Source organism: Chryseobacterium sp. MYb264 (genome assembly GCF_035974275.1).
Classification (GTDB): Bacteria; Bacteroidota; Bacteroidia; order Flavobacteriales; family Weeksellaceae; genus Chryseobacterium.
Genome location: NZ_CP142422.1, coordinates 2,421,604 through 2,479,274 on the forward strand (window position 1 = coordinate 2,421,604; position 57,671 = coordinate 2,479,274).

The 57,671-nt window shown below is 34.7% G+C and carries 62 protein-coding genes (2 of these 62 only partly in view); 26 read left to right on the forward strand and 36 right to left on the reverse strand.

Annotation, left to right across the window (positions count from 1 at the left end):
- From VUJ46_RS10305 to VUJ46_RS10315, 3 genes are all read left to right on the forward strand, one after another.
- A protein-coding gene (locus VUJ46_RS10305) for an XRE family transcriptional regulator (protein WP_326984894.1) crosses the window boundary here: on the forward strand, positions 1–536 show its 3' portion. 391 nt of this gene lie to the left of the window's left edge; 536 of the gene's 927 nt are visible here — the last part of the coding sequence; its start codon lies beyond the left edge, outside the window; its stop codon occupies positions 534–536.
- Position 537: 1 nt separating this feature from the next.
- On the forward strand, positions 538–1,338 hold the full coding sequence (locus VUJ46_RS10310) for a helix-turn-helix domain-containing protein (protein WP_326984895.1): 801 nt from the start codon (positions 538–540) through the stop codon (positions 1,336–1,338).
- Between the two features lie 178 nt (positions 1,339–1,516).
- Positions 1,517–3,160 carry a serine hydrolase domain-containing protein gene (locus tag VUJ46_RS10315; RefSeq protein WP_326984896.1) on the forward strand — a complete coding sequence of 548 codons (1,644 nt, stop codon included), beginning with the start codon at positions 1,517–1,519 and terminating at the stop codon, positions 3,158–3,160.
- 82 nt (positions 3,161–3,242) lie between these two features.
- Here the strand turns inward: VUJ46_RS10315 and rimM are convergent, their stop codons facing one another.
- From rimM to VUJ46_RS10340, 5 genes are all read right to left on the reverse strand, one after another.
- Positions 3,243–3,785 (reverse strand): ribosome maturation factor RimM, encoded by a 543-nt coding sequence (gene rimM, locus VUJ46_RS10320; protein WP_326984897.1) that lies wholly within the window; start codon positions 3,783–3,785, stop codon positions 3,243–3,245.
- Between the two features lie 12 nt (positions 3,786–3,797).
- The gene (locus VUJ46_RS10325) at positions 3,798–4,355 is read right to left on the reverse strand and encodes a 30S ribosomal protein S16 (protein WP_326984898.1); all 558 of its coding nucleotides are present in this window, start codon (positions 4,353–4,355) and stop codon (positions 3,798–3,800) included.
- A gap of 201 nt (positions 4,356–4,556) precedes the next feature.
- A complete protein-coding gene (locus VUJ46_RS10330; RefSeq protein ID WP_326984899.1) occupies positions 4,557–5,069 on the reverse strand; it encodes a nitroreductase family protein in 513 nt (170 codons plus the stop codon).
- Between the two features lie 258 nt (positions 5,070–5,327).
- Positions 5,328–5,777, reverse strand: coding sequence for a hypothetical protein (locus tag VUJ46_RS10335; protein WP_326984900.1), 450 nt, complete (start codon positions 5,775–5,777; stop codon positions 5,328–5,330).
- Between the two features lie 146 nt (positions 5,778–5,923).
- On the reverse strand, positions 5,924–6,454 hold the full coding sequence (locus VUJ46_RS10340) for an SRPBCC family protein (RefSeq protein ID WP_326984901.1): 531 nt from the start codon (positions 6,452–6,454) through the stop codon (positions 5,924–5,926).
- Between the two features lie 214 nt (positions 6,455–6,668).
- On the opposite strand from VUJ46_RS10340, the gene VUJ46_RS10345 reads away from it, so the two are divergent.
- The 6 genes from VUJ46_RS10345 (at position 6,669) to VUJ46_RS10370 (ending at position 12,060) form a co-directional block, all read left to right on the forward strand.
- Positions 6,669–8,687, forward strand: coding sequence for a M3 family metallopeptidase (locus VUJ46_RS10345; protein ID WP_326984902.1), 2,019 nt, complete (start codon positions 6,669–6,671; stop codon positions 8,685–8,687).
- Positions 8,688–8,867: 180 nt separating this feature from the next.
- Positions 8,868–9,410: a GNAT family N-acetyltransferase gene (locus tag VUJ46_RS10350; protein ID WP_326984903.1), complete on the forward strand. Its 543-nt coding sequence runs from the start codon at positions 8,868–8,870 to the stop codon at positions 9,408–9,410.
- A 38-nt stretch (positions 9,411–9,448) separates the two neighbouring features.
- Entirely contained in the window at positions 9,449–9,832 is a 384-nt protein-coding gene (locus VUJ46_RS10355) for a tetratricopeptide repeat protein (protein WP_326984904.1), read from the forward strand.
- Between the two features lie 20 nt (positions 9,833–9,852).
- Complete coding sequence (locus VUJ46_RS10360; protein WP_326984905.1) at positions 9,853–10,053, forward strand: YqaE/Pmp3 family membrane protein; 201 nt, start codon at positions 9,853–9,855, stop codon at positions 10,051–10,053.
- Positions 10,054–10,128: 75 nt separating this feature from the next.
- Positions 10,129–10,863, forward strand: coding sequence for a YARHG domain-containing protein (locus tag VUJ46_RS10365; RefSeq protein WP_326984906.1), 735 nt, complete (start codon positions 10,129–10,131; stop codon positions 10,861–10,863).
- A 237-nt stretch (positions 10,864–11,100) separates the two neighbouring features.
- The gene (locus VUJ46_RS10370; RefSeq protein ID WP_326984907.1) at positions 11,101–12,060 is read left to right on the forward strand and encodes a bifunctional helix-turn-helix transcriptional regulator/GNAT family N-acetyltransferase; all 960 of its coding nucleotides are present in this window, start codon (positions 11,101–11,103) and stop codon (positions 12,058–12,060) included.
- Positions 12,061–12,153: 93 nt separating this feature from the next.
- Here VUJ46_RS10370 and VUJ46_RS10375 read toward each other — a convergent pair whose 3' ends face one another.
- The 6 genes from VUJ46_RS10375 to VUJ46_RS10400 form a co-directional block, all read right to left on the reverse strand.
- Complete coding sequence (locus tag VUJ46_RS10375) at positions 12,154–14,007, reverse strand: alkaline phosphatase family protein (RefSeq protein WP_326984908.1); 1,854 nt, start codon at positions 14,005–14,007, stop codon at positions 12,154–12,156.
- A gap of 240 nt (positions 14,008–14,247) precedes the next feature.
- Positions 14,248–14,919, reverse strand: coding sequence for an HAD-IA family hydrolase (locus VUJ46_RS10380; protein WP_326984909.1), 672 nt, complete (start codon positions 14,917–14,919; stop codon positions 14,248–14,250).
- An 8-nt stretch (positions 14,920–14,927) separates the two neighbouring features.
- Positions 14,928–16,082: a TIGR03364 family FAD-dependent oxidoreductase gene (locus VUJ46_RS10385; protein ID WP_326984910.1), complete on the reverse strand. Its 1,155-nt coding sequence runs from the start codon at positions 16,080–16,082 to the stop codon at positions 14,928–14,930.
- 6 nt (positions 16,083–16,088) lie between these two features.
- Positions 16,089–17,405: a DUF5690 family protein gene (locus VUJ46_RS10390; RefSeq protein WP_326984911.1), complete on the reverse strand. Its 1,317-nt coding sequence runs from the start codon at positions 17,403–17,405 to the stop codon at positions 16,089–16,091.
- Positions 17,406–17,421: 16 nt separating this feature from the next.
- Entirely contained in the window at positions 17,422–20,247 is a 2,826-nt protein-coding gene (locus VUJ46_RS10395) for a TonB-dependent receptor (RefSeq protein WP_326984912.1), read from the reverse strand.
- Positions 20,248–20,630: 383 nt separating this feature from the next.
- The gene (locus VUJ46_RS10400) at positions 20,631–21,203 is read right to left on the reverse strand and encodes a helix-turn-helix domain-containing protein (protein WP_326984913.1); all 573 of its coding nucleotides are present in this window, start codon (positions 21,201–21,203) and stop codon (positions 20,631–20,633) included.
- 212 nt (positions 21,204–21,415) lie between these two features.
- Between VUJ46_RS10400 and VUJ46_RS10405 the strand changes: the two genes are divergently transcribed.
- From VUJ46_RS10405 to VUJ46_RS10415, 3 genes are all read left to right on the forward strand, one after another.
- The gene (locus tag VUJ46_RS10405) at positions 21,416–21,793 is read left to right on the forward strand and encodes a VOC family protein (RefSeq protein WP_326984914.1); all 378 of its coding nucleotides are present in this window, start codon (positions 21,416–21,418) and stop codon (positions 21,791–21,793) included.
- 767 nt (positions 21,794–22,560) lie between these two features.
- Positions 22,561–23,178: a hypothetical protein gene (locus VUJ46_RS10410; protein WP_326984915.1), complete on the forward strand. Its 618-nt coding sequence runs from the start codon at positions 22,561–22,563 to the stop codon at positions 23,176–23,178.
- A 37-nt stretch (positions 23,179–23,215) separates the two neighbouring features.
- The gene (locus tag VUJ46_RS10415; protein ID WP_326984916.1) at positions 23,216–23,860 is read left to right on the forward strand and encodes a hypothetical protein; all 645 of its coding nucleotides are present in this window, start codon (positions 23,216–23,218) and stop codon (positions 23,858–23,860) included.
- On the opposite strand, the gene VUJ46_RS10420 is transcribed toward VUJ46_RS10415, so the two are convergent.
- Positions 23,842–24,204 carry a hypothetical protein gene (locus VUJ46_RS10420; protein ID WP_326984917.1) on the reverse strand — a complete coding sequence of 121 codons (363 nt, stop codon included), beginning with the start codon at positions 24,202–24,204 and terminating at the stop codon, positions 23,842–23,844. The genes VUJ46_RS10415 and VUJ46_RS10420 overlap by 19 nt on opposite strands.
- A complete protein-coding gene (locus VUJ46_RS10425; protein WP_326984918.1) occupies positions 24,197–24,334 on the reverse strand; it encodes a hypothetical protein in 138 nt (45 codons plus the stop codon). The genes VUJ46_RS10420 and VUJ46_RS10425 overlap by 8 nt, the downstream gene beginning before the upstream one ends.
- 91 nt (positions 24,335–24,425) lie before the next feature.
- On the opposite strand from VUJ46_RS10425, the gene VUJ46_RS10430 reads away from it, so the two are divergent.
- The 3 genes from VUJ46_RS10430 (at position 24,426) to VUJ46_RS10440 (ending at position 26,941) form a co-directional block, all read left to right on the forward strand.
- Positions 24,426–25,046 (forward strand): TetR/AcrR family transcriptional regulator, encoded by a 621-nt coding sequence (locus VUJ46_RS10430; protein WP_326984919.1) that lies wholly within the window; start codon positions 24,426–24,428, stop codon positions 25,044–25,046.
- A 189-nt stretch (positions 25,047–25,235) separates the two neighbouring features.
- A complete protein-coding gene (gene tyrS, locus VUJ46_RS10435; protein WP_326984920.1) occupies positions 25,236–26,435 on the forward strand; it encodes a tyrosine--tRNA ligase in 1,200 nt (399 codons plus the stop codon).
- 65 nt (positions 26,436–26,500) lie between these two features.
- Positions 26,501–26,941 carry a GNAT family N-acetyltransferase gene (locus VUJ46_RS10440; protein ID WP_326984921.1) on the forward strand — a complete coding sequence of 147 codons (441 nt, stop codon included), beginning with the start codon at positions 26,501–26,503 and terminating at the stop codon, positions 26,939–26,941.
- A 37-nt stretch (positions 26,942–26,978) separates the two neighbouring features.
- On the opposite strand, the gene VUJ46_RS10445 is transcribed toward VUJ46_RS10440, so the two are convergent.
- From VUJ46_RS10445 to panD, 4 genes are all read right to left on the reverse strand, one after another.
- Positions 26,979–27,641, reverse strand: a complete 663-nt coding sequence (locus VUJ46_RS10445) for a TerD family protein (protein WP_326984922.1) — start codon at positions 27,639–27,641, stop codon at positions 26,979–26,981.
- Position 27,642: 1 nt separating this feature from the next.
- Positions 27,643–28,218 (reverse strand): TerD family protein, encoded by a 576-nt coding sequence (locus VUJ46_RS10450; protein WP_326984923.1) that lies wholly within the window; start codon positions 28,216–28,218, stop codon positions 27,643–27,645.
- Positions 28,219–28,391: 173 nt separating this feature from the next.
- Positions 28,392–29,468, reverse strand: a complete 1,077-nt coding sequence (locus VUJ46_RS10455) for a lysylphosphatidylglycerol synthase transmembrane domain-containing protein (protein WP_326984924.1) — start codon at positions 29,466–29,468, stop codon at positions 28,392–28,394.
- A 4-nt stretch (positions 29,469–29,472) separates the two neighbouring features.
- On the reverse strand, positions 29,473–29,823 hold the full coding sequence (panD, locus tag VUJ46_RS10460) for an aspartate 1-decarboxylase (protein WP_267401831.1): 351 nt from the start codon (positions 29,821–29,823) through the stop codon (positions 29,473–29,475).
- A 399-nt stretch (positions 29,824–30,222) separates the two neighbouring features.
- Between panD and VUJ46_RS10465 the strand changes: the two genes are divergently transcribed.
- Positions 30,223–30,537: an HU family DNA-binding protein gene (locus tag VUJ46_RS10465; protein ID WP_326984925.1), complete on the forward strand. Its 315-nt coding sequence runs from the start codon at positions 30,223–30,225 to the stop codon at positions 30,535–30,537.
- A 97-nt stretch (positions 30,538–30,634) separates the two neighbouring features.
- On the opposite strand, the gene pdxH is transcribed toward VUJ46_RS10465, so the two are convergent.
- Positions 30,635–31,279: a pyridoxamine 5'-phosphate oxidase gene (gene pdxH, locus VUJ46_RS10470; RefSeq protein ID WP_326984926.1), complete on the reverse strand. Its 645-nt coding sequence runs from the start codon at positions 31,277–31,279 to the stop codon at positions 30,635–30,637.
- 24 nt (positions 31,280–31,303) lie between these two features.
- On the opposite strand from pdxH, the gene VUJ46_RS10475 reads away from it, so the two are divergent.
- Positions 31,304–31,852: a YqgE/AlgH family protein gene (locus VUJ46_RS10475; protein WP_326984927.1), complete on the forward strand. Its 549-nt coding sequence runs from the start codon at positions 31,304–31,306 to the stop codon at positions 31,850–31,852.
- 323 nt (positions 31,853–32,175) lie between these two features.
- Here the strand turns inward: VUJ46_RS10475 and VUJ46_RS10480 are convergent, their stop codons facing one another.
- The 11 genes from VUJ46_RS10480 to VUJ46_RS10530 all read right to left on the reverse strand — a co-directional run bounded on the left by VUJ46_RS10480 (position 32,176) and on the right by VUJ46_RS10530 (position 44,077).
- On the reverse strand, positions 32,176–32,985 hold the full coding sequence (locus tag VUJ46_RS10480) for an aminotransferase class IV (RefSeq protein WP_326984928.1): 810 nt from the start codon (positions 32,983–32,985) through the stop codon (positions 32,176–32,178).
- A gap of 81 nt (positions 32,986–33,066) precedes the next feature.
- Complete coding sequence (locus tag VUJ46_RS10485) at positions 33,067–33,453, reverse strand: START-like domain-containing protein (RefSeq protein ID WP_267401836.1); 387 nt, start codon at positions 33,451–33,453, stop codon at positions 33,067–33,069.
- 420 nt (positions 33,454–33,873) lie between these two features.
- The gene (locus VUJ46_RS10490) at positions 33,874–35,049 is read right to left on the reverse strand and encodes an aspartate aminotransferase family protein (RefSeq protein ID WP_326985091.1); all 1,176 of its coding nucleotides are present in this window, start codon (positions 35,047–35,049) and stop codon (positions 33,874–33,876) included.
- Between the two features lie 137 nt (positions 35,050–35,186).
- A complete protein-coding gene (locus VUJ46_RS10495) occupies positions 35,187–36,935 on the reverse strand; it encodes an OstA-like protein (RefSeq protein WP_442784953.1) in 1,749 nt (582 codons plus the stop codon).
- Positions 36,936–36,942: 7 nt separating this feature from the next.
- Complete coding sequence (locus VUJ46_RS10500; protein WP_048511068.1) at positions 36,943–37,416, reverse strand: Fur family transcriptional regulator; 474 nt, start codon at positions 37,414–37,416, stop codon at positions 36,943–36,945.
- Between the two features lie 69 nt (positions 37,417–37,485).
- On the reverse strand, positions 37,486–39,477 hold the full coding sequence (locus VUJ46_RS10505) for a KUP/HAK/KT family potassium transporter (protein WP_326984930.1): 1,992 nt from the start codon (positions 39,475–39,477) through the stop codon (positions 37,486–37,488).
- 124 nt (positions 39,478–39,601) lie between these two features.
- Positions 39,602–40,582 (reverse strand): pyruvate dehydrogenase complex E1 component subunit beta, encoded by a 981-nt coding sequence (locus VUJ46_RS10510; protein WP_326984931.1) that lies wholly within the window; start codon positions 40,580–40,582, stop codon positions 39,602–39,604.
- 111 nt (positions 40,583–40,693) lie between these two features.
- Positions 40,694–41,275 (reverse strand): hypothetical protein, encoded by a 582-nt coding sequence (locus VUJ46_RS10515; RefSeq protein WP_326984932.1) that lies wholly within the window; start codon positions 41,273–41,275, stop codon positions 40,694–40,696.
- A gap of 1 nt (position 41,276) precedes the next feature.
- Positions 41,277–41,771 (reverse strand): RNA polymerase sigma factor, encoded by a 495-nt coding sequence (locus VUJ46_RS10520; protein ID WP_326984933.1) that lies wholly within the window; start codon positions 41,769–41,771, stop codon positions 41,277–41,279.
- Between the two features lie 101 nt (positions 41,772–41,872).
- Entirely contained in the window at positions 41,873–42,289 is a 417-nt protein-coding gene (locus tag VUJ46_RS10525; protein WP_326984934.1) for a DUF2147 domain-containing protein, read from the reverse strand.
- Positions 42,290–42,448: 159 nt separating this feature from the next.
- Entirely contained in the window at positions 42,449–44,077 is a 1,629-nt protein-coding gene (locus VUJ46_RS10530) for an ArnT family glycosyltransferase (RefSeq protein WP_326984935.1), read from the reverse strand.
- A 70-nt stretch (positions 44,078–44,147) separates the two neighbouring features.
- Here VUJ46_RS10530 and VUJ46_RS10535 point away from each other — a divergent pair, with 70 nt between their 5' ends.
- From VUJ46_RS10535 to VUJ46_RS10565, 7 genes are all read left to right on the forward strand, one after another.
- Entirely contained in the window at positions 44,148–45,101 is a 954-nt protein-coding gene (locus VUJ46_RS10535) for a glycosyltransferase family 2 protein (protein ID WP_326984936.1), read from the forward strand.
- Complete coding sequence (locus tag VUJ46_RS10540; protein ID WP_326984937.1) at positions 45,082–45,945, forward strand: lysylphosphatidylglycerol synthase transmembrane domain-containing protein; 864 nt, start codon at positions 45,082–45,084, stop codon at positions 45,943–45,945. Before VUJ46_RS10535 ends, VUJ46_RS10540 begins: the two co-directional genes overlap by 20 nt.
- Before the next feature lies 1 nt (position 45,946).
- Positions 45,947–46,657, forward strand: coding sequence for a CDP-alcohol phosphatidyltransferase family protein (locus VUJ46_RS10545; protein WP_326984938.1), 711 nt, complete (start codon positions 45,947–45,949; stop codon positions 46,655–46,657).
- 89 nt (positions 46,658–46,746) lie between these two features.
- Positions 46,747–47,511 (forward strand): exonuclease domain-containing protein, encoded by a 765-nt coding sequence (locus VUJ46_RS10550; protein WP_326984939.1) that lies wholly within the window; start codon positions 46,747–46,749, stop codon positions 47,509–47,511.
- Between the two features lie 3 nt (positions 47,512–47,514).
- Positions 47,515–47,913 carry a putative signal transducing protein gene (locus VUJ46_RS10555; protein WP_326984940.1) on the forward strand — a complete coding sequence of 133 codons (399 nt, stop codon included), beginning with the start codon at positions 47,515–47,517 and terminating at the stop codon, positions 47,911–47,913.
- A 322-nt stretch (positions 47,914–48,235) separates the two neighbouring features.
- A complete protein-coding gene (locus VUJ46_RS10560; RefSeq protein WP_326984941.1) occupies positions 48,236–48,841 on the forward strand; it encodes a fumarylacetoacetate hydrolase family protein in 606 nt (201 codons plus the stop codon).
- Between the two features lie 58 nt (positions 48,842–48,899).
- Positions 48,900–49,346 (forward strand): universal stress protein, encoded by a 447-nt coding sequence (locus tag VUJ46_RS10565; protein ID WP_326984942.1) that lies wholly within the window; start codon positions 48,900–48,902, stop codon positions 49,344–49,346.
- Positions 49,347–49,416: 70 nt separating this feature from the next.
- On the opposite strand, the gene VUJ46_RS10570 is transcribed toward VUJ46_RS10565, so the two are convergent.
- Positions 49,417–49,650: a DUF6341 family protein gene (locus VUJ46_RS10570; RefSeq protein ID WP_326984943.1), complete on the reverse strand. Its 234-nt coding sequence runs from the start codon at positions 49,648–49,650 to the stop codon at positions 49,417–49,419.
- Positions 49,651–49,692: 42 nt separating this feature from the next.
- Between VUJ46_RS10570 and VUJ46_RS10575 the strand changes: the two genes are divergently transcribed.
- Together VUJ46_RS10575 and VUJ46_RS10580 are read left to right on the forward strand one after the other, a co-directional pair.
- Positions 49,693–50,598 (forward strand): DUF6427 family protein, encoded by a 906-nt coding sequence (locus tag VUJ46_RS10575; RefSeq protein WP_326984944.1) that lies wholly within the window; start codon positions 49,693–49,695, stop codon positions 50,596–50,598.
- 3 nt (positions 50,599–50,601) lie between these two features.
- Positions 50,602–51,186: a DUF3109 family protein gene (locus VUJ46_RS10580; protein ID WP_326984945.1), complete on the forward strand. Its 585-nt coding sequence runs from the start codon at positions 50,602–50,604 to the stop codon at positions 51,184–51,186.
- 365 nt (positions 51,187–51,551) lie between these two features.
- Here VUJ46_RS10580 and VUJ46_RS10585 read toward each other — a convergent pair whose 3' ends face one another.
- From VUJ46_RS10585 to VUJ46_RS10610, 6 genes are all read right to left on the reverse strand, one after another.
- Positions 51,552–52,241, reverse strand: coding sequence for a hypothetical protein (locus VUJ46_RS10585; protein ID WP_326984946.1), 690 nt, complete (start codon positions 52,239–52,241; stop codon positions 51,552–51,554).
- A 111-nt stretch (positions 52,242–52,352) separates the two neighbouring features.
- Positions 52,353–53,687: a trigger factor gene (locus VUJ46_RS10590; protein WP_326984947.1), complete on the reverse strand. Its 1,335-nt coding sequence runs from the start codon at positions 53,685–53,687 to the stop codon at positions 52,353–52,355.
- A 144-nt stretch (positions 53,688–53,831) separates the two neighbouring features.
- Positions 53,832–54,392 (reverse strand): hypothetical protein, encoded by a 561-nt coding sequence (locus VUJ46_RS10595; protein ID WP_326984948.1) that lies wholly within the window; start codon positions 54,390–54,392, stop codon positions 53,832–53,834.
- Between the two features lie 29 nt (positions 54,393–54,421).
- On the reverse strand, positions 54,422–56,806 hold the full coding sequence (locus tag VUJ46_RS10600) for a TonB-dependent receptor (protein WP_326984949.1): 2,385 nt from the start codon (positions 56,804–56,806) through the stop codon (positions 54,422–54,424).
- A gap of 239 nt (positions 56,807–57,045) precedes the next feature.
- Entirely contained in the window at positions 57,046–57,402 is a 357-nt protein-coding gene (locus VUJ46_RS10605; RefSeq protein ID WP_326984950.1) for a hypothetical protein, read from the reverse strand.
- A 220-nt stretch (positions 57,403–57,622) separates the two neighbouring features.
- Positions 57,623–57,671: the 3' portion of an ABC-F family ATP-binding cassette domain-containing protein gene (locus VUJ46_RS10610; RefSeq protein WP_326984951.1), read on the reverse strand. It continues 1,880 nt past the right edge of the window; 49 of the gene's 1,929 nt are visible here — the last part of the coding sequence; the start codon falls outside the window, past its right edge — the gene reads right to left on this strand; its stop codon occupies positions 57,623–57,625.

Sequence of the window (57,671 nt, forward strand, 5' to 3'; positions counted from 1 at the left end):
TTTGGATGAATTTGTTGAATGCTAAACAGGTTTTCGTTCCTTTTTTACAATTTTCACCACCAAAATTTGAAGCCGATACGCAGGAATTAAGAAAGAAATACGAAGAACAAAATGTCGCCGAATTATGGAATGACATGACCGTTTCAAGTATTTTGCAACAAGTTTTGTTTTATTATGAAACCGGACTTTTAAAGAAGAATGAAGCGCAAATTATTCTTCAGGAATTAAAGGAACTAATAGAATACATCGAACAAAAAACAGAAAATAATCCTAAATTTCATTTGTATGAGAATGAATTGATGCACCTTTCCAACGACATCTTTTTTCATCATCCTCAGCAATCGCTTTTTGCTTTGCCTACGAATATGTTCGGATATATCTTAATTAATGATGCTAAAACATGTAACGAAACGTTGAATTATTTTGAACATCAGATTAAAAATTCAAAATCGCTAAACACTTCCGGAAATCGGGACAGAAAAATATTTTTCAATAAAATATATCAACAAATTGAAAATTTAAACCAAAAACTATAATATGAGAAACCTTCGTAATGGTGAATTTTTCGGACAAACGAACGAAACCCTCAATTTTGATGGCTTGACTATTACGGATACTGAATACACCCACCATTTTGTCGATTGGCATTATCATGAAAATCCGTATTTCACCTTTCTGTTACAGGGGAATATGAAGGAAGGAAATAAAAAGGAAATCTACGATTGTTCAGCAGGAACGCTGCTTTATCATCATTGGGAAGATGCACATTACAATATAAAACCTGACATTTTTACCCGAGGTTTTCACATTAATATTACAGAAGAATGGTTTGAAAAATTTCAACTTTCAAAAAATAAGATTGAAGGAAGTTTCAATATTAAAAATCCTGCGGTAAAATTATTAATGTATCAGATTTTTAAGGAAACAAAACTGAATGATCATTCTTTTGAGCTTTCTGCTCATCAACTTTTGCTCCATCTTTTTGACCAATTATCTACTCAGAAAAAAGATTCAGAAAAGAAACCAGTTTGGGTAAAGCAGATTGATGAAATTCTTCATGAAAGTTTTACAGAAAAATTGAGTTTGCATGAACTTTCAAAAACATTGAATATTCATCCAATTCATTTGAGCAGAGATTTTCAGAAATATTTTCATTGTAATGTGGGAGCATATTTGAGAAAGTTAAAAGTCGAAAAATCGTTGAAAATTCTAAATGATTTTGAATCTTTATCGGAAGTTGCTTTGGAATGTGGATTTTCGGATCAAAGTCATTTTATTCGTTGTTTTAAGGAAAATATAGGGATTACGCCTTTGAAATATCGGCAGATTTTGAAATAACTTGTCCCACAGATTGCACAGATTTTCACAGATGTTTATGTATATTTCTTACGAGTAAATTTAAATTATACGCAATCATCTGTGAAAATCTGTGTTATCTGTGGGAAAATCAAAAATGTTAATTTCATTCTATTTTTTGTAAAAACTGCTTTATATTTTTGTTGAGATAAAATTTGCCATGAAAAACATCTTCTTATTTGTTCTGATTCTTATTACTGGTTTGTCTTGTGGACAGATTCAAAATATTGTTGAACCTGACAAAATCGAAAATCAAATTCAGAAAAATCATTTGAATACTCTTCTTTTTTCGGATAAAGTTGTTCCTTTTGAAAATATGAAGGAAATTGATTTCTTACAATCAATGATATTTCAGGAAGATAAAGATTTTGATGTCCGGGTTTTTATGGATAATTCTTTAGTTAATTATTTACATCAGCTTGATCCTTCTCTATCTGTTGAAGAGTTAATTAAAAAAGGAAATTATCAATTCAATTTCTTTGTTGACGGAAAATTAATTTACACTGAAAATCTAAACTCAGGAGCCGGAACTGCGGATCAGAAAAAGTTTAAAACAAATTTTAGAATTCCTTTTCTCAGTTCTAAAAACGAAGATTCCTGGGGAAAATATCTTTGGATGCGATTTTACTTTGCCAATGGCGGAATTGATGCTTTGGAAACAGGAAATCATACACTGAAAATTGAAATTAAACCTTATTTAAAAACTTCAACCTTAAAAGTTGGAAAGACAATCGCACAGGGCGAAATTCAATTAAATATTCCGAAAAAGAATGTTTCTGAAGAGCAGATTGCTATTCAGAAAATAAAACCAAACAGCGGCTGGAAGGTTTCCGAAGAGAAATTTAATCAAGAAAAAATAAGGCTTTTAAATCAAAAAATAGCAGAAAAAAGATTCCGTGATATTACAGGAATTGTCATCATTAAAAATGATAAACTGCTCTTAGAAGAATATTTTAATGGTTATAAAAGAGATAGTTTGAATGACACTCGTTCGGTTGGAAAGTCCTTTTCGTCGGCTTTGATGGGAATTGCAATTCATGATGGTTTTATTAAAAACGAAAACCAAAGCCTGAAGGATTTTTATGATTTAAAGAAATTTAACAATTATTCTTCTAAAAAAGACAGCATTACCATTAAAAGCTTACTCACGATGAGTTCAGGTTTTAACGGAAACGACGAAGATTACGAATGTCCCGGAAATGAGGAAAATATGTATCCGACAGACAATTGGGTAAAATTCACTTTAGATTTACCCCTGACTGAAAATAAAATCGGAAAAAACTGGAATTATTTCACCGCCGGCGTTGTCTTAACCGGAGATATTTTAGACAAATCCTTTCCCAATGGTTTGAAAGATTATGCCGATAAAAAACTATTTCAACCTTTAGGAATTACCCATTACAAATGGCAATTCACCCCTCAGCAAAAACCTTCTCTCGCAGGCGGATTACGAATGAGCGCCTCAGATTTCGCCAAATTCGGACAGCTGTATAAAAATAACGGAATATGGAAAGGAAAGCAGATTGTAGATAAAAACTGGATCCAGAAAACCTTCACCAATTACTTTGCTAGTAACAAAGATTTTGAAGGCTATGGATATTTATTCTGGAGAAAAATTTACAAAGTCGGGAACCGAAATTTTGAATCCTACCAATCCAGCGGAAATGGTGGAAATAAGATTATTATCTTCAAGGAAATCCCAGTTGTGATCGTTGTTACGGCTAAAGCTTATAACAAACCTTACGCCCATTCTCAGGTTGATAAAATTGTACAAGAGTATTTATTACCCGCGATTTATGAGTAATAAGTAATTGGTAATGAGTAATAAAAAAATATTGTGAATAAAGTGAATGATCAATAGTGAATTGATCTTCACAAAAAGAAAATTATTCGTCTTTCTTAGAAGGAACCAGAAAAACATCAATAAGACCCTCCGGAAGCTGCATTTTGATGATTCGTTCTTCACGATCCACTCCAAGAATCCAGTCTTTGATCATAGGAATTACCACTTCCTTTCCGTCTAAATTGGTAACAAAATAAACCTGAGCCGTCTGATCATTTACTGATCTGATCACGCCACAGTTATTATCATTTTCATCAAAAATTTCAAATCCGATGATTTCGTGGTAATAAAATTGTTTGCCTGTTAGTTTTGGAAGAGAAGTCAATGGTAAATACACATTTTTACCCAAAGACTGATCTACCAAGGCTTCTGAAGAATTTTTAAAGGCAATATTCAGAGCATCTAATTTGCTCCATGATGACTTTGCAATAAAAAAAGGAACCAATAATCCGTTGATTTCAACGAATATTGATTCCAGTTTATTGTAAAGCTCGGGTTGATCGGTATCCAATTTAAGGATAACATTTCCCGCAAGTCCGTGTCTGCGTGTGATTTTTCCTAATAAATAGCAATCTTCTTTACGCATACCGGTTTGTTCTTAAGCTTCAGTGTTTTCTTCTGTAGATTCAGCAGCAGCTTCTCCTTCTGTAGCAACTTCTTCAGCAGGTGCATTAGCAGCCTCTTCAGCAGCTTTAGCATCAGCGATAGCTTGTGCAGCAGCAGCAACTCTAGCCTCGTTTACTTTTACTTCAGCATCCAAAGCAGCTTTTTTAGCATCAGATTTAGCAGTAGCCAAACCTTCTACTTTACCTTGTACTTTTGCATCTTTAGCATCTACCCAAGCAGCAAATCTTTTTTCTGCTTCAGCCTCATCAAAAGCTCCTTTAGCAACACCACCTTGTAAGTGTTTTTTGTAAAGTGCACCTTTGTAAGAAAGAATAGCTCTTGCAGTATCAGTTGGCTGAGCTCCGTTGTTTAACCACTTTACAGCTGCATCAACGTTCAAGTCGATCGTTGCAGGGTTAGTAATTGGGTTGTAAGTTCCTAATTTCTCGATGAATCTACCATCTCTTCTAGATCTAGAATCTGCAACCACGATGTGGAAAAAAGGTCTCCCTTTAGATCCGTGTCTTTGTAATCTGATTTTTACTGACATAATGTTGTGAATTTTATGGGAACTCGTCCCAGTTAAATATTTAAGAGTGCAAAGATAGTAAAAAAGTTTGAAGTAAAAAGCCCCAAGTAAAAAGTTTTACAAATTCAAATAATTTTTCAGGAGCCGGGAACCTGCTCTCGCTACTCGCTTTTTTCTTTTGCAAAGAAAAAGAGCTCAAACAGGCCGCTCGATCAGGGCTATTTAAGAAAGGTTACCCAAATAAAATAATCCCAGACATTTCTGGTTTTCCTCAATCGTTAAAGATTCTTTCAAATGGTCTACAATCTTCGGAGAACTCCAGTAGCAACCGATTTCGTTGGCTGTACAAGTAAGATACATATTCTGAACCGCCATAGAAACAGCAGCAATTTCTTCCCATTCAGGAACCATTCCGCTGAAATTAACAACGATAGAAACCACGGCATCTGCTTTATTGATCTTAAAACCGATGTCATTGTATTTTTTCTCTAAAAAAAGTTGTTCGGGTTGAGAGGCTTTGTAGATTTCCTGCATTTCTGAAGCCAGTTTTGCCTTCTCTTCACCTTTGAATATTTTAAAACGCCAAGGTTTTGTACGTTTATGATTGGGAGCAAATGTTGCCGAATTCAAAATTTCATCAAGAATTTCCTGAGAAATTTCTGTTTCTGTATAATCTTTTGGAAAGATACTTCTTCTTTGCTCTATGATCTCTTTTAAAACTTCTGCTTTGTTCATAAAGACAAAATTACGACATGAAATTCAATCTTTATAACTATTCTAAATTAAATTTTAAATGATTTTAAATCGTTAATTTCAATTGAACTTAAAACTTGTTTGTCTTTTTGCGAAAGAAGAATCTTCATGACTTTATATTTAAATGAACTACCCCGTCAAAAATTCTTTGAATTTTTGCCACCCCTTCAGAGAAGGGGAATTTTTAGAGTGCTTTATCTGCAAAGTCATGACTCATGACTCATGACTTATTATTCATAATTAAAGTACTTCAACAATTTTCTGATGAATCTTATTTAATATGAACTCATCACCGGGCTTCATACCCATCATTTTTTTAGCCATAGGACTTTCAGAAGAAATAGCGTAAAAACGATCACCTTCAAAAAAAAATTCACCCAACGAAACTGAGATATAAAAACGGGCTTTATTGGTAATTACCAAAGAACCCAACTGAACTCTATCGGTAGAATTGTTTAAAACTTTTGCCATATTTCTCTTCAAATCATGAAGTGCCGCGAGTTGTCTCTGCATCTGGTAAATCTCTTCCTGCATTTCTTCTCTCATGCTGTCATATTTCGGAGTTTTTTTAATGTCGCGACTTGCTTCCAGCGTAAACTCAATAAAATTTTTCAGCTTTTCGATCTTTTCTGCAATCACGGTTGTTACGTAGTTTCTTATGTCATTTTTCTCAAATACAATCTTCTCCATACATCGAATCTTTATATAAAGATAATATTTTTTTAATAATAATATCCTCTGAACCTGTTGATCTCCTGTAATCTCTTCCTCCTTTAATCAGATACTCTCAATACCCATGGATTTCAAAAATTACTATAAAATACAATGCGGTGATTTTACTTTTCTGAAATTACCTTGAGTTCATCCAGCCCCTGTCCAAACATTTTCCCCATCTGCATATCCATCATAGGTTTCAACAGCTTCATCCCGGTCGTCAGTTCATTATCAATAGCCCAGGTCACTCTAGTCCCTTTTTCCTCAGGGGTTAAAATGAATTTTGTTTTGGCTACCCCTTCCCAGGGTTTTATAAAATGGAGATTGCAGGAAAGCTTTTTATTCGGTATTACCTCGGTTATCGTTTCCTCACCTTCACCAACCTCATCATTCCCTTTCCAATGATAAGCATCTCCCACCGTCCCCTGGATACCTGAATACGTAATCTGAATATTAGGATCTGCCTTAGCAAAGGGATTCCATACATTCATTTCCTTTGTTGAAGCGATATGTTCCCAAACTTTTTCACACGGTGCCTCGATGACCACAGATTTTTCAAAATGATAGTTCTTACGGAAAGCCAACAGCGCAATGACAACATATCCGACAATGAGAAAAATAATTATTCCGATGATTTTTAATAATATTTTCATAGTTTAAATATATTGGAGTTTAATTTTTTAATATGGATCAGGATGAACCTTACCTTCAAAATTAGCTGTTCCCTCTCCATTTCAGCTTCGCTTATGACAAGATTATTAAAGATAAACAATTTTGTCACATCTTTTAACCAGGGCATTATTTTTGTGTCATTACTCCCGAATCAACTATGATTCCTTACATTTACAATAATTATAAATCAAAAAAATGAATATTTTAACCGAAAATTTTGCTACACCATATCATTCCGCACCATTCACTTCTATTAAAAATGAAGATTATCTTCCGGCTTTTAAAGAGTTAATTCAGAAATCCGAGGAGGAGGTTGATGCCATTGTTAACAATTCTGAAGAACCCACTTTTGAAAATGTGATCGAAGCTTTGGCTTATTCCGGAGAGCAGCTTGATAAGGTTTCCAATATATTTTTTAATTTAAATTCAGCTGAAACGAGTGATGAATTACAACAGATCGCTCAGGAAGTGTCACCGATTTTAACGGAATATTCTTCAAAAATTTCTCAAAACGAAGCTTTATTCAATAAAATTAAAAAAGTTTACGATGAAAAAGAGAAATATAATCTGAACGAAGAACAGCAAATGCTTTTAAATGAAACCTACAAAGGTTTTGTGAGAAGCGGTGCTCTTTTAAATGAAGAAGACAAAGAAAAATTAAAAAAAATCAGCATGGATTTATCCTTAAAGTCTCTTCAATTCGGGCAAAACGTGTTGGCTTCAACAAATAATTACTTTAAACATATCACCAATAAAGAAGATTTGGCAGGAATTCCGGAAGCGATTTTGGAACAATATGCCGAAGAAGCAAAAGAGAGAAATCTCGAAGGTTGGGTGGTAACTTTGCAATATCCAAGCTATATTCCGTTTATGACGTATGCTGAAAACCGCAAACTGAGAAAAGAAATTGCATTGGCAAACGGTAAAAAATCTTTCGACGGTGGTGAATTTGATAATCAAAACTTAATTAAAGAGCTTTTACATTTAAAACAACAAAAAGCAGAATTATTAGGTTACACGAATTATGCAGACTACGTTCTGGAGGAAAGAATGGCAAAATCTCCGACAAAAGTTATCGACTTTTTGAATGAACTTTTAGTAAAAGCAAAACCTTACGCTGATAAAGAAATCGAAGAATTAAAATCTTTAGCAAAAGCCGACGGAATCGAGGAAATGCAAGCTTACGACCATGCTTTTTATGCGGAAAAACTTCGTAAAGCAAAATATGATTTGAATGATGAGGAATTAAAACCTTACTTTCCATTAGAGCAAGTTCAGGACGCTGTTTTTGGATTATCAAAACAACTTTTCGAATTAACTTTTGAGGAAAGAAATGATATTCCGAAATATCATGAAGACGTAAAAGTGTATGAGGTTAAAGAAAACGGAGAATACAAATCTTTACTGTACGTTGATTATTTCCCGAGAAAAGGCAAAAGAGCCGGAGCCTGGATGACTAGCTATAAAAGCCAGTATCAAAAGGATGGAGAAAATTCTCGTCCTCATATTTCTATCGTTTGTAATTTCAGCAAACCAACGAAAGATACACCGAGTTTATTGACGTTTCAGGAAGTGACGACTTTATTCCATGAATTTGGTCACGCCCTTCACGGAATGTTGGCAAACACGCAATATCCTACCCTTTCCGGAACTTCTGTGAAATGGGATTTTGTGGAATTGCCTTCTCAGTTTTTGGAAAATTTCTGCTACGAACCGGAATTCTTAAAAACTTTCGCCAAACATTACAAAACAGGTGAAATTTTACCGGATGAAAAAATTGAAAAAATTGCTCAGTCGAAAAACTTTATGGAAGGTTATCAAACGTTGAGACAACTTGGTTTTGGACTGCTGGATATGAATTACCATACTAAAGTTGCAGAGTTGGAGAATAAAAGTGTGAAAGAGTTTGAGGATAATTATACAAAAGCTACACAACTATACCCTGCAAATCCTGAAACAGCGATGAGTCCGAGTTTTTCGCATATTTTCCAGGGTGGATATTCTGCGGGATATTATTCTTACAAATGGGCGGAAGTTTTGGATGCGGACGCGTTCCAATATTTCAAGGAAAACGGAATTTTCAATCCTGAAATTGCCGCAAAATATAAAGTTCTTCTTTCTTCCGGCGGTACAAAAGACCCGATGGAATTGTATAAGAGTTTCAGAGGGAGCGAGCCGAAAGTGGAGAGTTTGTTGAAGAGGGCGTTTGGATAGAATTTTAAAAATAAAACATTGAAACCATTAAGTTTGATCTTAATGGTTTTTTATTTAATAGAAATTAATTTTCAGATAAACATAAAATACTGTTATTCTATAATAAAAAATACATCCATCAAATTGTCTTTGTAAAAAATAAATAAGATATGAAATTGATAAAAACTGTACTTTTAAATTATGAAATACCTTCTCACCAATCAGGAAACCAAAAGACTTCTTTTTCGAAAACTGGAAAATTCCGATTTTGATCATTGGCTTGAATTATTTCAAGATGAGCATACCGCCAAAATGCTCGGAATGGAAAATTTTAAAACGCCAAAAGAACGTTGTGAAAAATGGTTTGAATGGACTTTTAATAGGTATGAAAATAATCTCGGCGGGCAAAATGTACTGATTTCGAAAGAAACTCAGCAATTAATCGGGCAATGTGGATTATTGGTACGTGAAGTGGAAAATAAATTTGAATTGGAAATCGCTTACTCTATCCTTCCTGCATTTCGAGGTCAAGGTTTTGCGATTGAAGCAGCTACAAAATGTAAAGATTTTGCTTTTGAAAAAAAATTTCATAATCGATTGATTTCCATTATTATTCCCGAAAATGAAAATTCAAAAAATATCGCGTTAAAAAACGGAATGACTTTTAAAAGATCAATTGATTATTCGGGAAAAATGATGGATTTATTTCAAATAGATAAACAAGATTGGGAAAATTTGAATTAATTTGTACTTTAATAAAAATCAACCCCGGAATTTAGACGATGAACACGATAACAAAAAGACTAGAAAACACAAAAAAACTCCAAGCCAAAAGATTGGAAAACGAAGATTATTGGGATGATATTAATGAACTTCTGGTAAAAGAATTAAAAGAAATATTGAGCATTGAACCTCAAAATACTTCTGCTTTAATCAATTTGGGTGCTGTTTTATCTGATTCTGGTGAGAATGAAAATGCCTTGGCGGTTTTAAAGATGGCGGTAGATTTGGGTTCTGAAGATAAAAATCTGTATATCAATCTCGCCATTGTGATGATCGATTTGGGAATGCACGCGGAGGAATATCATGAATATCTGGAGATTTCTGAACATTTCATTGAAGATCCGCTGACTTTTAAAGCGTATTTTGATCCTCAATCCCATTAATAAATTATAAACACAAAAATATGTTACTAGCCATTTTATTACCCTTCCTTTCATTTATCGTTCGTGGAAAAATTCTTACGGGAATTCTCTGTCTGATATTACAAATCACGTTGATCGGCTGGATTCCCGCTGCGATTTGGGCCGCATTATCACTGAATAATGAAAGAGCTGAAAAGAGAAACAAACAGTTAATCAGAGCTATGCGTGAAAATAAAAAGTAACATTTCATAACAAACAACTACCAATCCTTTAAGAAATTAGAGGATTTTTTCTTCAAAAAACCAACTGTACAAATCGTGAAATTAACACTAGCCCTTTTATTTTTTTCCGGAATCATCGGTAATAATCATGCTCAAGAGCTAAAAGACTGTTCAGTATGTTCAACACAGATGATCAAACCTGAGCAGATCGAAGCGTTGAGCATTGATGAAATTCGTCTGTTAAACAACGAAATTTTTGCACGAAACGGCTATCGATTTGAGAACCCAAGGTTTCAGCAATTTTTCGCAGAAAAACCATGGTATCATCCCGTAAATGACAATAAAAGCATTGTTTATAACACCACCGAAAAGCAGAATATCAAACTTTTCCAGGAAAGAACCGGACAGCTAAAAGTACGTCAGGAAGCAGTGGTCACTCAATTGAAAGATCTGAAGACATTGGTGATGAACGGAAAAATTACTGAGCTGAAATCAAAATATAACTTCTCTTACGAACCCCAATATTCAAAAGAAGAATCAGAACTGCTCAAGCGTGTATTTCAAAAGGTCAATGTAGATGATATTCATTATTACAAAAACAAAGGACTCCACAGCGTAACCGTAGACAATGGCTTTGTAAAAATTGTTTATGAAATCGCCATTGAGAATAACAAAATCAATTTGTTTTATAACTACATGGCCCATTCCAAGATTATTGCCAATTTTGATGTGTTTACCGATTATCATTCTGAAGAGGAATATATGTATAACTGGCAATTTGAGTTTACCAACAATAAATTACAATTCATTCGCTTAGCCATTGCAGGATAATTAAAAGATTGAAGGTTAATAAACAAAGATCAACAGTTTTAAACATCATTAATTCAAGGCATTACACCTTATAAAAATTTCAATATTATTCGTACAAAACTTTCCTATTCAATTACATCTAATTGCTTATTTAATAGTATTCTACACTTGATTTTCCAAAAATTTAATTAAAAATTTGGTGATAAAAATCAAATATTTTACATTTGCATAACTAGTTATATAATAAATTATAAAACAATGAATGTTTTTGATAAAACCGGGAAAATGGCTTTAGGAAGCAGAATGAGAGTTTTAACTGCTAAAATGACAGACGATGCGGCTAAAATCTATGAGATGTATAATGTGGAAGGGTTTATTCCGAAATGGTTTCCGGTCTATTTTTTACTTTCCGAAGAAGGAGAAAAAACGATCACCGAAATTGCTGAAGAAATCGGACATTCCCAGCCTTCTGTGACGAAAATAGTGAAGGAAATGACGAAGGAAGGATTTATTGACGACAGCATCCAGTCGGCGGACAAGCGCAGAAATGTGGTTGCTCTTTCGGAAAAAGGAATGGCGCTTTCAGACAAAATAAAGATCCAGTGTCAGGATATCGACAATGCGGTAGAATTGATGTTGAATGAAGCTTCACACAATCTTTGGGAAGCCATTAAAGAATGGGAACATCTTTTGGAAAAAAAATCTTTGTTTAAAAGGGTTCAGGATCAGAAGAAAAACCGCGAAAGTAAAGAAGTTGAAATTGTGGAATATGAAGAAAAATATCAGCAGGCATTTAAAGATCTGAATGAAGAATGGATCTCAACTTATTTTGAAATGGAAGAAGCCGATTATAAAGCGCTGGATCATCCGAAGGAATATATTCTCGATAAAGGCGGAAAAATTTTGGTCGCGCTTTATCAAAATGAGCCTGTCGGCGTCTGTGCATTAATTAAAATGAATGATCCCAACTATGATTTTGAAATGGCAAAAATGGCCGTTTCACCAAGGGTTCAAGGGAAAAGTATTGGCTGGCTTTTAGGTCAGGCGGTTGCAAAAAAAGCAAAAGAAATGGGCGGTTCTACCCTATATCTGGAAAGCAATACCATACTGAAACCTGCGATTAATCTCTATTATAAATTAGGTTTTGAGAAAGTAGCGGGTAATCCTTCACCTTACAAACGCGCCAATATTCACATGGTTTTAGATTTAAAAGATTAAAATTTTAATAAAAAAAGATATTAGAACTCGGAAATAGGTCCTTGTTCTAATATCAAATCTAAATCTATTAATAATTACCTTTATAAGTAAGTTTTACTTTTTGATAAAAGTTTTGGTTAAAGAATTTTTACTTCCATTGATTTTAACAAAATAAATTCCGTTCGGATAATTTTCGATATTCAGTTTTTCATTATAATTTCCGTTCAAAGAATTCATCTTTTTAGAAGTTAAGATGGAACCTTTTGCATCGATAATTTCAACTTTCAATTCCTTTTCATCCGATTTATATCTCACATTAATATCGTGAGTGACAGGATTTGGAAACAATTCAAAATCATTATTTTTTAATTTCACATCATTAACGCCTAAAACATTCCCTTGACAAACCGGAACTCTATTCACCCCATCAATTCCCCAAGAAGCCTGAACCGGAATACAAAGCCAGTTCAACACCGTCGGCAAGTGATCCGTTTCTCTTGTTGTTGATAAATAATTGAATATCTTAAAGTTGCTTGTTGTTGCTAAATCTCTTGCCGGAGAACCTGTAACTGCAGCATTATTTGCATTTACACTTGAATCTACCAAAGTATTTCCTGAAGTTTCATCGCATTTCCAATTTGCCAATAACTGACTGTAATAAGGATGCGAAGACGTAATATCCTGATTGGCCCAATTCACGATTACATCATTCGGAAGCGCAGATTTCCAAATTCTGATGTCTTTGTAAGAAGCCGCCAGATTTTGTCCGTACACATTTGTCCCGTCTTGATTAATCGTTAAAGGAAGCCCGGAATCTATATTTCCAATAGTATTCATTTTAGCAAAAGTCACAGGTACACCATCTTCATACATCGTCACAAGCCCCTCTCTGTCGAAGCTTACGGCAATATGTTTCCACTGGTTGGTTTCTGCTTTTCCGCCTACCAAGTCTATTCTGTTTACACCATCGCCAATATTCATTTTAAAAGTCTGCCCGGAATATCCTGAAATCACAAAACCTTTATATTTACCATTTGCCCAGTTTTTATTGCTGATCATTACCGGATCGCTGGAATAGCTTGCATTCGGTTTTACCCAAAATTCAATGGTAAAATCCTGAGTAGCTCCAAAATTAAAGGGTGTTTGATTCGCCGGTTTTGCATAAGTACCTGCCGGAAAACTTAGCTGATTGAAAGTTTTATTGGATTCAACAATTGTTTTGCTGATCTGCTGAGGAGTAAAATTCGGGTTGGAATAAATCGTAAAAATATCTCTTTCTGAAAGACTTCCGCCACCGTGAGAAGTATCTGTCGCGCCGTGATCTGTCGTTAAAACCACCATCCAGTCTTCATTATTGTAAGTCGTGCGGTTTTTCATAGCGGCAACAATTTCGCCGATGTAAGCATCTGTCGTTTCAATCGAAGAAACATATTGCGAAGTATTAGAATTGAATCCGTAAGAATGTCCCGCGTGGTCAACATCATCAAAATCAATAAATAAAATGTCAGGATTATCACTTTGTAAAGCGCCGACAGCAGCATTTTTTACGGCCAAATCGGTTCCGTAATTTGTTTTTACATCTGCATTCTGAACAATAATATCATTAATCGGCGACCAATGTGCCAAAGAAATCGTTCTTAAATTCGGATTATAAGCTTCTGCTCTCGTCATGAAATCAGGATAATTCGTGAAATTCGGACTTGTAAAATTGTTGTCCTGAACGTTGTGTTTCGTGTGCCAGGCTCCTGTTAACATCGTGCTCCAACCGTTTCCACTCCAAGTTGTTGCCGCGCAAAGTCCGTCCAGAGAATAGATTGATTGATTAATCAGATTGTGGATGTTGGGTGTGTTTGAAGACATCATCACATCTGCCCTGCAGCCGTCGATACCGATGAAAAGAATTTTTTTGGTTTGAGCCATTAAAGAACAGCCAACCAGAACAGCCATTGAAAATAGTTTTGTTTTCATAAATAGATTGTTTTTCGAAAAGAAAAAGTTTACAAATAGTAATTTTATTTTAATAATTGTAAAATTAATTTACTATTTGTAAACCTAAATAAACTCACTGTTAATTAATTGATAATTAAATTTTTCATAAGTAAAGAGAAATTTCAGCCGAAAATAACTTTGTCAAAGTTCTAAACTTTGACAAAGTTGGTGAAACAAATCTTTAAAATGAGGCTGAATAAATAGCTGAATTTGAAAGAATTAGTTAAGAAAAGTTTCAGCCTCAGAAATAGTATTTAAAATATAGTCGGGATATGATTTTTCCAGTTCAGATTGCGTCTGAGCCCCTGAGAGAACGGCAATTGTCAATCCACAACCTGCATTTTTGCCTTCTTCAATATCAATAACAGAATCTCCTGCTTTTAAAACCAATTCAGGTTTACTAATATTAAACTTTTTCATCGCCAACAAAATCATTTCCGGGCTTGGACGACTTTCAGAAACATCATTTGCGGTAATTAAAGCATCAAAATGAATATTTTCTTTCCATTGCAATTTATCTAAAAGCTGTTGCGCGATTTCGGAAGTATAGCCTGTATTTAAAACCACTTTTTTATTTTTAGACCTCATATTCAACAGGAAATTTTCAACACCATTGATCGGTTTTACATCTAAATTTTGATAAGCTTCTTTTAACTGATCTGAAAAGTTTTCAAAAATGGCGTGCGCATCGTTTTCATTTCCACCAATTTCTTTTAATAAACTTGTGATAGCTTCCAGTTTTTCCATCCCGGCGCAGACTGATAAAACTTTGTCTAACTTGACGTTATAACCATAATCGTTTACCGAGTTCATCACCGTTTTGTACACCACATTGTCTTCATCTATAGTAGTTCCGGCCATATCCAGAACCAATAATTCTATATTCTTCATTCTAATTTTTATGCGTAAATTTTGTCTATATTAAGTTTTGAGAAGCCACCGCTTCCCGTCATTCCTTTTCCTCCGATTCCTGTAATAATGTGGATATTCGGAGAAGGATTGTGCTCGAAAATGTCTTTCGATTTGCACTGAGAATACACGCCAAACCAGCGTCTTTGGATCTCATAAGTTGGTAAATCAATGATTTTTTTAGCTTCTTCGATCATGAATTCATCAATGTCCATATTTAAATCAAAACCAAGATCGTCGGCATGTTTCACATCGGCATATTCGTGAGAATCTCCCAAAATAATAGAACCATCCAAAGCCTGTTTAAATAAAATATGAATCCCAAATTTCTTTTCAAACGAGTTTTTATCTTCCAATTCTTTTATTTTCTGGAAAGACGGACATTCACCAAACGACTCATATCTTCTGATCGAAAGTCCCGTTAAAATATTTCCCTGCAAAGAATAAATTCCCTGTGGTTTTGTCTGAAGCATTTGAAGCTTACTTACTTCCAAATCGCTTTCGTTAAATACTTTTGGATATAATGTTTTAAACTCATGTCCGCCACAAATAATCAATTTTGAAGCATGAAATTCTGTCCCTTCTGAAGTTACTGCGATGCATTTTTGATCGTCTTCATTCGTTTCAACAACCGTCGTATTATAGAAAATCTGCAATCCGAATTTTTCCTGTAAAAGTTGATGAAGTTTTACAATCATCTCCGCCGAATCCACCGACAATTCCTGAGGAAAAAATAATCCGCCTTTGCAATAATCCGAACGAAGTCCGTCGTATTTCTGAACGCATTCGTTTTTAGACAAAAGAACAGATTCATAATCATTATTTTTATTGATTTCAGAAAGTTCTTCGATCAATTGTAATTCTTCATCGTTGGAAGCGATGTACACCGAACCGTTTTTTCTGATCGTTAAATCTGTTTGAGCATGCAATTCATTATATATTTCCAGACTTTCGCGCCCGAAGTTTTGCCATTTCAAATCCATCCCGGAAGGAACAACCTGCCCGAAATTTCTTACCGTTGCGCCTTGAGGAACAGAATTTCTTTCCAGCAAAGCCACTTTTAGATTTTTCTTCAACGCATGATAGGCATGGAATGTCCCAAGAATTCCACCTCCCACAACGATTAAATCAAATTTTGTTGTCATTTTTTACTATAGATTTAAATTTTTCGACGTATCGAAATTGATATACTGATTAGATTTTGAATTCAAATTAGAATTCGGTTTTGCCTTCTTTCTAAACGATAAAAAGGCAATGATTGAGGTAATTAAAACAATCGCTACAATGATGTAATTCAGATGAATATAAAAATTAAGCCATGATGTTTTTGCCGAACCGAAGTTTTTGTAAAGAAGAATTAAAACGCTTCCCAAATAACCAAAAGAGTCAACGACATAAATCAGAAATCCTACATTTCCTTTGATATCGAAAGCAGCGATCATTCGGTCAAAATAAATTCCGTTGAAAGGAATATAGCAGATATACATCCCAAAACCGGACAAAACCATCCAATAAAAAGGAGAAATTGAACCATTCTGAAATAAATACGTGGAAAAACCAACCGTCAGAATTCCTGCAAAAAGAATATAATGATAATATTTAAAGGCTTTCTTGTTGTTTTTAACTTTCACCATAAAACTTAAAATCAACAAAACCATCACCGCAATCGGAATTTCCGTTAAAGTGAAAATCGACGAATCAAATTGATAATGTAAACCATCCCAGATTTCACGGTTAAAATTATCCCTGAAATCCCTCAATATAGTTAAACTCACATACAGAAGCACAATGCAAAGAACCGGAACAAAAAATTGTTTGATTAATTCTTTTCTTTCCGTTTTATTCAACGGTTGCCTTTTATTTTTCGATAAAATATCTTCTTCCGATGGTTGAGGAATTCTTTCCAGTAAAAATCCGAAAAACAGTAACGGAATAATAAAAATCAAACCTGTAGAAAACGGCATCCAGAATTCTGAAATATTGAAGGTATCCATTAAAAATTTTCCTACAGATTTTGTAAATCCTGAAGAAACTACAAAGCTTGAACATAAAAATAACCCGATGATTTCTGTGGTTTTCCGACCTTCAATATAAGAGAAAACGATTCCCCAGATCATTCCCAACGGAATCCCGTTAATGAACATAAATGCAATATTATAAGGTGCCGGAACCGCTGCAAATCCTAATAAAGCTAATTCTGCAATAGCAATGAAAAAGAATAAATAAAAAATTCTTTTCTCTGGTTTTAGTTCTGAGATGAACTTTATTCCGATGAACTTTGAGATAAAATATCCTACCGCCTGAGCAATAATGATTAATATTTTATAATCAACTCCAAAGTACACCAATCCTTCAAAAGAAGCTACTGTAAATGGTTTTCTAAAACCATACATGCAAAAGTAGACACCAAAAGCAGCGAATGCCGCCTTCAGTGTTACTAATGATTTTTTGTTGATGGATTTCATCATTTTATATTGTGTTAGTTTAAAAATTCAACTTGATTCCAAGATTGCATCTTACACCATAATATTCAACCTGCTCCGGACGGGTTTCATCTTTTCCGAAATGATAAATCAAAGGTTTATTTAAGATATTATTCACGTCAGCATACAACATCAAATGCTTTGTAAACTGATAAGAACCTCCGAAATCAAGACTCGCATATTTGCCATAATAAGAATCATTTATGTCTTCCTCGGCATATTCTACCGCATATTTTCCTTTATAATTGTAAGCCAATCTTGCATTAAATCCTTTCTTTTCAAAGAAAAGCTGAATATTATACAGTTCATTCGCCTGATAAGGAAGCTTAACGGTTCTTCCACTTGGTTTTTCCATTTTAGAATCCATGAAAGTTGCATTCAGCTGCGTTCCGAAATACTGTAAGAAACCAGGCAGGAAATCAAATCTTTTAGTAATTCCTAATTCGATACCGCCAAGCCACGCTGCTTTTCCGTTGTTCGGAGCGGTAAATTGAACGCCGTTCATTCCGTTATAATTTCCGATAAAAGAATCCTGGAAAATTGGATCTGTGATTGATTTATAGAAAACTCCACCACTCAAAATCCCGACATTTGAGAAATAATATTCTCCCATCAAATCGAAGTTTAAAGAATAGGTCGGATTTAAATTCGGATTTCCACCTTTGAATTCATTGTCTGCTTCAATATAAGTTCCGCCCGGTGTTAAGTCTCCAAAATTGGGTCTTGAAAACGTTCTTGTCGCAGCAAAACGTAAATTCGTTTTATCATTCAAAGCATATTTTACGTGGATCATCGGTAAAACGGCTAGATAATTTTTGATATTTTCAACCGGAGTTAAAACATCATCAATCACATTATAACCTTTCACTTTTGTATGTGTGTTTGATAATCTGATTCCACCTAAAATGGTGATTTTCTCATTCAGTTTATAGGTTCCCATTCCGTATGCATCGGCGTGTTTTTCGAAAACATCGAAGTTTCTTCCTAACGCTTTGTTATATTCCAGCGCTTCAGAATCGGTAGGATTAATCTTTAAATTTCCATTATTTTGAAACCAAAACTGATTCATTCCTTCCGTTGACAAAACCGGTCCGAAAGTATTACCGATGTGGGCATTCATTTCACTCAAATATTTTGGGCCGTTCGCCTGAGCAGTGATGTATTTCGACATATCCGACAAAAGTGGCGCAGTTCCGTTTGCCCAATTGTAGAAAATATCTGAAAATCTGGCATTACGTTCTTTGTCACGATATTTAAAACCATATTTCAACGTTAAATTATCCGAAACATTGACTTCATGATTGAAAGCCGCCACAATTTTATCTTTTTCTTCCACAAAAACTTTGTAAAATTCAAGGTCGGTAAATCTCATCTGCGAAGCATCCATTTTGAAATTCGGATCGCTGTAAAAACCAAATAACTGATCTGCGTTTTTATAGTCTAATTTTCCGCCATCCGCTTTCCAATAGGCTCTCGGTCCATTTCCGTGATCCGAAATATAATCAGGATTAATTCCAACTCCGGACTGCGTATATTTTATGACATAATAAGAATTATTAGCTTTATCAGGAATATTTCCGTACTTGAAACGGTTGTCGTAATACGATAAATCCCAATCGATTTTTCCTTTATTTAAATTGTGGATTCCCCCTAATGAAATGGAAGTCAGTTCCGTAATCAAAAGATTATGAATGTTTTGCAATTCTACTCTTGCCGTATTATTTGCCGAACTGAATTTATCAAAACGAACTCTGTGCTTATAATGCGTTTCATCATCCGAAAGCGTTCCGTACATTCCTTTTAAATACAACGTGCTCTTCGGCGACAAAACATATTCGAAAGCCGTATTGATTCCCGTCGTTTTCCTAACTCCATTATAATCACGAAGTTCCAGCCTAAAAACTCCTTCATCACCACTTCTTCTAGCCTCAAAATTATCCGTTGACCAGTTTCTGATAAAGTGTGCAAAATTGATTAAATAACCGAATTTTTTATCTTTTGTCCTTCCGCCATACATTAGTCCGATATTGTAAACACCTTTGTCGGCTTTTGCGTTGTAACCACTTCCTAATGTGGCTTTAAACTCCGTTTTCATCGGTGGAGTTTTCGTGATAAAATTTACGCCACCTCCGATTCCGTCGGCTTCCATGTCGGGTGTAAAAGATTTATTGACATGAACATAAGAGATCAATTCTGTCGGAAAAAAGTCGAATGCCGTTGCTCTAGAAGTCGTTTCTTCTTCAGCAGTTGGCAGTCGGTTTCCATTGATGGTTGTTGATGCCCAAAAAGGTGGAAGTCCTCTCAGAGAAACGAATCTTCCTTCACCCTGATCTCTTTCAATCGAAACACCCTGAACTCGTTGAACCGTTTCTGCAGCATTTCTGTCCGGTAATTTCCCGATTCCGTCTGAGGCGATGACATTGGAAATATTAACTGCATTTTTTTGAAGGTTTAAAGCTTTCGCTTCGGTATTTCTCAAACTTCCGGTCACCACAACTTCATCGATGCTTTTCTGTTTTTGAGATAATTTTAAAACTCCCAGATCTACTGTCTCTCCAGATTTCACATCAACATTAACATTAAAAGTTTCGTATCCTATATAGCTGATCTGTAGATTGTATTGACCTTCTTTAATATCATTGATGGTGAATTTTCCTTCAATATCGGTCACAACATTTTTGGATGAACCTTTTATCTTAATCGAAGCGCCAGGAAGCGGTTGGCTGTCGTCAAGAACAGTTCCTATAATTAATTGTTTTTGCGCCGAAACAAATGTGATCAGGCATATAAAAACAAGGGTAAGTAATTTTTCGGTTATCGTTTTCATTTTTACATATATTAAATTTTTATTGCAAATCAAGTCAATAATTTTAATATATGTAAGAAAACAATATTAAGTAATGATTAAGAAATTAAGTAAAATTACTACACCTAATTTATATTTAAATTGTATTTGAAATTTAATTAAATAATGAAAAAACGTCGATAAAACTGACATTTGATGGATTTTAGTAAATAACGATGAAATAATTCTCTAGTTTAAATTGCCAGAAAAAACAGTTTTATTGATTAACAGAACGTTAATTTTAAACCATCCGAAAAATCCAAAAGTTGAATATTTGTAAACTTTTAAGAATAAAAACGAGTTTTCTAAAGTTTATTAAAGTAAAAATTCAGCGAAAATTTTAATGAAATCTTCGTAATTGTAAATTATTTATCTGTATAAAAATAAAGAACAAGCATAATACAACTTTCGTTGCTGATACTTACCGGAACGTGTGGAAATTTTCCGTTAAAATACAATGAATCACCTTCTTTCAGGATCACTTCTTCGTTATCGATGACATATTTTACTTCTCCTTTTAGGATATACTTAAATTCCCAAGCATCGGTAATTACCTTTTCTCTTTTAGAATTCGGTTCAAGTGTCAATAAAACCGCTTCGAATCCCAACGAATGCAAACTTTTACTGAAAATATGCATGTATTTGAAACCTTGGGCTTCAACTTCTTTTTCGATAACCTGCTGACTATCTTTAGGTAAATGAATAAATTTTGAATTGGATTTTTTCTCAACTCCTTCAAAAAAGAAACTTGCATCAATATCCAAAGACTGGATCAGTTCCAGCAAAACAGGAAGCGAAGGAATCGTTCTCCCGTTCTCGATCCTGGAAACAAGTCCGTTACTCACATTCGCTCTGAAAGCCAATTCGTTAATGGTTAAATTATTTTTTTTTCTAATATCTTTTAATCTTTTTCCGATGCCTATTAAAAAATCATTCATATTATTTACGATTTAACCTAAACTATTTTCATCATTTTGATAATGACAAATGTAGTATTATTCTGGAGAGTTTTTGTAAACTTTAGGTCAATTATCCTTATTTTTAAGCTTTATTAAATAAAAACCAAATGTTTTTAAAATCACTTAAGACTATATTTTCATTTTTCGTTGTGATTTTTTTACTGTCATGCAACAAATCAAATCAAAATCCGATGAAGACAAACCGGGTTGTATATTTCGAAATTCCTGTAACTGATCTGAAACGTGCTGAAAAATTTTACACTCATGTTTTCAACTTTACTTTTGAATCTGAAATTATTGATAATTACGAAATGGCATTATTTCCTTTCAAAAATGAAAATAGCGGAATAACAGGCGCTTTGGCGAAAGGTGATGTTTATAAACCAACAAAAGATGGTGTCATTATTTATTTTAAAACAGATAATATTGATGCGAGCCTCAACTCAGTTATAAAGCACGGTGGAAAGGTTTTATATCCTAAAACTATTAATAAAAATCATGGATTTGCAGTTGCTGAGTTTGAAGATTCTGAGGGAAATAGAATTGCTCTACACGAAAACCTTAAGTAGCATGAAATAATTTTCAAGTATTACAAAAATGAACATATTCATTTTATCTATTTAAATAAATCCATTAATATTATTTTATAAAATATTATAAGTTTCTGAAAACGTGTATTAAAATGTATTTTTTTAAATTTTTATTATTTAAATTCGACTACATAACTCAATACTAGATAAAAACACAGACACAATAAAAAAACTAATCTCAGTACTTACTATTTTTGTATTATCTAATTTTATAAACGCACAAAAAAGCTCAGATAGGGATTTAGTAAGTAAAATTACCGCTGAAATTGAAAAAGCAGAATACAAAGAAATCTACAGAGAAACCGGATGGGGTGGAAATTACCAGAAACCGAAAGTATATTTCGTTAATAAAACCCCTATTTTAATAATAAAAGAAGAAAACCAAGATCAAAAAGCAATTAACAGAGCTAGTAATGATCCTAATAAAGATGTCCACAAAACGGTTTCGGCCAAATATTATATTAAAAACTGGGCAGAAAATCAGTTTATTCGTGTAGGAGAAATTCAGAATAAAAAAGTAAAATCTGCGATGCCTGCTGACTTTACATTTAATTATGATAAAAAAGCAATTGATAATTTAATTTCAAAATAAAATAATAATTGGTAAATATATTTTACTCCGATATTCTTTTATTGGAGTAAAATATTATGCATCAATTAACAAATACTTTTAAACATATACTATTTTTCTTTAACTTAGTTTAGAAAATTGCTTGTGACTTTAGAACCAATAAGCTTTCAGAACTATGTCAGAAGAACTGTATTTCATAAAAATCAATCCTGTTGTAGCAAAAATTAACCTGTACAATAAGCTTTGCCGTGAGGAAAAGACAGTGCTCGATTTTCTTGAAGCAGATTCTAAAACCAGCTTAGAACTCATCAAAAATAAAATTCAGGGAGGCATTCACAGCCTTTCTAAAGAAGAACTTCTGAGTTTATTTTCATGGATCGACAATTTATGTAATGCAGATCATGAAGAATTAAAAACTCAACTTTTCACCAACGGAATTGAACTTTTTTATGAAATTCCAGAAGATTCACAAGTAAAAAACTTTCAGCAAATCGCTTCTGATTATGAAAAAATTTCTCAAAAAAATTTAAACTTCATTACCAGTTCGGAAAATTTTAATCAGTTTCTTATTTATGGGATATTTTTTACCACTTTATCCAATAAAGAAAAACCAGAAGATAATATCTGTTATAATTTTTTAAAATCGGATAATAAATCGCTGTATTTACTTGCAGAAGAGCAATTTAATGCTAATTATTTTGAAACTGTCCCTAATATGAACACTTATTTTTCTAATCTATACGATCTAACGAAATATTATAACGGTTCAATTATTAAACTTCATCATTTATAAAAAGTAAAGAAATAGTATTAATTCATATTTTTAAAATATGGAAAAAGACTTTCTTAAAATTGCCGAAAAATATATTCAGGAAAATATAGGTGCTGATTTTTCAATATCACTTGACGACATTACGGATCTCGACGATATTTTTTGTTTTTATTATCAGTCTAAAAAATTTATAGAAACGGGAGATCATCGCTATATGTCTGTGGGAATAGGTCCGCATTTGCTTATAAAATCTGATGAAAGAATTATTTCGTTACCACCTTCCTATACCTATGACGCTGCGATAAGGGAAGTCCGGAAAAAAATTAATACTGAAAAATTTATTCAAACAAAATGCCCCGACTATAATTACTGGCATGATAATTACGTGCTTATTATTGATAAAGTATATGACGAGACGAAATTAATTTCAATTTTAAGAGACTACCGGATAAGCTATATTGTTCCCGAAGTTATAGGGAATTCCATACATCGTGTCGGAAAGCCTTATAAAAAGGACGAACTCGAGAAAAGATTTGAGAATCTACCCACAGAATTCAATACACTGTATGGACTTTTTTCAAACGTATTAACTGAACTTATCCAATCCTTTTGCTGTGAGCTCAGCGTTACCCCGAAGATTATAAAGAAATACAATTCTTATGGGGAAAATGCAACTGAGGCTGATTATGAGATTGTATGGTAAACTTTACCTAATTGATAATATAGAAATCCACCCACGGCATACGAAACTACATCAAAAATATCTCCTGTAAACCGTTCAGAAATCATTGGACATACAATTTCAAATAAAACAGAAAGATAGATAACCGATTCCATAATAAATTTTTTACCCGGCTTCCAATTTCCTTCAAATATAGTATTGGTGATGTACTGAATGAGGTAACAATACATCGGAATCGTGATAAGATCTGTAAGATAACTGTTGACGACAGGAATTATAATTCCGAATTTCCTAAGCAAAAGAATGCTCATCCAAACTCCTAATCCGGCAATAAACCATCGGGAAATCCTCAGCCATTTACGCATGAAAAATAGCCATTAATATTCCAACAACTACCTGCAGAACTTTTGTAACAATTTCCTGCGGATCTTTTTTCGAAGATTGAGCTTCTTTTTTTGTGGCAGCTTCGTAGTCAAATTTTTTATTGCCTTCCATATTTTAAGTTTTATGATACAAATATATTCAAATTAGAACAAATGTTCTAATTTGAAAACATGATATTTAATATCTATCTTATATTTGTAAAATGAAAACCAGAGAGAAAATAGTATCCACTGCGCTCAGACTCTTTAATGAAAGAGGTTACAGCACCGTAACCACCCGACATATTGCCTCTGAACTGAATATAAGTGCCGGAAATCTCCATTATCATTTCAAACATTCTGAAGACATTGTAAAGGAACTTTTTATGATGCTGAAACAAGAGATGGACTATACCATAAATACTCTCAAAGCCAATGGCTCTAAAGATCTTGAAGCACTTTACCAATATACAACGTCAACGTTTGAAGTTGTATACGCATTCCGATGTATTTTTTTAAATTTTGTTGATATTTTAAGGCAAATCCCTGATATCGAAAATCTTTATAAAGAACTCAATATCAGTCGAAAAAAAGAATTCCTGTCTGTATTTTCAGATTTCCAGAGAAATAAAGTTTTTGTTGAAAATATTCCGGATTTTATTCTTGATCATATGGTGACTCAAATATTCATTATTGGCGACAATTGGATGAATTACAACAGCTTAACTTTAAAATTAAATAAAGAAGATGCTTTAAAGCATTATATACCCGTATTTTTAAATTTATTTTATCCGTGGCTTACTGCTGATCAACAGAAACTGTATCAACAAAAATATATAAGATAAATTCTCTATCTTTGCAAAGCAATGAAGCACTTAAACAACATATTACGTCTTCCGTTTTTCACTGAGTATTACGCTCCGGGCTATCGTTCGGGAAGACTTTCTATGGATATCATTCAATAAAAATATTCTAATATAACATAGAGCCCGAACACGATTGTTCGGGCTTTTTTATGCAAAAAATTCAACAAAATGAAAAACGTATTACAAGAAAATGTAGAAATTATTCTACCGGAAAATGGTTTGGAACAAAAATTAAAACAAGCCGAAGAAGAAAACAGAAAATTAATCATTAAACTTGGTTTTGATCCCACAGCTCCGGATTTACATTTGGGACATGCTGTTGTTTTGAAAAAACTGAAGCAATTTCAGGATCTGGGACATCAAATCGTTATTGTCGTCGGAAGCTTTACCGCAAGAATTGGTGATCCTACCGGAAAAAACAAAGCAAGGAAACCTCTAAGCACCGAAGATGTTCAGCATAATGCCGAAACCTATATCAATCAGCTCTCAAAAGTAATTGATGTAAACAAAACGAAAATTGTTTTCAATTCTGAGTGGCTGGATGCTTTGCCATTTTCGGAAGTTATTCAACTGATGTCAAAAGTTACTGTCGCCCAATTGATGCATCGAAATGATTTTAATAAAAGGTTCACTGAAAATACGCCAATCGCCATGCATGAGCTTGTTTACCCAATTTTACAAGGCTTTGACTCGGTAAAAATTGCCTGTGATATTGAAATGGGCGGAACCGATCAGCTGTTTAACTGTACCATGGGAAGGCAGCTGCAGGAAACGCACCAAATGTCGCCACAAATCGTAATGTGCATGCCTTTATTAAAAGGACTTGACGGCAAAGAAAAAATGAGTAAATCTTTAAACAATATCATCGGATTAACGGATGAGCCGAATGAAATGTTTGGAAAAACAATGTCAATTCCGGATAGTTTGATTGATGAATTTATTGATTTGACAACCGATTTTCAAAATGAAGAAAAGGAAAATTTAAAGCAAAGAATAAAAAACGGTGAAAATCCGATGAATATAAAAAAGCTGATCGCTAAAAATATCATCACTCAATATCATGATGCGGAATCTGCAGAGCGTGCGGAACATTTTTTTGTGAATCAGTTTCAGAATAAAATATTTGAAGAGAAAAGTTTTGAACCTTTTTCTATTGATTCATTACATCCTATTCAACAGACAACAACATTACTGGAACTTTGTCATCGCTTAAAAAATGATGAGAGTAAAACATTTATGAGAAAATTAATTGAAAGTGGCGGAATTCAGATTAATAATATCAAGAAAAATAATCCGAATGAAGAAATTGAATTAGTTCCCGAAACAAAAATTAAAATAGGAAAAAGAAGCTTTTTTGAACTTATTTAAATATAAAACTAATATATTCGCTTAGATAAGCAGTTTATAAATCTTTAAGAATATTATTAAAAATCATGAATTTTATACATCTTCAATCGAGAAAAGCTACAGAAAACGACATGGATTTTCTGCTAGACTTAAGAATTAAAACCATGAATGAACATCTTAAAAGTTCAGGTTTTCCGACTGATGATGATACTCACCTAAAAAGAATACTTTATGAATTTGAAACCGCAAAAATCATGATGTATCGAAAAGAAGATATTGGATTGCTGAAAGTGAAATATAAAAAAGATGAAATTGAACTCATCCAGCTTCAGATTCATCCTGATTTTCAGGGTAAAGGTTTTGGAAAGCACATTTTAAAAATGATTATTGAAGAATCTTTGTTTTCCGAAATTCCTGTTTATTTGAGTGTTTTAAAAACCAATCCGGCACAGAAACTTTATGCACGAGTAGGTTTCAGAACCGTTGAAGAGAATGAGCATTCTTTTACGATGAAGTTTTCCAAATAACTTTGTCAAAGTTTAGAACTTTGACAAAGTTGATTTTTTAAGAATATTTCTTGAGAATATCCACAAAATTATCCGTTGTATGCGGCTCTCCAATAGCACGGAACTTCCAGTCACCATCGTGACGGTAAGCCTCAGCAAAAACCATAGAGCACTTTCCATTCATGCTTGCATCCCCTGAAAGACTAAATTTGGTAATTTCTTTTCCTTTGGCATCCACTGCGCGGATAAAAGCATTTTCAATCATCCCGAAATGCTGATTATTTTTTGTTCCCTGATAAATGGAAACAATAAAAATAATCTTTCGATATTTTTCTTCAAGCTGATCAAGCTTTACAATAATCTGCTCATCATCACCCTCTCCGGCACCGGTTCTGTTATCTCCGGTGAGCCAGACATTCCCACCCGGATGCTGCATAGAGTTAAAGTAAACTACATCGCCCTGATACAACCTGATCTTCCTGCCATTGGAAGTGATGACTTTTCCTTTATCGGCCACTTTTCCGTTGGCATCCAGTAAAAATGCAATCGCATCAAGATCATATTCTGCAGCTTCTTTAGCAAATAGTTTCCCGAAGAAACCACCCTGCTTCCGGACATCCCAGCCCAGACCAATGGTCACTTTTGAAAGATCGTATATACTTTCTCCCCGATCGTTTTTCCTCAGATTGATCGTCTGTCCTTTTTGTAAATTAATCGCCATATTATTTTATGATTTGTCCTTTATAGTATTTTTCAAGGAAAAATCCAAGATCTGCACGGTAACCGATTCCTGATGCTTCAAATTTCCATCCACCATTTCTTTTGTAAAGACGCCCGAATTCAATTCCGGTTTCTATAGAGAAATCTTCGTCCAACTCGTATTTTGCAATTTCCTGATTCGTCGCATTATCCACCACTCTGATATAAGAATTTCTTACCTGACCGAAATTCTGCTTTCTTCGTTCAAAATCTTCAATCGTTACCACGAAAAGTATTTCTTGGACCCTAGAATCTACTTTATCAAGGTCTATAATAATTGCTTCATCATCATCTCCATCGCTGCTTTTCCCGTTCGGATCGTCTCCTGTATGCGTTAAAGCGCCATCCGGTGACTGTAAATTATTATAAAAAATAAAATATTCTTCACTTACCAGTTTTCTGTCTGCATCCACCATAATAGCAGAAGCGTCTAAATCAAAATCAAGACCTGTACCTTCATTGGGATCCCAGCCCAGTCCGATCGTCATTTTTGTAAGTCCTAATTCAATCTTTTGTCCTTTCTGTAAATTAATCGCCATAGTGTTAAAACTTATTTTTTCCTTTAAGATAGATTTGATTTATGAATTGACCAAATTTACAGATTAAAAAACGCTTAAAATTACGGTTTCGCGTAAAAATCAGCTAAAATTTTCAGAAAACAAAAAAGGTTCGAATAGCATCGAACCTTTTAGATAGTATAATAAGAATAATCTTAATCTTCTTTATTGGCAACCATTTTACTTCTCGCTTTCGCCAGCATTGGGATTGAAATAAGGCCCATCACCAACATAATAACAATTTGCATAGGCAATGATATAAAAGAATAGGTTAACCCGATTTCTCCGCCTAATTCTCCGTTTTTACCCATCGAAATAAACAAAGCCATAAAGCCATATTTCATCGCCAGATTAAAAGCACCAATTCCGCCACTTGCCGGGATCATCATTCCTAATGTTCCAACAACAATGATTAGAAAACCGTCTGCAAAAGTAAAATTGGAAGTTTCCGGTAAAGCAAAACACACCAAATAGGCTGCAAAATAATAGGAAATCCAAATCCCTAATGTATAGAGAATGAATTTACCTTTTTGTTTTAATTTAAAAATGGAGGTTAATCCCTGTACAATACCTTTTCCGAAGGCAATGAGCTGATCTTTCTTGTATTTATAGAATAAAATTAATCCTATTAATATCACAAAAACGATGGCAAGTTTTAAATAAAAATAGAAAGAATCAAAATCATGGACTCCAATTTTGATCATCTGTCTTTCGAAAAAGTTGGGAACAAACTCCTGCTTTTCCCCTTTCTTTTCTATGACGAAATTATAAAATGACAGAATTGCATTCAACTTAAAAATAAGCGTTAAGCCTAAGAAAACGACCATACAGACCAGATCCACGACTCTCTCAAGGATAATAGTTCCGAAAGATTTATCCACAGGAACTTTTTCTACACCGTATAAAGCCGTTGCTCTGGCCACTTCCCCACTTCTGGGAATGGTAAGATTCATTAAATATCCAAAGGAAAGAGACCATAACGAATTGGAATTTGAAATAGAATGCCCCATTGGTTCCAGCATCAGATTCCAGCGAATCGCTCTGAACCAGTACGCCGCAACCCCAAAACACGCCGCAAACAAAACCCAAAGGTAATTCGCTTTAGCCAGTGACTTTTGGATCACTTTGAAATCAAGCCCCTTTAGAGCCAGCCATAAAAAAAAGCCTGCACAAGCAAGCGATATTACTATGGTTAAAATTGATTTTACTGGATTCGATTTTTTACTTTCCATGAATTTAGGTCAAAAGATTTGTTTTTTCATCCGGGAACACAATTTTTGGCTGGAAGGTCTGTGCCTCTTCAGGAGTCATCTGTGCATACGCAATAATAATGATGATGTCATCCCTCTGAACTTTTCTGGCAGCAGGCCCGTTCAGGCAAACCTCACCAGATTTTCTTTTCCCTTTGATAACGTAGGTATCGAAACGCTCACCGTTATTTACATTTACGATATAAACCCGCTCTCCGACTACCAGTCCGGCAGCTTCAATAAGCTCTTCGTCGATCGTAATACTCCCAATATAATTAAGGTCTGAAGCCGTAACCCTTACCCTGTGAATCTTAGACTTAAAAACTTCTATTAACATGGTGCAAATTTATTAATAATAATTTATAAATAGCACTTTTAGAATCATTTTAAAACACGCAGATACACAGCTATTTAATTTTATTATAATCACTTATTTTGATTTTTACTTACATAATTTACAAGCATATCTGCAAAACTATTAATAGTTGATACGAAATTTAGAATTTAATAAATATAAGAAATAATTAATAAAATTTCATAAAACCAATACACATAAGCATTTGGCATGATTTTAGCAGCCCGTAACCTAGATTTTTCGTAAAAACTCTAATTATCATATTTTAACTGTTTTCACCAAAAATCAAAAAAATAATACATATTTTTATAAAAAAATTGCACAATTAGAAAATAGTATTATATTTGCTATACTAACGAACTAACTTTAATATTAAAAATTATGAACAAGTCTGAATTAATCGACGCAATCGCAAAAGATGCAGGGATCACTAAAGTTGCTGCTAAAGCTGCACTGGAATCTTTCATTTCAAATGTAACAACTACTCTTAAGAAAAAAGACGGTAAAGTGTCTTTAGTAGGTTTCGGAACTTTCTCAGTAGCTGAGAGAGCAGCGAGACAAGGGATTAACCCTGCAACGAAAAAGCCTATCAATATCGAAGCTAAGACAGTTGCTAAATTCAAAGCTGGAGCAGATCTATCTACTGCTGTTGCTACTGCTAATGCACCTGTTGCTGCTGGTAAAAAGAAAAAATAATCTTTTCAGATTACAGAAAAAATTGAAACCCTCATCTTTTGGTGAGGGTTTTGTTTTTATTGTAAAAGCTCTAGCTTAAAACTTTAAATACTAAATTTTAAGGTGCTAATCTTGATATTTTCCAATCTAATCCATTGATTAACTCATAAATAATTCTGTCGTGAAGCCTGTTTGGTCTACCTTGCCAAAATTCAATTTCATAAGGTTTTGCAATGTATCCGCCCCAGTTTTCAGGTCTTGGAACTTCAGAATTTTCGTACGTTTTTTCTAATTCTTTTAATTTTTCTTCCAAAAACTCTTTATTCGGAATTACCTGACTTTGTGGAGAAACAGCTGCTCCCAACTGGCTTCCCTTTGGTCTTGAATGAAAATAACCGTCGCTTAAATTCTCTGCAATACGCTCCAAATTAGCTTTGATAATAATTTGTCTCTCCAAATTGGGCCAGAAAAAATGAAGACAAGCGGTGTGATTTTTCTCTATCGCCTTTCCTTTTTTACTGTCATAATTGGTATAAAAAATAAAACCTTCGTGAGTATAAGCCTTTAAAAGCACCATTCTCGTTCGCGGACAACCGTCTTCTTCCACCGTAGAAATCGCCATTGCATTAGCTTCAGAAATCGCAGGATTTTCGCTGGCTTCCAAAAACCAATCTCTGAATTGTTCAATAGGATTTTGTTTTATCTCACTTTCAATAAGTTGGGATTTATCATACACTTTTCTTTTGTCGTGCAGGTTTTCCATAAATATTTTTTATTAAATTTGAGTATGAATTACTCTTACAAAGGTAAAATATTAATTTCCACACCTGACATTTCCGGCGATATTTTTTCCCGATCGGTAGTATTGGTTATTGAGCATAACGAACAGGGTGCATTTGGTTTAATATTAAATAAAAAGAACAGCCAAATGAGCAGTAAATTCAAAAACTTCTTCGATTTTAAAATTGAAGTATATGACGGCGGCCCTGTGGAAAACGACAAGGTTTTCTTTATTGTAAAAGGTAAAAAGGTAACCGAAGTTTATACCGAAATCTCTAATGAATTTTATTTAACGGAAGACATTGAAAATATTATCAGCGCCGTACTAAGCGGTGAATTGGACATCAACGATGTTAAAATCTTTTCAGGCTATTCAGGATGGAGTGCCATGCAGCTCGACACTGAAATACAGCGAAAACTCTGGACGGTTGTAGATGTCTACAATCTGGACTATACGTCACCTAATGACCAGACCCTCTGGAAATCTATCATGCAGAACTTAGGCGGAGAATATCTCCTTTGGGCTAATTCTCCCGAAGATATTTCTTTGAATTAATCGATTAACCTATTCGATTGAAATTATTTTAAAATTTTAACAAAGTTTAAGATTCTGTTAACCATTTTTTAAAGAATAATTCACGTTATTTGATAAACCAAAAATTCAAACAAAATGAAAGGACTAAAACTTCTTATTCAACAATTTTTTTCCAGACCATCTTTGAACCTTCAGCCGGTTTACGTTAAACGTAATATATTTAAAAAGTAAAAAAAATTCGTAAAGTCTCACTTTACGAATCAAAATACAAATTCTGATTTTTCAGAATAAAACCCGGTAAAGGACTTTTGGAACTTTGTTGTTTACCGGGTTTGTCAATTTTATTAAAAACTTTTCTTCCAGCTTTCCACCATTTCTATAAATCGGGAGCTCTCGAAGGTCTTGTTTCTTATTTTACCTACAGAAAATATGCCTTTCTCATCAGAAATCAATAAAATTTCTTCAGCTTTTTGAGATTCAAATGCAATAATCTCGTGTTCCTGGATATCTGCAAGGTTATTTTTATGTAAAAAAGTTACGAAATTTTCCATTAAAGGAGAAATGTAAGCTCCTTCTGTCTGCTTAGGAACTTTAATTACGTTTCCTTCTAAAAACAAAAGATTCCCGAAAGTGGTACGCGCGATCCTTTTATTTGGATTTAAAAGAATAACATCATCCAAGTCATTTTCCTGAGCGTAAATTCCACCGTAAATATTTTCAGGACAATGAACCCTGATATTACTTAAAAGGTTGTTATTAACGTTTATTTCTTTAATTAAGTCCAATTCCAATGGCCTTGAATGAACTGTTAAAACATCGTCCATTTCCGTGACTTGGTAAAAATATGAAATTGAAGATTTTGCCAGCGTCACTTCATCATAATTCCGGTAAACCTGAAAATTAATGATCCCATTGCGGATTCCCTGTCCTTCGATAATATCTTTCTGAAAGAGCGACTGGAAAAATTCCAGAGTATAAGTCAACGGAATATTCATTCTCATCTTTCTCATGGAAGCCATCAGAAAGAAGTAGCATTCTTCATCCATAATCAGTTTACCTTCTCTTACAAAGAAGGAAACCTTTACTGCGTCTCCGAAAAGAAACGCTCTGTTTTTCACATTTAATTCGCCAGATGTAAAATATTGATTTTCCAATTTTTGATGTGATTTATTTATAAAAAAATAATGAACGATAAATCGTTCATCAGTTTTATTCGTTTTAGCACTACTTACATGCTATGCAGCGCCTAATTTAATTCTAAGGTTTTCGATAAGGTTTTCCCAATACATTGCGTTTTCGTTCTCGTCTCCTTCTTCACAGAAATCTGTAATATTAAGGGCAAGATCTTCTGTAATATCGTCTATTACGATAGTCATTTCAAAGAAATTCTTCGTTCCCTCGTCTTCTTCCCATCTGAAACGTACGAAACCTTCAGGCTTATATCTAATCAAAGTAGCCTTCTCCGCAGCACTTCCGCCCCAGCTAAAAAAGAAGTCATCGCCTTTCTCTGTTACCTCATCCGCAAACCATTCAGACAATCCTTCCGCTGTTGCCAGATATTCATACAAAATCTCTGATAAACAGTGCATTGGAAATTCGTAATGGACTTTATGTTTCGCCATATAATCTTTGTTTTAATCGTCCCGCAATATATAAATTAATTTTTTTATTACACAAAAATGTATTTACTTTTTTACATAATCTTTATGATATTTATCAGAGATTTTCAAATACCCGTTTAATTTAGTTTTTAGCCTGAGTTCGCTTAAAATAAATAATTTAAAATACTGATTTTAAAACCATTAACATACGCCAATAGCGTAGCTTCAGCCCAATGATAAAATTCCAAATCAAATAGGAGCTTTAGTACAAATTGATTATATATTTCGGATAAAGCCTCTAGGAGTCCCATCTTTTTTAGACGGGCTGAAGCCCGTCCCTATTGATCCAGTAGAATATTTTATGGATCGGACTCTCGTCTTTAACAAAATAGCTCCATTTTTCACCATGAAAAAACTCTTCAAATTGAAGAGTTTATTATATTAATTTTCGTTTAAAACGTCGATAATGATCTTGCAGCCCTCCCGAATTTCCTCCAGAGAAAGCGTAAGTGGCGGAGAAATTCTCAAGTACTCATTTCTGTATAATTGCCAGAAAACAATTAGCCCTTTATCCATACATTTTTGGGCAACTTCAAGTGTATATTCGGGTGATCCCAGATTTACCGCAAGCATTAAACCTTTTCCGTTGATGTTTTTAATTTTCGGATGAACCAGCAATTCTCTGAATAGTTTTTCTTTCTCTTCCACTTCATTCATTAAACCACTTTCCAAAACTTCCTTTAAAGTAGCATAACTTGAAGCTGCAATCAAAGGATTGCCACCGAATGTTGTAATGTGACCTAATTTCGGAGAATGTGCAAGTGTTTCCATGATCTTACGAGAACTCATAAAAGCTCCTACGGGAACACCACCGCCCATTCCTTTACCCATCACCAAAATGTCTGGAACAATTCCGAAATGTTCAAAAGAGAACAATTTTCCGGTTCTTCCGAATCCAGGCTGAATTTCATCAAGAATCAACAAAGCTCCTACCTCTTCACATCTTTTTTTAAGTTGAATCAGATAATTCTCATTCGGAACTAAAAATCCTGCAGCCCCCTGAATCGTTTCCAGGATGACACAAGCGGTCTTCTCCGTGATTTTATCGAAGTCATTTTCATTATTAAATTCAATGAAAGAAACCATCGGCAAAAGCGGACGAAATTCTCTTTTATGGGTTTCATTTCCTGAAACACTTAAAGCGCCATGCGTATTTCCGTGGTATGAATCTTTGAAAGAAACAATTTCCTCTCTTCCTGTATATCTTTTGGCAAGTTTTAAACTGCCGTCAATCGCTTCTGCTCCGCTATTCACCAAATAAGTAATCTCCAGAGGATCCGGTGTCGCTTCTGCCAGTAATTTACACAAAGCAACAGGCTTTTCCTGCGCGTATTCTCCATACACCATCACATGCAGGTATCGATCTGCCTGTTCTTTTATCGCATTTACAATTTTAGGATGAGAATGCCCTAGTGTATTCGCAGAAACCCCGGCCACGAAATCCAGATATTTCCTTCCGTCTTTACCGTAAATATAGCTTCCTTCCGCTTTTTCAACCTCGAAGCCGGCTGCAAACTTTGTAGTTTGAGCCTGATATGTAAAAAAATCTTTTTGCATTTTCATTTTCCCGAAAATTTTCAGCAAAGCTAAAAAACATTCATCAAACATCGAAATTATCCTGATAGAATAAAGACATGAGGCTTAATAAAAAATCACCATCTTCAAATTGAAAATGGTGATTGTATTTTTTATTATTATTTTCTTGTTCTTTTAGGTTTTTTAGCCTCTTCTTTTGCTCTTTCTTTTTCTACCGCTTCCTGAGCCTGATTATAAAGTTCATCATCAGCCTGATACTTTACTTCTTCATTATTTGGCGTGTCCACGAGAATATCCTGCCATTTTCGAATACGGTCTTTGGTATTCCAGTTGAAGTCGGGGAATTTCCTTTTAGAAGGTTCAATCTTACTCATAGGATAAGTGTCGGATGTCGCCCCGATACTACATGAAATAATCTGCATTAATTTTTCCTCAAAAAAAGCACCGATAATTCCGCATGAAGTAAGAGAGATACCAATTCTTTCATTTTCCTTCGTTTTCTCATTAAAATCATCAGCATAAGTGATCGCCTGAGCATTTCCGATTACTTTGATTTCTTTGATATCATTATTTTGATAATAGGCATTCATGAACTTCCCTTTCACCTGATTGAATTCATCTTTCAGCGTCAGAGAATCCACTTTACTGATGGCAAAGGCATTTCCGATCACTCTGACAGAATCAAGATCTTCAGTTTGGGTATTGAAATAGGCTTCCACTTTATCGCCGGTCACCTGTTTTTCTCCACTCCACAAAATAGGGTCTCTGTACATATGAAGAACACCATCCGTCTCATTAAAAGCCAGTGAATCTGCTCTTCCCTGCGCATTTGATTTATAGAACCGTCCTTTTCTGAACGCTCTCATAAAACTTTTTTTCTTTGTAGGATCAAGAGAATCCAGCCTTTGATAAGAAATAATTTTCTCAGCCGAAAAGTAAATAGAATCTTTTTCAAGGATCTTTACCGCGTAAGGACTTTTGGTCATCATGGAAGAATCCTGCTTTTCAAAAATCTCCCCGTAACCGCCCTTCATGTATCTTTTTTCATTAGGATCATCCAACGTTACATTGCCGGTTGCTTTACCGAATCCTGAAAACTGGTTGTAATACATTTCATCGCCCGTAAGGATCTTATCATTGTAATAAACCTTAGAATTCTTATATAGAAAAGCCTCCTTCGTTCCGGTATTATAGGTTCCTTTATCCGTAACAATACGGTTTTTAGGATCTTTTTTGTTAGTAATCGTGGTAGGACCGTTGATGTTGACAATATTCGTATTTTGATTCTGCACGACATTATCACCTTCCAGGACATACTGTGCGTCTTCGATCTTCACTCTTCCGGTAAGATCTATAGTACGTGTGGTCAGATAATATGTCGCCGACTTTGAGTAGGTCGTACTTTTCCCGTCATTGATGGTTCCTCCTGTATTGTAATAGGCCTGATTTAAAACGCGGTCATAATACATGGTCTCGGTTTTAATCACCGTACCTTTAGGATCGGTAAGCACTACATTTTTTCGGGCTACCCCTTTCTGGGTATTTCCGTCATACTCCATTTCAGCGGCAGTAATGACAGAACCGTCTGTATTCTGCAGCCTTACATTTCCGATTGCTTTTACAAAGTTTTCCTCTTCGTACATTACCACCTCATCCGCTGTAAGAATAGATCCTTTATGATCTATTTTTACATTTCCTGTAAGAAACCTGTTACCGTCGTATTTTGCAGGATCCTTTTTAATTTCATCGGCATTCAGAATCTTCACCCTATCACCAGGCTTTACCTGTTGCGGAGTTGCATTTTTTACCGGATTCTGTAAATAAGGATCTCGCTGCGCGGGCTTGGGTTTGTCTTGCGCAAAAGTAAACGTCGAAATAAAAAGTAAGAGAACTAAAAACAGCCTCATTGGTTGGTTAGTCATTCTTAGTGCCATAAAAATATAGCGAATGGGAATCAATTTTTACGCCAAATGCGTCTTCAATTGCCTCTTTAATTCCCTGAATTCTAGGATCACAAAACTCAATGATCTCTTCAATCTCTTTGTCAGAATCTTTCTTGTAGATCACCAAATGGTCATGCTGCTTATCAAAATAAGATTTCTCATAAGAAGAAGAAGTTAATGTTTTTTCACCAAACTGATGCTTACGGATTAAACCTGCATCCAAGAAGATTTCAATAGTGTTGTAGATGGTCGCCTTAGATACGTGATATTTTTTCTGCATCATCAGAAGATACAGATCATCCACATTGAAGTGGTGATCCATATTATAAATCTCTTCTAATATCGTGTATCTCTCAGGTGTATTTCTGAAACCTTTTTCCAGTAAATAGTTTCTAAGTACATCCTTAATTAAAGCTATATTTTTTTCTTTTTGTAAAGTATCCATTAAAAAAAATTATCTACAAATTTATTGAATTTTATTTAAATAAATGTTAGACTGGTCTGTTAAAGGATCTTAACTATTATGTCTTATAAATCCTGACTGCTCAATTTTGTTGTCGTAAACCGTAAGTTCCGTAATCGGCGCAGACTCCACCACCACGTTGTGAATCGTGACTCCCCAAGACTTGAAATCGTCGCTTCCGATATACTTCACAAAGTTGTAAATATTGAGCGTAATCTTCTGTTTAACAGTCAAAAGTATATCGTTGATATAGGTGTTATCTATGATGACATATTTAAGATCCGGTGGGATATTGTGTGCTCTCAAAGAAGGATGACTGCTTCTTGAAGGAATGGTTCCGTCTGCCATTAGATCTTTTAAAACCATGTTAAAATAATCATTGATTCTTCTGTCAACTTTAAATCCTAACAAGAAATTAATTTTATAAACCGTTCCCGGCAGAATTTCATCTACAGTATATTTGAAAGTATAAGGATCTTCCTGATTGACTATACTTAAAATAAAATAATGGTCTGCTCTTTTCGGCTGTTTTTTAATGATGGAATAGATAATTTTTGATTCTACCTCATCGTTTCTTTTGGCTCTGCTCAGATATGCCAAATTGGTACAATATTTCGGAATCGTTTCATCAAGCTTCATATCTTTAATGATAGAAACATATTTATCAATCTTTACATATTGCGTAAAATTAGATTTAATTAAACGACCATTATACCAGGCATACATACAAACCGCGATGAATCCACCAAGAACCATGGTCAACCAACCGCCATCCATAAACTTGATGACATTCGCATAAAAGAACCCTGACTCTAACGCAACGTAAACCAAAGCAAAACCGATAAGGAAAATTTTATTCACCCTAGTTCGGCTCAACCAGAATAGTAACAATACGGTAGTCATTAACATCGTAATGGTAATCGTAAGACCATACGCCGCTTCCATACTTTCTGATTTCTGGAAGAAAATTACGACTACAAAACAGAATGCCATTAATCCCCAATTGATTCTAGGAATATACATCTGCCCTTTTACCCCTGAAGGATATTCGATGTGCTGATTGGGCCAGAAAGAAATTGACATCGCTTCTGAGAACATGGTAAATGAACCTGTAATAACCGCCTGACTCGCAATAATTGCTGCGGCCGTGGCTAAAATTACTCCCGGTAAGACCGCCCATTCGGGCATAATTCCGAAGAAAGGGTTTACTCCCTGATGTACCAAGTGATAATTATCCAATAACCAGGCACCCTGACCTAAATAATTTAAAATCAACATTGATTTAACAAAAATCCAGCTGATTCTGATATTTTTTGCACCACAATGTCCTAAATCTGAATATAATGCTTCCGCTCCTGTTGTACAAAGAAATACCGCCCCCATAATGACAATAGCACTCGAAGAATGGGTAATCAGATTATAGGCATAGATTGGGTTAAAAGCTCTGAAGATCTCTACATGATCAAAAATATGTATCGATCCGAAAATTCCCAGTACCAAAAACCACGTCACCATAACAGGTCCGAAGAACTTACCAATCGACGCTGTCCCAAACTGCTGAACAACAAATACGATGAAAAGGATAAAAAGGGTAATTAAAACCACCGGAGTTTCCGGATTATAGATCTTTAACCCTTCAATCGCAGACATCACCGTAAGTGACGGCGTAATGACACTATCAGCAACCAAAGTAGAGGCTCCGATAATGGCGACGACATACAGCCATTTTTTCTTCAGCTTTTTAACCAGTGAATAAAGTGCAAGAATCCCCCCTTCCCCTTTGTTATCTGCTCTAAGAGCAATAATCACATATTTTAACGTAGTCTGAAGCGTCAAGGTCCAGATAATACAAGACAAAGCCCCTTCAATATACTCATCGAACGGCATCGCGGCTCCGTCTTTCCGGGCATTCACAATGGCCTTCATTACGTAAAGCGGCGACGTACCAATATCCCCGAATACAATCCCCAGGGACACGATAACTCCGACAAATGAAAGTTTCTTAAGGTCAAAGTGATGACCGCCTTCTGTAACTTCTGACATATCAGCAATTTTAAATTTAAACGCGCAAATTTATACTAAATTTATGACCTCAAGAATTTTTCTTCATGAATATAATAAATGAAAAAACTTCCTTTCGGAAGTTTTTTTCTATAATCATTGAAAATTATTTTACGTACATCGCTTTTTTGATTTCCTCTTTCACTTTTTCAAGTTTCGGGAACCACTCTGCGAATAAGGCAGCTGAATAAGGTGCCGGTGCATCAGGAGTCGTAATTCTCTTGATTGGCGCATCTAAATAATCAAATGCTTTCTGCTGTACCATATAGGTAATTTCAGAAGAGATAGAACCAAATGGCCAGGCTTCTTCTAAAATAACCAGTCTATTTGTTTTCTTTACAGATGTTAAAATTGTATCAAAATCTAAAGGACGAATTGTTCTAAGATCGATAACTTCTACAGAAATACCTTCTTTCTCCATATCTTCAGCCGCTTGAATAGCTAACTTCATAATTTTTCCGAAAGAAACCAACGTAACGTCTTTACCTTCTTTTTTGATTTCAGCTTTTCCGATTGGCAAGTAGTACTCTTCCTCAGGAATTTCCATTTTGTCACCATACATCTGCTCAGATTCCATAAAGATTACAGGATCATTGTCCTGAATAGAACTTTTTAATAATCCTTTCGCATCATAAGGATTGGAAGGAACAACTACTTTAAGACCCGGAACATTCGCAAACCAGTTTTCAAAAGCCTGAGAGTGTGTTGCCCCCAATTGTCCTGCAGAAGCAGTAGGTCCTCTGAAAACGATAGGACAGTTCCACTGACCACCGCTCATCTGACGGATCTTTGCCGCGTTATTAATAATCTGATCAATCCCTACTAAAGAGAAATTGAATGTCATATACTCTACAATTGGTCTGTTACCATTCATCGCAGCTCCTACAGCAATCCCTGTAAAACCAAGCTCAGCAATAGGTGTATCGATTACTCTTTTTGGACCAAATTCATCCAGCATTCCTTTTGAAGCCTTATATGCACCATTGTATTCTGCAACTTCCTCCCCCATTAAAAAAATGGATTCGTCTTTACGCATTTCCTCGCTCATTGCCTGTGCAATTACCTCACGAAAAGTATATTCTGCCATATTTATTTGAAAAATTTAGAGTACAAAAATAGTGTTTTTTTATTATACACATAACAAAAAAGGCATCGCATTGACTGAGATACCCGTATTAATTTTAATTTAAATAAGAATTTATTCTGCTTTGCTTAATTCTCTGTAATTTTTTTTAAGGTCTGAAAGTATTTTACCGTACGTTTTTTTATAAATCCAATACAGAAAATAGATAACCGCTACGAGTATAAAAGCAAACACGATATAATGTACCATTGTAAGATTTACTGTATCCGAATGAGTACCATTTTGTCCGTCTTTCCAGCCACGTATAAAATCGGAAGTATTATGTTTAAAGTTAATTAAACTATCAAAAATAATCAGGGCAAAAGAGATTCCGGCATATCCGAAAACCGTTTTTCTTAGATTTAAAATATTTTTCATTAGAGCTAAAGAACTTTCGCCCGATTTTATTTTATTAAACCAATAAATGATCAATCCAAAAAATATCGCAAATAGTCCTATCCTGATAAGAGGAAATTCTCCGTCAATATATCCATACGCTGACCAAATAACAACTTCAACCACTCCAATAATCAATAAAGTTTTCGTTACTGAAACCGATTGCTTTTTTATCATGCCCAGAATATCCTTATCTGAATATTCTTTAAAATCTTCGGTATTTTTATTCCAGTCGTTTTTTAATAATTCCAGTTCTTCCATATTATTTTGTGTTGAGTTGTTGTTTTAAATTATTTTTCGCCCTGTTCATTTTCACTCTTGCATTCCCTTCTGTTATGCCAAGAATTTCGCCAATCTCACGATAAGATTTATCTTCGAGATACATCATAATCAAAGCTTTTTCAATATCCGACAATGTATAAATCGCCTGATACATTCTTTTCAGTTTATGCTCATCATCTTCATAGATTTCGTATTCGATCCTTAAAGAAGAAACATCAACCTCAGTAGTGACATCATTTTTTTTTGCTTTTTTAAATAAGGTAATCGCTGTATTCAAAGCCACACGGTACATCCATGTAGAAAATTTGGCATCACCTTTAAAACCCGGAAAAGATTTCCAAAGCTGAATCGTGATCTCCTGAAAAAGATCTTCATGATCTTCTTTATTATCTGTATAAATTCTGCATACCTTATGTACAATCCGCTGATTTTCTTTCAGAAAGGCGACAAAGGTTTCTTCCAAATTTGAGTTCATATTATATAAGTGTGCAGATTTTTTTTTCGTTACAGATTTTTCAAAACAAAAACGGCATCTCTAAAAGAAACGCCGTCTGTAAAATTCTATTTTAAACGTATTTAGTTCACTTTTTCCCAAGTCTGGCTTCTGCCCATCAAAGAAATACCTACATATCCTCTCACATTCAGTTTATCACCGCTTCTCGTTACCGTACATTTATACGTTTTCCCTGATTTAGGATCTGTAATTGTACCTCCTGTAAACTCATCGCCGTCTTTTTTCAGACCTCTGATGATTTCCATTCCCAAAATTGGTTTCCCTTTCCTATCATCTTTACACGCGGTACAGTTTGGATCTGCCGGTTTTATCAGCAACTGGGATACCTTTCCAAAGTACTGGTCTCCTTTTTTATAAATCTCTACAATAGATTTGGCCTGTTTTGTTTCATCATCTATTGTTTTCCATTTCCCCTCAATCTGAGCAAATGACATTACGCCAAACAGCGAAAGCATTAATGTTAATAATAATTTTCTCATATTCTTATAGTTTTAAGTCAAATAAAATATTTCTGTTGTCTATTCTCTGCTAAAAGTATAAATTAATTTTAAACAAACAAAAATTTTTATTATCCTGAGTATATATAACAATTGATGTACCACTTTTTAAATTCAAACACTTGCTAAACAGCGCAGCGTTTAATCTAATATTTGAATCAAATAGATGGTATCAAACTGTTCAGGTCGTGTTTTAGGATTTAGAAATTTCAAGGAAAGTCTTGTAATCCGGTAATCATTTTCCTGCAAAACAATTTTATAATTCCTTTTTACCGATTGTAAAACATCTTTATAAATAACAAAATAATCCCCCTTTTTCAGCTTATCTATATTCGTTCTTGGAGTATTTCTTTTGGTGTAAAAATCAAAAGCCCAGGATTCAGAGCCTTCCGTTGCAAAAATTCTATCCTTTGCTATCCTTTCGTTATTCACACGTTGTGCCAGTTTATAACTCCCCTGATATTGGGTAAGAACAGGATAAAACTGTGTATTCAGAAAAATATTGACTCCAACCGCGAAAACCAAAGACATGAAAACATACTTCTTGAACAGATTTTCTTTCCTGAAAATGATCATCATTAAATAAATAAAAATCAGAGCCGCTACGATATACATCACCACATTATCAGCACCAGTGAAAAAATAGGTCAGCAAACCAACGCCCAATAAAGTTCCGAAAACCACCACCAATTGAATGATATACAAAACTTTGATCTTCTTTAAATTATTCCGTTTAAAAATATCAAATAAATAAGCGGCGGTAAAAACAGCCAACACAGCAATTAAACCATTTAAATAATGAGGAAGTTTAAATTTGGAAGCCGAAAAAAGTAACATCACCAGCCAGAATCCACCTACAGTTAAAAACTCTGCTCCTTCGATTTTTCTGAATCTGTTTTTAATAAAAAATGCTGATTTTTCAAAAACTCCAACATAAAAAGCCAATGAAAACGGTAAAAACGCCCATAATAAAGTATGGAAAAAGAAAGAATAATCCGGACTTGTTTCTTCAAATCCTGAAGCCGTTAACCTGTTCACACTTTGATTAAATAAAATAAAACGAATTCCCTCTTCCCCAAACTGATGATGATAAGCATATAAAACCGGTAAAATACCGACGATAAAGCTTACGGCAGCAATGATTATTTTAAAATTAAAGAATTTTTTCCATTCTCTTGAATACAATAAATAAGCAAAAACACAGAATCCAATGATCACGATGGCCATTAATCCTTTGGAGGAAAATGCCATCGCCGTACCCAATCCTGCAAAAATAACATTAAGAATATTCTGAGTTTTAATAAATTTTATAAACTGCCACAAAGAAAAAATGATAAATCCGGTTAAAACCGCATCTGTTCTTACATCGTGTGCCGAAAGAATAATCGTTTGCGCTGAAAGAAAAATCAAGGAAGCCACGCTCCCCATATTAGGGTTGCTATAGAGCTGCTCCGTGAGCTTCTTTGTTGAAAAAGCCCCCAAAGCAAGGCATAGTAAAGCCGGAATTCTATAAGCGATATGACTGATCCCAAACATTTTCATGGAAATCGCCGCCAGCCAAAAATGCATGTGCGGCTTGTCCAGATAAGGAGAATCTCCCTTCATAATGTTCAGAAAATCGTTGTCCAAAGCCATTCTCATTGCCATGGATGCATGTTGTGCAGAATCGTTCTCCATTAAAGGAATAAACAAACCTGAGACATAAACTATTGAAAAACCGATATATAGAAATAAAATTTGACTCGGCCACAGCAGTTGATTTTGATTCATCTGAAAGATAGTTTTTTAGTATTTTTGCAAAAGCATTTCTATGCAAATTTAATAAATCAATATAAACTGAATGGATCATAATAAATTTTACTCTCTGGTCATCCCAATGTATAATGAAGAAGGTAATGCCGGACTGCTTATCGATCGCATCCGTGAAGCCATGAACGGCTATCCATATGAATTGATTCTGATTGATGACAATTCAAAAGACGGCACTGTGAAAGAAATTAATGAAAAAAATGATCCAAATGTAGTGTTGATCCAGCTGAAGAAAAATTATGGTCAGAGTTCAGCGATGATGGCCGGTTTCGATTATGCAACGGGCGATTATGTGATTACACTGGATGGAGATCTGCAGAATGATCCAAGCGATATTCCCGCGATGGTAGACCTTCTTGAAAGTGGAGATTACGATTTGGTGGTAGGAAAACGTCAGAAAAGAAAAGACTCTTCTGTGAGAACCATTCCTTCCCGAATTGCCAATTTTATTATTAAAAGATCAACAAAACTTAATATTTCAGATCAGGGTTGTGCCTTGAAAGTGTTTACTAATGAGACGGCAAAAGATCTGAATCTATATGGTGAAAACCACCGTTTCATCAGCTTAATGGCGCATTTAAACGGAGCGAGAATTGCCGAAATGCCGGTAAAGCACCACGCAAGACAGTTTGGTGTTTCAAAATACGGGATGAACAGGACGTTTAAGGTAATCAATGACCTGCTTTTGGTTTTATTCAATCAAAAATATCTTTCAAAACCCATTTATCTTTTCGGAAATATCGGTTTGGCAGCTTTCGTACTTGGAATGCTGATCAACACTTACCTTTTCATCGTAAAACTAATGGGACACGATATCGGCGGCCGACCTTTATTAATTTTAGGTGTGCTTTTAGCCTTCATCGGAATTCAGTTTTTCACCACCGGTATTATTATTGATATGTTGATGAAAACCTACTACGAATCTCAAAGCAAACGACCTTTCAATATCAGAAAAATTACAAATTTTGGAGAAAGCAAAGCTTAAAAAAATTCTGATCAATGCGGTAAAAATTCTGGTCAGCGTTGCCTTATTGTATTTTGTTTTCAAAAAAATACCGTTTCGCGATGTGGCCAAACTTTGGTCTACTTTACACGTAGGATACGTTATTTTGGCAGCGATTTTCTTTTTGGCTTCACAGGTTTTATCCACAAAAAGACTTGAATTTTATTTTCATTCAAATAATTTCAACCTGGATTTCAGAAGTAATCTGGAACTTTACTTTTTGGGAATGTTCTACAATTTCTTCATTCCCGGGGGAATTGGCGGTGATGCATACAAAGTATATATTCTGAATAAAAAATTTGGCTGGGGCGCAAAAAAAATCACGTCTGCTCTTTTCAACGACCGATTGAGTGGTCTTTTAGCAATCTGTGTCCTGATTTTATTTTCAGCAGCATTTTTGTTTGAAATTAAATGGCTTTGGCTGATTATTATTTTGATTCTGGCGGGAATTGCGTTTACCTATTTTCTGACCAAAAAAATATTTTCAACCTACACTGGAATTTTCTTTAAATCATTTTCATTATCGATCATTGTTCAGCTTTTACAGGTAATTTGCTTTATTTTGATCATGAAAAGCTTGGGTATGAATGATAATTTCACGATCTATACCGTTACTTTTTTAGGAAGTTCTGTATTGAGTCTCATTTCTTTTGCCGGAATCGGAGTTCGGGAAATGCTGTTTCTTCAGGCTTCGAAATACTTTGATTTCAATCCTTCCATTTCAGTATCTGCGTCTTTACTTTTTACGGTAATTACGGCATTTTTTTCTTTTTTTGGAATTATATTTCAACTGAGAAAGTTAAATTTAAAACTTACAGAAAAATAACATGAATTTTATAAAAAATAATCTGGCGAATGCCTTAACCTTAGGAAATCTTTTTGCAGGATGTGTGGGAGCCATTCATCTGATCTTGGGAGATTATCAAACGACTGCAATTTGTCTGATTCTTTCCTCTATTTTTGATTTTTTCGACGGTTTTGTGGCAAGAGCAGTAAAATCCAATTCAAACCTTGGGCTTCAGCTGGATTCTTTGGCAGATATGGTGAGTTTCGGAGTTATTCCCGGGCTGACAATGTTCAAAGCTTTGGAACCTTTCGGAAGTGAAATATTAGGAATCAATTTATTTTTTGAGATTAAATATATCGGTTTAATTGTTACCGTATTTTCATGTTTAAGATTGGCTATTTTTAATCTTGATGAAGAACAGCGATATTATTTTAAAGGCTTAAATACGCCGACGAACACTGTTTTATTATTCGGATTATATTATGCTTTTAAAGAAATGAATGCCTTCAGCTTTTTATTTGAAAACGCTGCATTGTTGATCGCATTAACCCTTCTTACGTCATGGCTTCTGATCAGTCCGGTAAAAATGATGGCGATGAAATTTAAATCGAAAAAACTACAGGATAATTATTCCAAAATTGTACTTTTAGGAGGCGGAATTGCTATTTTAGCAATATTCCAGATCGTAGGAATTCCTATGCTTGTTATTTATTATATATTAGTATCAATTATATTTCAGAAACAGCTGTAATGGGCTGGAAGATGGATGATGGGAGCCTGAAAATTTTCCCTGAAAACATTTTCAAATGATCAAATTAACACATTTTCAAATTATTAGAAATGAACTTAAAATTACATAAACCTCTTTGTATCTTTGATTTAGAAACAACAGGAACCAATATCGGAAAAGACAGAATTGTGGAGATCTGTATTTTAAAAGTAAATCCGGATGCATCGAGAGAGAGTAAAACATGGAGAGTGAATCCCGAAATGCCTATTCCGAAAGAAAGCAGCGAGATTCACGGGATTTATGATGAAGATATAAAAGACGCTCCTACTTTCAGGGAAATTGCATCAAAAGTAATGGAAATGATTGCTGGTGCTGACTTGGGAGGTTTCAATTCAAACCGATTTGATGTTCCTTTATTGGCAGAAGAGTTATTGAGAGTGGAAATGGATTTTGATTTAAGTAAATTTAAATTAGTAGATGCCCAAACAATTTTCCATAAAAAAGAACCTAGAAACCTTGGAGCTGCTTATCAGTTTTACTGTGGAAAAACATTGGAAAATGCCCACTCCGCAGAAGCTGATGTAATGGCGACTTTCGAAGTGTTAGACGCCCAAATCGGGAAATATGATGACATTCCGAATGAAATTGCGGCATTAAGTGAATTTACCTTTCATAATAAAAATGCCGACTTGGCAGGATTCATCGGCTACAACGATAAAAACGAAGAGGTTTTCAACTTCGGAAAATATAAAGGACAGGCTGTAAAAGCTGTTTTTCAGAAAGACTTAGGCTATTTCGGATGGTTGCAAAACGCTGATTTCCCTCTTTATACGAAAAAAGTTCTGACTAAAATTCAACTTTCAAGTAAATTTTAAAATATGAGCGAGCTGGTTACATTTAAATTTTACGAAACGGCTCTTCAGGCCAACAGAGACAAGCAGATTCTGGCTGAAAGTGGCATCAACAGCTTTATTGCTAATGAACAGCTGATTCAGTCGGATTGGTTGCTTTCTCAGGCGGTGGGCGGCATTCAGCTACAGGTTTTCGATGAAGATTTGGAAAAAGCTAAAAAAGTACTGGAAGACTACAGGGAAAATGAAGAATTTTCTCTGGAAGTAGAACATACGATTGAAAGCCCGGAATTTGATTTTGTTTGTCCGAAATGTGGTTCCAATCATATTTACAGAGATGATAGCGCAACGAGCTTCTTTGGGGTTTCTATTCTGAAAAGCCATAAGTTCATTTGCTATTATTGTGGGAATGAGTTTGTGCATTGATACTGCGAAAGAAAGGAAGATTGAGGATGAAGGCCGGAAGTTTTATTCAGCAAATGAGCAGTACACCTATCATCCTGAAAGGATCTGAGCCTAATATTAGAAATATAATTTGGAAGATTCTTGCCTAGATCCTTTCAGGATGACAAACTTTGTGGTTATTACAAAATATTGAAATAACACACCAAAATCCTAGCCCCGATTGCAGCGGCATCCTTTTGTGCAGCGCAGCGAAACAAAAGATACAGCGGAAAGCGGGAAAAAGCTCTAAAAAAAATAAATAATAACAGCGAGATTGCTTCTTCTCGCAATGACATAAAAAAATATGAAAATACTCTGCATAGGAAGAAATTACAGCGAGCACGCGAAAGAATTAGGAAACGAAATTCCTGAAAAGCCGGTGATCTTCATGAAGCCTGATACGGCAGTTTTGAAGGGAAATGATTTTTATATTCCTGAATTTTCTAACGATGTTCATTATGAACTGGAAGTGGTGGTGAAGATCTCCAAAGGGGGAAAATATATTCAGAAAGAAACGGCTTATAAACATTATGAAGAAATTGGACTTGGAATAGATTTTACGGCCAGAGATCTTCAAAGTGAATTGAAATCTAAAGGTTTGCCCTGGGAACTGGCGAAAGGTTTTGACGGTTCGGCCGTGGTTGGAAATTTCTTTAAAAAGGAAAGTTACAATTTGGAATCGCTTCACTTTTCATTACTAAAGAACAAGGAAAAAGTACAGGACGGCAATACCAAAGACATGATCTTTACCATTGACGACATCATTGCATTTGTTTCACAATACTTTACGTTGAGAGTGGGTGACCTTATCTTTACCGGAACACCAAAAGGGGTAGGAAAAGTGAATGAGAATGATGTTCTGGAAGCTTATCTTGAAGATGAAAAGATTCTTGACATCCGAATATTATAGGGATTTCACCTTCGCTTTGGCATAATTTTCCTATCTTTAATACACAAAACTAAAGGTTATGGTAAACATTATACTACCCGTAGATTTTGGGGACAAAACAGAACAGCTTGTAGAAGGTGCAGTACAATTTGCAAAGCAGGTAAACGGTAAAATTTTTCTGATCCACGTGGCTCCGTCAGACATTGGTTTTGCCATTGGTGACATGGGATTTCAGTATTTTCCTGAAGTGGAAGAAAATGAAATTCGTGAGGAACTGGTACAGCTCAATAAAATCGAACAGAAAATTCTGGCCCATGATATCGACTGTGAGCACATGCTAAAACAGGGTATTGCCAAAGACATTATCCTGGAATATACCCAGGAAAAAAATGCGGATTTTATTGTGATGGGTTCGCACGGAAGAAGCGAAATCTATGATGTATTCATTGGAAGCCTAACAAAGGGGATCACAAAAAACTCTCCGGTTCCGGTGGTTGTACTTCCTATTCACGAAAACAGCAATTAGGCAATTAGCAACATAAAAAAACCGACCAAAATATATATTTTGATCGGTTTTTTACTATATAACCAATTAATTAACCTTCTTTTTTGTAGATATTCGGATCGTAGTAAGGGTGCTTACCTTCCGTTGGAGAATAATAGTCTTTATCTTTATCACCGCCCAGTGTTGCTACCAATACATAACACCAATAGGTGAACATCACACAGCAAACAGCAAATAAGATCCAGTTTAAAACATTTCCGAAAGTTTCGAAAAAGCCGAAAGACCATTTGAAAACTTTGCTTAAGAATAGAAAGAAAGACGTCATTATTTTCCTTTTTTAAATTAACTTTGTACAAATTTATAAAAAATGTTTAAATTACTTTCAAAAGAAAGCAATATTTTTTCAATTCCTGTTTATATTGGTTTTCTTCTTTTAGTAGTAATATTATTTAACATACTGAATTTCAACACCTACGAAGCTATTGTTGCAGGAATTACTTTTCTGGGAATTGCTTTGGGATATTTTTGTTTTCACAATATTGCCTTGAGTTATCAGACTCACCTGCCGTTATTTCTGTATACATTTTTTATTTTTGGATTATATCCGGGAAATTTAGATATCGGGATTGCCGTTTCGCTATTGACCAATTCTTTTCTTCTGCTGCTTTTAACGAGTACTAATGAAGACATAAGAAAAAAATCTTATGTTTTAGTAGGCTCTATTGTGGCACTGAATTTTATTTTTCTTCCGACGACATGGCCCATGGCTCTCTTTGTAATAGTACACGTTATTGCAACTTCTGAAAGAATTGCGCTCAATCTTTTCAGATTTCTGCTGGGGATTATTTTAATTGCGTTCAGCTACTTTTCGATCATGTATTTTTTGGACTTCACGACATGGAATCCTGATTATTTACCTTTCGGGAACATGAAGGTTGTTACAGATTACAGTGATATTTCACCTTTAATTCCGATTGTACTGCTTCTGGTGTACGCGATCTATGACCATTTTAAAAATTACAATAAAAAGAGCCCGATAAGCCGGTATAAATATACCTTTTTACTGGTCTTTTCGCTGGCACAGCTTGTTACCATTATTCTGTATATGAATAGCAGTTATGAATATTTACTTCTTCTTGCTTTTCCGTCTACGATTATTATCAGCAGAATGATGAAGTTTTTACCGAAATACTGGATGCAGGAAGTGGGTGTCTGGCTTATTATTTTTAGTTTAGTTGCCTTTAAAATTGATACTTATTTTGATTTTTTTTAGATTATGATTCAGATTGACGATAAATTAATTTCTGAGGATATTTTTTCCGAAGAGTTTGTATGCAACCTTTCAAAATGTAAGGGGGCATGTTGCGTGGAGGGAGACGTTGGGGCTCCGTTGGATAAAAACGAGCTTGAGATCTTAGATACTATCTTTGATAAAATCAAGCCGTACCTTACCCAGGAAGGCATAAAATCCATCGAAGAAATCGGAACCTGGACTACTGATCCGATGGACGGAATGTATGTTACCCCGATGGTAGACAACCGTGAATGTGCGTATGTAACATTTGATGATAAGGGAATTACCAAATGCGGAATTGAAAAAGCCTACGAGGATGGTGCTGTGGATTGGCAGAAACCTATTTCTTGTCACCTCTACCCTATCCGGGTGAATGAATACTCTACTTTTACGGCTTTAAATTATCATGAATGGAATGTTTGTAATGATGCCTGCACCCTGGGAAAAGAGCTACAGGTTCCCATTTACAAATTCCTGAAGACCCCTTTAATCAGGAAGTATGGTGAAGAATTCTACGGTGTCTTAAGTGAAGTTGCCGATGAATGGAAAAATGAATATGGTTCTTAGCTAAAAAAAGTGAAAAAGTAAAAGTAAAAAGAGCCAACTGGGTGAAGTCATGAATTGAAATTATACTGTTTTTTGAATTTAGCTTAAAAACCCCTGAAAGGGTTAAATATGAGTAGCGTAGGTTGACACCCGATGTATACATATTCAATGATGTTACAACCCTCGAAGGAGTAAATAATTTAATGGAAATTTCAAAGATAAAATGGTATTAAACTTCTTTAGCCAAGTACCCGGTGATGAACCTCGATAGGTAAGAGTATTAGTTTTACCATCCTATTTTTTACTTTTCCCTAGTTAAGTTGCTCTTAAAGAATAAAAAACCGCAGACTTCTCTGCGGTTTTATTTTTTTTGTCACACGTTGATATTATCCTTTAAAATCGACATCTGAAACACCAGAATTAATCACAATTTTTGTTGTTTTGATATTAATTTTCTGTCCGTTTCCTTCTGCTTCTATTTCTTCAGGGAATTTAATCCCATCTACCGTCATATAGCTTTTAATCACTGCTGTTCCCTCTTTAGAGCTCGATTTATAGAGTAACCCTGTAGCAGCATCGAAATAATGCTGACCTTTGTCCGAAGACAGAACGTTATACTCTTTTCCGTCCAGTTTTTCTACCATCACTTTTTTAAAATTGGCAGCGTCGTAGCCCAGCGCTTCGATAGCTTTCCCTTTTTTTAACTCCCCAACTTTATCCGCAGGGATCATATTTTTCTGTCCTCCCTGATCAAAATATCCTTTTTCGCCATCAAAAAGCTGAGTCATGGTTTGCCCCATTACTTTTTGTTCAGATTTGAATTTGTTGCCCATTTTTTTTGTAGACATGGTAAATTCCATTCCCTGGACAGAAAGTGTATTATCTGTAATAGTTGTTTTTACAGCCTCGAGTTTTTCTTTTCCTCCAAGCGCCTTGAGGTAGTTATCAATAACTTCCTTAGAGGTAAGCTTTGATTGTTTAGCCTCTGTTTTTGCGGCATTTGTTGCTGTTTGCTGTGCTTCTGCCGCAGTGGAAATAAGCAGGGCACAAAAGAACGGTATGATTATTTTTTTCATATACATTATTTATAACTGTAAATATAAAAAATGTAAAAGATAAATTGCTTTTCAAGCACAAAAAAACCACCAAAAAAATTGGTGGTTCTGAAATATTTATATCTCAATACATTATTTTTTAAGTTCTTCCAAAAACTCGTCGTGAGAAATTGCAGTTTCCTTTTTAGTTGCTTTTTCAAGAATTACATCTTTCAGTTTAGCCATAGCCACTTCAGAAGAAATTTGTCTTACCTGCTCTTGGTCTTTCAACATTTCAACTGCATATTTTTGGATTTCCTCATCACCTAAGTGGTGGATTCCGTAGATAGCCAATTGGTTTCTTACTAACTGCTCAGCTTGCGCCAATACGTCAGCATAGTCTAATTGAATTTCGTTTTCAGTCATCAATTTACCTTCGATGATCTGATATTTCAACTGGTTTTTCTCAGCTTCAAGAATTTCTCTAGCCTGCTCTTCAGACTGGATATTCTGGTTAGAGAACTGTAACCATTTTACTAAGAAAGTTTCAGGAAGTGTTACTTCTTCTTTTTCAGAAACCTGCTCCAATACTTTGTTTACAAAGTGTACATCAGCATTTTGCTGGAAGTACTCATCTAGCTCAGACTTCACTTTTTCTTTAAGCTCGTCTTCAGTTTTGATGTTTCCTTCTCCGTATACTTTATCGAACAATTCCTGGTTAAGCTCAGCGAGGTTAAGACCATAGAAATCTTTAACTTTCACTTCAACTTCAGCGTGGTGTAAGTGCTCAGCTTCTTCTTTAGAGAATCCTAATTCTTTAGCCAATTCTTCGTTTTCCGCTAGAGTTTCTTTAGAAACTTTTACAGAACCGTCCATTTTCAAAGATTTTACCAATTTGAAAGCTTCTTTGTTTTCAGCGTTAATGGTAACATTCTTTGGATGGTGGTTGTGCTCTCCTTCAGCATCTTCTTCCACAACCTGAGAAACTTCTAAAGCAATGTAAGAATCTTTATTGATTTTTTCTTGAGGAGCCTGCTCTGCGAAACGCTTCTGCATGTTCTCAATACTCTTGTTGATTTCTTTTTCAGAAGCTTCTACTTTGTAGTGAGGCGCTTCATATTTAGCTAAATCGATAGTGAATTCAGGCTCGTATCCAACCTCGAAAGCCACTTCAATTTGATCAGCATTGTAATTTAATTCGTTTACTGGCTGAGGAACCGGCTGACCTACTAGTCTTAGTTTGTTATCGTTAACATACCCGTTCAACGCATCAGAAACCTGTTTGTTGATTTCTTCGAAAGCAATTCCTGCTTCATATTGTTTTCTAACCATACTCAAAGGCACTTTCCCTTTTCTGAATCCAGGAACTTGCGCATTTTTAGCATAATTAATCAATTGTTTTTCAACTTTTTCCTTATAGTCAGATTTTTCCAATGTTACTGTAAGCAATGCACTTACATCATCATGGTTTTTTGCAGTAACCTTCATTATTGATTAAAATTTTAGGTTGCAAAAATATAAAAATTTTATGAAAATCACTCATTTAAAGTCAACATAAAAGCTAAATAATGTTAAATAAAAAACCATCGAAAAATTTTCGATGGTTTCCTTTATTAATATGAAGTTATTATTTTAGTGTGCATCCACTGTAATATCAACATCACTTTCTCCACCAACGGTCTGACCTAGTTGGTTTGAAGCAGAAGGATAATTTTGATTAACAGAAGTAGGCGCGTGAATCAATTTAATATTCATTTTTCCTGTAGAAGCTACAGAAGTAATCGTCCATTCTGTTTTCATTCCTAATCTCTGTCCGTCTGTTCTTACGATATCATCGGTAGCTCTGATTACTTTAATATCAGCATCAGCAGGATTAAATGTAATGAAGTGGTGATCTTTTTCCTCTTCAATTTCGTCTGAAGAATGGTAATGATCATCATGCTTGATCTGGAAATCTAACACCGCAACATACGTATCTCCCTGGTGTAAATGAAGGTGACCATCTGCAACTCCTCCGATTACATTTAAAGTCTGAACATCGGTAGCGTCAGCTTTATTGGTTAGCGTTAAAACTACTTTTCCGATCTCATCGTGCTCGTGGATATCTTCAGGAATATCATCATCCCCGTTTCTACATGACAAAATAAAAGCTGCAGCTAAAAGTAATAGTGTTATATTGAATAATTTTTTCATTTTAAATTTAATTTTAAAGTTTTAATAATTTAGAAGTTGTATTTCAGAGTAACGATAAAGTTTCTACCGGATTCCGGCATAAAATATCTTAGTCTGTTAAGATATTCGCGATACTCTGTATTAAAAATGTTGTTGATTCTGAAATTAAGATTCAGATTCTTGAATAGGTCTGCACCCACAGACGCGTGGAAAATACTGTAGGCAGCAGGAGGAGTGCTCAGATCAAGCTCTTCAGATTTCGCCGTTGCGTCTTCAATAAAATCTACATTCTGATTTCTGATCGGAAAACGGTTTTGCCTGAACACATTTTCATTTTCCAATCTTATATAGAAATTTTTCGGGGTATTTAATTTAAATTCCACCGCATTTCGAAGATTTGCCGGCATCATTAGGATCAAAGGTTCGTCATGAGTTAGATCATCCGCTTTCAGAGCGCTGAAACTTGTATTCCATTTTAAATTATCAAGAATATTAAGTTCTGCATCGGCATCAATTCCAAAAATTCTGGCCTTGATTTGCTGATAGCTCCACACCGGGAAAACCCCTCTGTTAGAAGACTCAATCCCCGTCGGAACCTGATTGATAAAACTATCCGACATCATATAATAAGGATTCACCTCAATATGCAACCCTTTCAAAACATTGAATTTTCCTGCTAATGAAAGGCTCGCATTATACAACGTTTCTTTTTGAATTGATAAATCTCCTTCCTCAATAATCGCAGCAGAATGGTGAAGACCATCAGAAAAAAGCTCTGCCGGATTCGGCGTTCTGTCTGCTCTGGAAAGGTTTAATTTTAATTCAAAATTATTATTCGGCTTATAATTCAATCCCACATTGGCGGAAAAATTATGATAATCTAAAATTGGACGGGTTAAAATTCTGCTGTCTACCTCTTTCACAAAGAACTGAGGATAACGACTTGCAAATTTCTCATTCCAGTCTTTTGCATCATAATATTTATAAGAATCATATCTGCTGAAATCATATCTCGCCCCCGCTTCAGCATTTAATTTTGAACTGAATTTATATTTGAATACAGAAAAAGCACCTGCATCATATTTATAATAATCAGGAATTAAACGTCTTGCTTTTGTTGCCGGATTCGGATAATTATCCTGAAAACCTGCCGAAAGACCGCTTTCCAAACTCCAGTTTCCTCTTTCCAAAAGGTGAGTTACACTCGCTGAATGTGTGATCAACCTTAAATCCATAGATGGAAGTTCATTAAGTTCACCCCTTCTGATATCGTATTCTTTACGACGGTTCAACTGAAAGCTGTATTGAAAACTTACCTTTCCAAAATTCTCAAAACGCTTATAAGCAGATAACTTCGCGATATGATGTTCTACCTCTTGTTTAGGATTCACAATATCATAACTGAAATCATCCAGATAATAAGGCTGTCCGAATTTAATAGCATTTCTGAAATCTAAAGGACTTCCCAAATGCGCTCCTTTAAAGATACCAAACTCCTGATTAATACCGCTGTACGAAACATCAAACCCTTGCATAAAACCATGATTTCCAAAAGAGAAGTTAAAAGAATTTACCTCCGCACCCGTATTTTGCAACGTATGGTGAGGAATATAAAGATCCCCTAATTTTTTATAACTTCCTCCGGTCTTTACATACCATTGGTTTTTCCAGGTTTTAGCAGCATTGGCAGCAATTTCACCCCCTCTACCGTTAGAAATACCGGAAAGTTTTATACTTCCCATCACGGTATCTTTTTTAGGTAAAACAGCAGGTTCCAGAACGACAACTCCTCCTACAGCATCACTTCCGTATTTTAATGCAGAAGCTCCTTTAATGACATCAATATGCTCAAAATCATTAACATCTACATTCGGAGCGTGCTCTACACCCCATTCCTGTTCTGCCATTTTCACACCGTTATTCAAGACAGCGATACGGCTTCCGTATAACCCGTGAATCACAGGTTTTGTGATATTATTTCCAGTTTTAAGCGCGGTAACTCCCGATATTCTCGAAAGTAAATTCCCCAAATTTTCGGTAGAATTTCTTTCAATATCAGCTTTATCCAGCGTTTTTATAATTACAGAACCACTCTTTGTGTGGTTTCCGTGCAATGTTACGACCTCAATATCCTCAACATGATGTTCAAGGGTAATTGCTAAGTGCATATCCTGATTGACTCCTATATTTTCAGTATAATCATTACAATCAGGATGCTTAGCAATGAGTATATATTTTCCCGCAGGAATTTTATTGAAAGAAAACTTACCGTTTTTTCCTGTTTTTGTGGTGAAGTCACCAATTTTCACAACGGCATTTTCCAATGCTGTTTTGTCATGAAAATCCTGAACAGTTCCTTGTACGGTAAAGGTTTGCTGTGCGTTTGTCAATGCAAATCCACAAAGAATAAGCATTACACTATAAATCAATTTCATTGTTAAATAGATAGATTGTGTACCTGTAAAAGATACATTTCGTAAAAAATGTGAAATTTAAGGCTAATTAATTTTCATTAAAGCTATTGTATTGATGAATAATGTAAAGCAGGAAATAAAATAAATTATGATCATCTTTACAAATATCAAATGATGAATTCAAAATTATCCATTTGAAAAATTCAACGAAGTACAATGAACTTTAAACCTAATTAAAGCCAAAAAAGAATCTTAAAAAATTATGAAAGTGCGGGCGGACCGCGAAGTTGAAAGGTAAATTTAGTCTGAGACCATATTTTTTCCTGAACAGCGATGATCTGTTCCACTTCATGCGTGTAAGCTTCGAAATGAAAAGAAAATTCTTCAGGAACCAAGGTATGTCCGGTAGCTAAGAAGTGACAAGCCAGACAGTCTCCGGCTTTTTCTTTCACTACATCATTAGACATTTTGTGTTCTGTTTTTTTGAAACTGAAATTTTTGAAAACTTCTTCAGAACTGTGATTGTGAAAATTTTGAGAAAACAGCGCAATAAAGTAAATCCCAAACAAGAGCTTGGAGATAAAACTTTTCAGATTTCTGCTTTCTTTAAAAATCATTCGTCAAAATTATAAAAATAATTTAAGTTTTACCTTAAATATGAATTAAAATGCTTTTACTAATGTGTAGAATGGATTGTTTTTTTGTTACAAAGATTATGAATTATCTTTGAAATGTTTCGAAAACCTCAGCGTGACACTGCTCATACTAACTGTTTTTAATAGCAATAATTTTTCGCGATGTCATGCTGAGTTCGTCGAAGCATTTATTATTTTAAAATTAATTCAGCTGAGAACCCAAATGTTCCCATTCCTGCAAAGCAAGATCA

Coding starts and splice junctions, on each gene's coding strand:
- VUJ46_RS10375 (WP_326984908.1), bottom strand. CDS start 14,007: ATGAAAACAAAACTATTTTCAATGGCTGTTCTGGTTGGCTGTTCTTTA.
- VUJ46_RS10355 (WP_326984904.1), top strand. CDS start 9,449: ATGAACACGATAACAAAAAGACTAGAAAACACAAAAAAACTCCAAGCC.
- VUJ46_RS10560 (WP_326984941.1), top strand. CDS start 48,236: ATGAAAATACTCTGCATAGGAAGAAATTACAGCGAGCACGCGAAAGAA.
- VUJ46_RS10325 (WP_326984898.1), bottom strand. CDS start 4,355: ATGTCAGTAAAAATCAGATTACAAAGACACGGATCTAAAGGGAGACCT.
- VUJ46_RS10335 (WP_326984900.1), bottom strand. CDS start 5,777: ATGGAGAAGATTGTATTTGAGAAAAATGACATAAGAAACTACGTAACA.
- rimM (WP_326984897.1), bottom strand. CDS start 3,785: ATGCGTAAAGAAGATTGCTATTTATTAGGAAAAATCACACGCAGACAC.
- VUJ46_RS10475 (WP_326984927.1), top strand. CDS start 31,304: ATGAATTACTCTTACAAAGGTAAAATATTAATTTCCACACCTGACATT.
- VUJ46_RS10310 (WP_326984895.1), top strand. CDS start 538: ATGAGAAACCTTCGTAATGGTGAATTTTTCGGACAAACGAACGAAACC.
- VUJ46_RS10395 (WP_326984912.1), bottom strand. CDS start 20,247: ATGAAAACGATAACCGAAAAATTACTTACCCTTGTTTTTATATGCCTG.
- VUJ46_RS10585 (WP_326984946.1), bottom strand. CDS start 52,241: ATGAAAAAAATAATCATACCGTTCTTTTGTGCCCTGCTTATTTCCACT.
- VUJ46_RS10430 (WP_326984919.1), top strand. CDS start 24,426: ATGAAAACCAGAGAGAAAATAGTATCCACTGCGCTCAGACTCTTTAAT.
- tyrS (WP_326984920.1), top strand. CDS start 25,236: ATGAAAAACGTATTACAAGAAAATGTAGAAATTATTCTACCGGAAAAT.
- VUJ46_RS10535 (WP_326984936.1), top strand. CDS start 44,148: ATGGATCATAATAAATTTTACTCTCTGGTCATCCCAATGTATAATGAA.
- VUJ46_RS10370 (WP_326984907.1), top strand. CDS start 11,101: ATGAATGTTTTTGATAAAACCGGGAAAATGGCTTTAGGAAGCAGAATG.
- VUJ46_RS10425 (WP_326984918.1), bottom strand. CDS start 24,334: ATGGAAGGCAATAAAAAATTTGACTACGAAGCTGCCACAAAAAAAGAA.
- VUJ46_RS10455 (WP_326984924.1), bottom strand. CDS start 29,468: ATGGAAAGTAAAAAATCGAATCCAGTAAAATCAATTTTAACCATAGTA.
- VUJ46_RS10510 (WP_326984931.1), bottom strand. CDS start 40,582: ATGGCAGAATATACTTTTCGTGAGGTAATTGCACAGGCAATGAGCGAG.
- VUJ46_RS10525 (WP_326984934.1), bottom strand. CDS start 42,289: ATGAGAAAATTATTATTAACATTAATGCTTTCGCTGTTTGGCGTAATG.
- VUJ46_RS10530 (WP_326984935.1), bottom strand. CDS start 44,077: ATGAATCAAAATCAACTGCTGTGGCCGAGTCAAATTTTATTTCTATAT.
- VUJ46_RS10360 (WP_326984905.1), top strand. CDS start 9,853: ATGTTACTAGCCATTTTATTACCCTTCCTTTCATTTATCGTTCGTGGA.
- VUJ46_RS10450 (WP_326984923.1), bottom strand. CDS start 28,218: ATGGCGATTAATTTACAGAAAGGACAAAAGATTGAATTAGGACTTACA.
- VUJ46_RS10605 (WP_326984950.1), bottom strand. CDS start 57,402: ATGATTTTTAAAGAAAGCAGAAATCTGAAAAGTTTTATCTCCAAGCTC.
- VUJ46_RS10400 (WP_326984913.1), bottom strand. CDS start 21,203: ATGAATGATTTTTTAATAGGCATCGGAAAAAGATTAAAAGATATTAGA.
- VUJ46_RS10495 (WP_442784953.1), bottom strand. CDS start 36,935: ATGAGGCTGTTTTTAGTTCTCTTACTTTTTATTTCGACGTTTACTTTT.
- VUJ46_RS10520 (WP_326984933.1), bottom strand. CDS start 41,771: ATGAACTCAAATTTGGAAGAAACCTTTGTCGCCTTTCTGAAAGAAAAT.
- VUJ46_RS10490 (WP_326985091.1), bottom strand. CDS start 35,049: ATGCAAAAAGATTTTTTTACATATCAGGCTCAAACTACAAAGTTTGCA.
- VUJ46_RS10505 (WP_326984930.1), bottom strand. CDS start 39,477: ATGTCAGAAGTTACAGAAGGCGGTCATCACTTTGACCTTAAGAAACTT.
- VUJ46_RS10420 (WP_326984917.1), bottom strand. CDS start 24,204: ATGCGTAAATGGCTGAGGATTTCCCGATGGTTTATTGCCGGATTAGGA.
- VUJ46_RS10580 (WP_326984945.1), top strand. CDS start 50,602: ATGATTCAGATTGACGATAAATTAATTTCTGAGGATATTTTTTCCGAA.
- VUJ46_RS10550 (WP_326984939.1), top strand. CDS start 46,747: ATGAACTTAAAATTACATAAACCTCTTTGTATCTTTGATTTAGAAACA.
- VUJ46_RS10350 (WP_326984903.1), top strand. CDS start 8,868: ATGAAATACCTTCTCACCAATCAGGAAACCAAAAGACTTCTTTTTCGA.
- VUJ46_RS10575 (WP_326984944.1), top strand. CDS start 49,693: ATGTTTAAATTACTTTCAAAAGAAAGCAATATTTTTTCAATTCCTGTT.
- VUJ46_RS10330 (WP_326984899.1), bottom strand. CDS start 5,069: ATGAACAAAGCAGAAGTTTTAAAAGAGATCATAGAGCAAAGAAGAAGT.
- VUJ46_RS10390 (WP_326984911.1), bottom strand. CDS start 17,405: ATGATGAAATCCATCAACAAAAAATCATTAGTAACACTGAAGGCGGCA.
- VUJ46_RS10555 (WP_326984940.1), top strand. CDS start 47,515: ATGAGCGAGCTGGTTACATTTAAATTTTACGAAACGGCTCTTCAGGCC.
- VUJ46_RS10445 (WP_326984922.1), bottom strand. CDS start 27,641: ATGGCGATTAATTTACAAAAAGGACAGACGATCAATCTGAGGAAAAAC.
- VUJ46_RS10410 (WP_326984915.1), top strand. CDS start 22,561: ATGTCAGAAGAACTGTATTTCATAAAAATCAATCCTGTTGTAGCAAAA.
- VUJ46_RS10315 (WP_326984896.1), top strand. CDS start 1,517: ATGAAAAACATCTTCTTATTTGTTCTGATTCTTATTACTGGTTTGTCT.
- VUJ46_RS10600 (WP_326984949.1), bottom strand. CDS start 56,806: ATGAAATTGATTTATAGTGTAATGCTTATTCTTTGTGGATTTGCATTG.
- VUJ46_RS10485 (WP_267401836.1), bottom strand. CDS start 33,453: ATGGCGAAACATAAAGTCCATTACGAATTTCCAATGCACTGTTTATCA.
- VUJ46_RS10500 (WP_048511068.1), bottom strand. CDS start 37,416: ATGGATACTTTACAAAAAGAAAAAAATATAGCTTTAATTAAGGATGTA.
- VUJ46_RS10570 (WP_326984943.1), bottom strand. CDS start 49,650: ATGACGTCTTTCTTTCTATTCTTAAGCAAAGTTTTCAAATGGTCTTTC.
- VUJ46_RS10465 (WP_326984925.1), top strand. CDS start 30,223: ATGAACAAGTCTGAATTAATCGACGCAATCGCAAAAGATGCAGGGATC.
- VUJ46_RS10565 (WP_326984942.1), top strand. CDS start 48,900: ATGGTAAACATTATACTACCCGTAGATTTTGGGGACAAAACAGAACAG.
- VUJ46_RS10415 (WP_326984916.1), top strand. CDS start 23,216: ATGGAAAAAGACTTTCTTAAAATTGCCGAAAAATATATTCAGGAAAAT.
- VUJ46_RS10590 (WP_326984947.1), bottom strand. CDS start 53,687: ATGAAGGTTACTGCAAAAAACCATGATGATGTAAGTGCATTGCTTACA.
- VUJ46_RS10515 (WP_326984932.1), bottom strand. CDS start 41,275: ATGGAAGAACTGGAATTATTAAAAAACGACTGGAATAAAAATACCGAA.
- VUJ46_RS10345 (WP_326984902.1), top strand. CDS start 6,669: ATGAATATTTTAACCGAAAATTTTGCTACACCATATCATTCCGCACCA.
- VUJ46_RS10545 (WP_326984938.1), top strand. CDS start 45,947: ATGAATTTTATAAAAAATAATCTGGCGAATGCCTTAACCTTAGGAAAT.
- panD (WP_267401831.1), bottom strand. CDS start 29,823: ATGTTAATAGAAGTTTTTAAGTCTAAGATTCACAGGGTAAGGGTTACG.
- VUJ46_RS10385 (WP_326984910.1), bottom strand. CDS start 16,082: ATGACAACAAAATTTGATTTAATCGTTGTGGGAGGTGGAATTCTTGGG.
- VUJ46_RS10405 (WP_326984914.1), top strand. CDS start 21,416: ATGAAGACAAACCGGGTTGTATATTTCGAAATTCCTGTAACTGATCTG.
- VUJ46_RS10595 (WP_326984948.1), bottom strand. CDS start 54,392: ATGAAAAAATTATTCAATATAACACTATTACTTTTAGCTGCAGCTTTT.
- pdxH (WP_326984926.1), bottom strand. CDS start 31,279: ATGGAAAACCTGCACGACAAAAGAAAAGTGTATGATAAATCCCAACTT.
- VUJ46_RS10380 (WP_326984909.1), bottom strand. CDS start 14,919: ATGAAGAATATAGAATTATTGGTTCTGGATATGGCCGGAACTACTATA.
- VUJ46_RS10440 (WP_326984921.1), top strand. CDS start 26,501: ATGAATTTTATACATCTTCAATCGAGAAAAGCTACAGAAAACGACATG.
- VUJ46_RS10340 (WP_326984901.1), bottom strand. CDS start 6,454: ATGAAAATATTATTAAAAATCATCGGAATAATTATTTTTCTCATTGTC.